The following is a 55,548-nucleotide window of genomic DNA, read 5'->3' as shown; positions in this document are numbered from 1 at the left end:
ACCGGGTTCGGCGGCGCGGTGTTCGCACGGGTGCTCATCGGCATCGGGACCTCCTCGGCGTACCCGGCGGCGCTCACGACCCTCCGGCAGCACTCGCTCCGCATCGGGAAGCCGACGCCGTCGCTCGTGCTCGGGGCCCTGTCCATCACCTCGCTCGTCTCCGCCGCAGCCGGACCGCCCCTCGGCGGCGCGCTCATCGCCGCGTTCGGCTGGCACGCGATCTTCCTGGTCAACGTGCCGCTCGCCGTGTTCGGGATCGTCGTCGCCGCGCTGTGGCTGCCGTCCGACCGGCTGCGCCCACGCCCCGACGAGGGCCTGCCCGTCCTGACCTCCCTCGACCCGCTCGGCCTGCTGCTGATGACCGGCACGGTGTCGGCACTGCTCGTGTTCCTGCTCGACCTGTCGGCGGGCCTCTGGTGGTTGCTCGGCATCGCGGTCGTCCTGCTCGTCGCGCTCGTGCTGTGGGAGCTGCGCGCCGTGAAGCCGTTCATCGACGTGCGGATGCTCGCGCGCAACGGCGCCCTGTCGCGGACGTACGTGCGACTCTTCCTGGCCTACGTGCTGGCGTACACGGTGACCTACGGCTTCTCGCAGTGGGTGCAGGACGTCGCCGGGTACTCGAGCGACGTCGCCGGGTACCTGCAGCTGCCGGCGGCGATCGTCGCCGGCGTCGTGTCGTTCCTCGTCGCGCGGAAGACCGCCGTGCGTGGGCCGCTCATCGTCGCGGCCGTCGTGCCGATCGTCGGCGGGGCGCTCCTGCTGCTGCTCCACGCCGGGTCGCCCGTCTGGCTGTTCCTGCTCGCGCCGGCGCTGTTCGGGGTGCCGCAGGCCCTGGCGTCCGTGTCGAACCAGGCGGCGCTGTACCGGGTGGTGCCCGCGGAGTCCATCGGCACGGCCGCTGGGCTCTCGCGCACGAGCGTCTACATCGGGGCGATCGCGGCGTCGTCGTTGATCGGCGGCGTGTTCGGGCAGGCTCCGACGACGCCGGACCTGCACGTGCTCGCGTGGGTGATCGTGGGGGTCGCGGTGCTGCTGAGCGTGCTGACCATCGGGGACCGGGCGTTGGGGCGGCGCGCGGCGTAGCGCCGCGAGTTGCCCGCCGGCCCGCCCCCGCCGCCCGTCGCCCCGTCGCCCGCCGGCCCGTCGAGGGAGCAGGAATCGTCGGGTCCACACGCCGCACCCGACGTTTCCTGCTCCCTCGACCGCGCGACTCCGCTCCGCGCCCCGCCGCACCGCCCCACCCCGGTACCCTGATCCGGTGACCGACCCGACGCCCGCGACCTCCACGCACTGGACCCTCACGCTGGTCTGCGACGACCAGCCCGGGATCGTGCACGCCGTCTCCGGAGCGGTGGTCTCCGCACAGGGCAACATCACCGAGTCGCAGCAGTTCTCGAGCGTCGACACGAACACGTTCTTCATGCGCCTGCAGGTGATGGCTCCCGTCGACCGCGCCGCCTTCGAAGAGGCCCTCGCGCCCGTCACCGAACGCTACGACGCCCGCGTGCAGCTCGACGTCGTCGGCCGACCGCTGCGCACCCTCGTGCTCGTGTCGAAGGCGGGCCACTGCCTCAACGACCTGCTCTACCGCCAGCGCGGTGGCCAGCTGCCGATCGAGGTGCCCCTCGTCCTGTCGAACCACGCCGACCTCGCCGAGCTCGCGTCGTTCTACTCGGTACCGTTCGAGCACCGTCCGGTCACCGACGCGGAGTCGAAGCGGCAGATGGAACAGCGCATCCTCGACGCCGTCGAGGAGCACGACATCGAACTCGTCGTCCTCGCCCGCTACATGCAGATCCTGTCGCCGGAGCTCTGCGCGGCGCTCGAGGGTCGCGCCGTCAACATCCACCACTCGTTCCTGCCCGGCTTCAAGGGCGCGAACCCGTACCGGCAGGCGCACGCCCGCGGGGTGAAGCTCATCGGTGCGACGGCGCACTACGTCACGAGCGACCTCGACGAGGGGCCGATCATCGAGCAGAACGTGGTGCGGGTCGACCACACGAAGGACCCCGCCGACCTCGTGTCGATCGGGCAGGACGAGGAGTCCCGCACGCTCACCCAGGCGGTGCGCTGGATCGCCGAGGACAGAGTCCTCCTCGACGGCGCCCGCACGATCATCTTCAAGTAGGACCCGCATGTCAGCACCACAGTCCCCCGTCGACTGGGGAGAGACCCCGGACCCGCACGCGATCCGTCCGCGCCGGCTCGACGGCTGGCGCGTGCTCCGCATCCTGGTGTGCACGTTCGGCCTGCTGTCACTGGCGACGTGGGGCTACTTCGCGTGGCCGTTCCCGATGCCGGCGATCCTGTTCATGATCGGTGCGCCGGTGTTCGCGGCGCTGGTCTGGTACTTCTTCCGCTCGCCCGCGTCGCCGATCGAGACCGACGTGGTCGGGAAGACCATCGTCGAGGTCGCCCTGGTGGTCGCCGCCGGTGGCTGCTGGATCTCGATCGGGCACCCCGTCGTGGGGCTCGTCTTCATCGTGGTCGCGGCCCTGTCCGGTGTGGTGCAGTTCCGGAAGGAGACCCGGTGAACGGCCTGGAGGCACGCAGCACCCTGATCCGGTCGGCCCACCTGGTCGACGGGGCCGGGTCCACGGCGGACGGCTGGGTCCTCGTCGCCGGTGACACCATCCGCGCGGTCGGCACCGGCGCCGATGCACCCGCGGCGGACCAGGTCGTCGACCTCGGCGACGCGGTCCTGACGCCCGGGTTCACCGACCTGCACGGGCACGGCGGGGCGACCGAGGCGTACGAGGACGAGTCCTTCGCCGACTCGCTCGCGATGCACCGGTCGCACGGCACGACCCGCTCGGTGCTGTCGCTCGTCGCGAACCCGATCCCCGCACTGACGGCGTCGCTGCGACGGGTCCGTGCCGTGATGGCCACCGACCCGCTCGTGCTCGGCGTACACCTCGAGGGGCCGTTCCTCTCCCCGCACAACAAGGGCGCCCACAACGAGTCGTTCCTCGTGTCGCCGACGCCGGCCGCCGTCGACGCCCTGCTCGAGGCCGGCGAGGGCGTCATCCGCCAGGTCACCATCGCGCCCGAGCTGCCGGGCGCGCTCGACGCCATCCGTCGCTTCGTGTCGGCGGGCGTGGTCGTCGCCGTCGGGCACACCGTCGGCACGTACGACCAGGCCCGCGCCGCGTTCGACGCCGGCGCGACGATGCTGACGCACGCGTTCAACGCCATGCCGGGGCTCCACCACCGGGCGCCCGGGCCGATCGGCGCCGCCGTCGCCGACGACCGCGTCACGCTCGAACTCATCCTCGACGGCGTGCACGTGCACCCCGTCGTCGCCTCGACGCTGATGCGCGCCGCACCGGACCGGGTCGCCCTGATCACCGACGCCATGGGGGCCGCCGGTGCTGCCGACGGCTCCTACCGGCTGGGCTCGCTCGACGTCACGGTGACCGACGGCGTCGCGCACGTCGCCGGGACGGACACCATCGCCGGCTCGACGCTGACGCAGGACGTGGCCCTCCGGAACGCGGTGACGCGTGCGGGGCGGACGCTACCCGAGGCCGTGGCCGCCCTGACGAGCGTGCCGGCCGCTGCGTTGGGGCTCGGCGACCGTCTGGGCCGTCTGGTGCCCGGGTTCGCCGCCGACCTCGTGGCGCTGTCGCCGTCGCTCGAGGTGCAGCGCGTCTGGGGCGCGGGACTCCCGCTCACCTGAGGCCGATCAGAGCGGCCGCGCGAAGCAGATCGAACCGGCCTGCTCGCGGTAGGGGCCGAACGGCCGGATCCGCTGGAACCCGTGCCGCAGGAACAGCTTCACGGCGTGCGGTTGCAGGACCCCCGTCTCGGCCACGACCGCCGGCGCCTGCAGTTCCTCCGCCTGCGCGAGCAGTTCGAGCAGCAGGGCGTCGCCGATGCCCCGGCCCCGCCGGTCCGGCCGGACGAACAGCCGCCGGATCTCGAACACCCCGTCGCCCGCGGCGGTGAGCGACCCGGTGCCGAGCGCCGTCCCCGTCGTGTCCCGCGCGAGCACGTGTGCGGCGGCCGTGGCCTCGGTGAGCGGCCGACCGACGTCGGCCGGACGGCCGTAGATCCGGTCGACCTCGATCCGGGCAGCAGCACGGAGCCGCACGGCGTCGTCGTGGTCGAACCGGTCGGCCGTGACCGAGAACGGCAGGGGCTGCATCGTGGGACGTTCCTCGCTGACGGTGCGTCGTCGCACTGCCGAGTGGGTCGGTGGGTGGTCGTGGTGGAAGCGTGCCGCCGCTCGAACCCGACGAGCGGCGGCACGGGTGCGCGATGTCACTCGAACCCGAATCGAGTGGTGTCGCGCGCAGACGGCGAGCGCCTGCCCTCGGACAGCCCTCCTGTCCGTGGTCTGTGTCGTCGGGCTCAGCCGACGGAGTCGAGGTCCCACACCGGGGCGACGTAGGTCCGCGACCACCCCTCGCGGAGCCGTGTGACCGCACGGTCGAACGCCTCGAGCAGGTCCATGTCCGGACGGACCATGGACTGCAGTTGCAGCCCCTCGTAGGTGGCGAGCAACTGCTCGGACCCGCGCGCCGGCTCCATCGTCCGCGGCTCCCGCCCGAGCAGGACGTCCCGCTCGAGGGAGTGCTGCACGAACGCGTGGAACCGCCGCCACCGAGCGTGCAGCATCGGCGCCAGGGGGTGCTCCGGCGACGCCGCGATGTTCAGCGTCGCGGTCAGGAACCGCATGAGCGAGGGGTCGGCGATGTTCGCGGTGACGATCGCGCGGAGGAAGGGGACGGTGCCGTGCCGCTCGGCGAGGGGCATGAGCGGTGCGGTCCGCCGGTCGTTCCACCGGTCGATGGTCGCGAGCAGCAGGCCGTCCCAGCTCGGGAACGTGCGGTCGACGACCTCCACCGGCTCACCGGCTTCGGCGGCCACGACGGCCGGGGTCACCTCGTGCAGCGGACGGGTCCGGAGCGCGTGGATCATCCCTTCCACGACCGTCGATCGGAGGGAGGCTGCATCCGACGGGTGCGGCGGCGATTCGATGTGCATGCACTCATACGACCAGCGGGTCAGAGCAGAGAGGTACCCCCAGAACGGGAACGATCGTTCTCTGGACAGACACCCCGCACGGCGCACGGCTTCTCGGCGTCGGGCGTCTCGATCAGGGCGTACTGTTCGCAACATCCAGCCCGGACCCCGCTGACGTCGGGACGGGTCGGCACCGCACGGGTTCGTGGCCCGCCTCGAGCTCGCTCACTCGTGGCCGCAGACGCCGATGCCGGCCGCGGTCCTCGCCACCCGACCCGATCACGGCGATCCGGGTCGGCCGCTCGGCTCCACCAAGGACCGGCCATGCACCACACGCTCGTCACATCACACGCGCTCGACACCACCGCGGTGCTCATCATCGTGGCGGCGGCGACCAGCGGCTGCACCATGCCAGCGACCGAGGACACGCTCGCGACGCCGGAGTCCTCCGGCGCCGGACCACCGACGGCCGCGTCGACGGCCCCGTCCGCGTCGTCGGCCCCGTCCGCGTCGACGGCCCCGTCCGCGTCGTCGGACTCGTCCGCCGAGCCGCGCCCCACCCCGGGAGACCCCGCTCGGCCGCGAAGCCCCGGAGCGGCCGTCCTCGAGGGCGCCTGGCGCACGGAGCTCTCCCGCCAGGACCTCGGCTTCGCCCCCCTCCGGCCGTGCCACACCGCCGCGGAACCGGAGCGGCCTCAGCGAGGCGCCCGAGTGGCGCGTGCTCGTCTTCCACGGATCGCGTCTCACCGTGCTCGGCGGCACGGGAGTGGACCCGACCAGCATCGAGGAGATGACGTTCCGCGTGCGCGGTGCGGTCCTCACGATCCAGTCGGAGGGCGCGTCTTCCGCGTCCGCTGGACGGTCTCCCTGGACGGGTTGGTCCTCACGCCGACGGCGGACGGCCCGGTGCCCCCGGCGGTGCTCGTCCTGCACACCTTCGCCCGCGTCCTCGACTGACCGCGGCCGGACGAGGTACGCCGGGTCAGGCTCCGGCGCGCGCCGCGACCTGGTCCACGAAGGCCCGGACGCGAGCGCGGAACGCCGGGTCCGCCGCCGCGCCCCGCACCGGCACGACGTGCAGCCGCCGGTCACCACGACGGAGTGCCGGTCCGACGAACACTCCCTCGGTGACGTCCGGTGCGGTCGCCGACCAGAGCGTCGAACGAGCGCCGTCCGTGGCGGTCCGGGACAGGCTGCGGGCGACCATGCCGCCGAGGCGCTGCGTCAGCGTCTCCGCCTGGCCGTTCATCCCCGTCGCCGCGATGCCGGGGTGCGCGATGACCGACCGGATGTCCGAACCGGCAGCACGGAGTCGTTCCCCGAGGTCGACGCTCAGCGCTGCAGCCGCGGTCTTCGAGTCCGTGTACACACCGAACTGCGAGTAGTCGGCCGGGCTGTCCACCCCTCCGGGGCCGGGCACACGGCGGGTGCGCTGCGACAGGTTCGAGCCGACGAGCACGATGCGCGGGGACGACCCGCCGAGCATCAGGAGCACCGCCTCGGCGAGCACGGCCGGCCCGACGACGTTCGTCGCCCAGGTGCGCTCGATGCCCTCGTCGGTGCGCCCGAACGTGCCGAGGGTCGCGCCGGCGTTGTTGACGAGGGCGTCCACGACGATGCCGTCCTCGGCGAGCTGCCGGGCGAACGCCGTGACGGACGCGACGGACGAGGTGTCGACGAGCCGCGCCTCCAGGTCGAGACCTGCGGGGAGGACGCGAGCCGCCTTGTCGAGGTCGCGCACACCGGCGACGACGCGCGCGCCGGCCGACGCGAGGGTCGTGGCGACGACGAGGCCGAGCCCACCGGTCGCGCCGGTGACCACGACGGTCCGGCCCTGCTGGTCGGGCATCGCTGCCGGTTCCCACTCGAAGCTGTCCATCGTCGCCTCCTGCTCGTTCGCCGTATTCGGATGATTCATCCGGAACGCTAGCACAAGCGGATAGAGTGTCCACATGACGATCGCGATGGCCCGACCCGAGGCGCTGCGCTCCGATGCCCAGCGCAACCGGACGGCGCTGCTCGACGTCGCACGCGCCTTCGTCGATCGGGGCGAACCGGCCCTGCTCAACGCCGTCGCGCACGAGGCCGGCGTGGGGGTCGGGACCGCCTACCGGCACTTCCCGAGCCAGCAGCACCTGCTCGAGGCGCTCGCGATCGACGCGCTCGAGGACATGCTCGACCAGGTCCGCGACGCCGTCGTGCTGCCGGAGGCGGCCGATGCGCTCCGCGGGGTCGTCACGGCCGCGTTCCGGAGCATGGTGGACGACGCAGCGCTCGGCGACCTGCTGACGAACGGCGGGTTCTCCTGCGCCGACACCGCCGCCCTTGCCGGCGACCTGGTCGTGTCCGTCGACGGGCTGCTCGCACGGGGCCGCGCGGAGGGGATCGTCCGGGCCGACGTCGACGCCGACGACCTCCGCCGACTGCTGTGCGGCCTGCGCGAGGCCGCCGTCGCGGGCGGCACCCGGGTCGACGATCCCGAGCGCTACGTCGAGATCCTGCTCGCCGGGCTCCGTCCGGCCTGACGACCGGCACTGCCGCGAACCGGCGACCACTGTCAGGATGGTGCGGTCGAACGTGCGGTCGTCCGGACTCGACCTCAGGGATCAGGGCTCAGGGCTCAGAGCTCAGAGCTCAGAGCTCAGAGCTCAGAGCCAGGCGGCCACGCCTCCGTGCCGTGAGCACGTCCCGCTGCGCGACTGGCTGAAACTGTAGGTACCGTCGCCGCACTTGGCAGTAGCACCGCTCGGAGCACTATCCGACACTTCGGGGCGACAGACCGTGTTGCCCGCGCTGTTGACGTACGTGCCGTTCGTGCAGGTGGACTGCGCAGGAGCGGGCGGGGGGTGCGACGTACGTGCCCACGGAGGTCACCTGGGCGGTCGGCGGCGTCGTGACCGTGTCGCTCACGAGGGTGCGGCCGGTCTCCACACCGTCCGTCGTGGTGATTCGCCAGGTCTTTGTCTGGACGCCCGTGCGGCCCGGAGTCGTCACGACCGACGTCCCCCTGGCACGGGTTGCGTCCTGGACGGTCTGTGATGCAAAGGGCACGGAGACTGTCTCGGTCACCGTCTTCGTCACGACCACCGGGGTGGGCGTCGGCGTTGGCGTCGCTGTCCGGGTCGGGCTCGCGGTCGGCGTGCTCGGCGACGAGGGCGTGCGGCCGGCTCGACGGCGTGCTCGTCGACGCGTGGGTGGCGGCTGCCACGACGGGCTCCGACAGCGTCGGGTGCGTCGCACCGAACGCCGAGCCGGAACCGATCATCACGACGAGCGCGACACCTGCGCCGATCGCTGCCGAGGACCGCTTCCGCGGAAGCCGGAGCCACGTCGTCCGCCGGAAGACAGCACCGTAGACGGCGGTCAGGAGAACGACCAGCGAGACCAGCATCACCGTTCCCCAGAAGCCGTTTGATGCGAGCCCGATGAGCACGAGGAGCGCAGTCGCGATGATGCCGACCCACGTTCCGACCGGGATACGCCGCCGTGGTCGGGTGTCGGACGACTGGGGTGGCTGAACGGACAACGGCGCTCCTTCGGGTCGAGAACTGCGTCAGTCTGCGACGCAGTCCTCTCGGCGCCCAACCCCCTGTTCACGGGGGAGCACCCGATCAAGGCGGTGTCCACGGGCCCAGCGGCGTCAGGAGTCCGAGGAATTCGCGTTCTACGGCTCGTACTTTTCCGCGCGCACCGGACAACGGCTGCGAGGATGGGCGCATGAGCGTCATGGTCTCCCTCTTCGATGCACGCCGCACCCGCACCAGCGAGAAGTACACGGCCTACCCGCCGGACGTGCTGCCGATGTTCGTCGCCGAGATGGACAGCATGCTCGCCGAGCCCGTGCGGGAGGCCCTCGTGGCGGCCGTGACGAACGGGGACACCGGGTACGTCGGCCACGGCCGCGCCCTGCCCGAGGCGTTCGTCGACTTCGCCGAGAGCCGCTGGTCGTGGCGCGTCGACCCCGACCTCGTCCGGACCACCACCGACGTGTCGGTCGCCGCGGTCGAGACGCCCGCCGGGTGATCGAGCCGGGCGACCAGGTCGTCATCATGCCGCCGGTGTACCCGCCGTTCTGGGAGTACGTGACCGAGGCCGGCGGCTCCGTGACCGAGGTGCCGCTGCTGCCGCCGTCCGGGCCGGTCGACCCGTTCGACACGACGGCCGGGTGGCGGATGGACCTCGACGGCCTCCGCCGCGCGTTCGCCGAGGGCGCCCGGACCGTGCTGCTCTGCAACCCGCACAACCCCCTCGGGCTGGTGCACGACCGGCAGTCCCTCGCGGCGCTGGCGACGCTCGCCGCCGAGTGGGACGCCGTGGTCGTCTCGGACGAGATCCACGCGCCGCTCGTGCACGCCGACGCGACCTTCACGCCGTTCCTCGACTCCTGCCCCGAGGCCGCGTCGCTCGGGGTCGCGCCGACGAGTGCGAGCAAGGCGTGGAACCTCGCCGGCACGAAGTGTGCGCTGATGATCGGCGCCTCGGACCGCGCGCGGGCGTGGTTCGACGGGATGCCGACCGAGGTCGTCGAGCGCACCGGGATCCTCGGCTACACCGCGAGCATCGCCGCGTTCAGCGAGGGCGGTCCGTGGTTGGCGTCGCTCCTCACCGAGCTCGCCGCGAACCGGCGCACGCTCGCCGAACGCCTCGGCGACGTCCTGCCCGGCACCGGCTACCGGCAGCCGCAGGCGTCGTACCTGGCGTGGCTCGACCTGCGCGCGCTGCCGTGGGGCGACGACCCCGCGGCACTGCTGGTCGACGAGGCGAAGGTGGCGCTCGGCAGCGGACCGGACTTCGGACGGCAGGGTGCCGGGTTCGCGCGACTGAACTTCGGGTGCTCGGCGGAGACCCTCGAGGAAGGACTCAGCCGCCCGCACGCCGCGTGGTCGCAGCGGGCAGACGGCTGATCGGTCCGGCTGGCGGGACTACTCGAACAGCTGCCAGGCCGGCTTGTTCGCGTACGTGTAGCGGTAGTAGTCGGCGAGCTGCAGGCCGGCGGCGGCTTCCTCGTCGACGACGACGGTCGCGTGCTCGTGCAGGCTGCAGGGCGGACCCGGGGACGAACGAGCTGAGCGGCCCCTCGACCGCGGCGGCCACGGCGGCGGCCTTCGACGGACCCTGCGCCACGAGGACGAGCTCGCGGGCGTCGAGGATCGTGCCGAGGCCCTGCGTCGCGCAGTGCGTCGGCACCTGGTCGAGCGAGTCGAAGAAGCGCGCGTTCGCCTCGCGCGTGGACGGCGCGAGGGTCTTGATGCGCGTGCGGGAGGCGAACGAGGACGTCGGCTCGTTGAACCCGATGTGCCCGTTGGCGCCGATGCCGAGGATCTGCACGTCGACCCCGCCGGCGGCACGGATCGCGGCGTCGTACTCCTTCGCGGCGAACTCGAGGTCGTCGGCACGGCCGTCCGGCACGCGCACACGCGACGGGTCGAACCCGAGCGGTGCGATGACGTCGCGGGCGATGACGCTGGCGTAGGACTCGGGGTGCTCGAGCGGGATGCCGACGTACTCGTCGAGGGCGAACGCGCGGGCCTCGGCGAACGAGATCTCCCCCGCGTCGACACGACGCTGCAGGTCGGCGTAGATGCCCTGCGGGCTGGACCCGGTGGGCGACTCCGATGACGGCGGACGGCTTCTTCGCGACGACGGAGGCGATCTTGGCCGCGGCGACGCGACCGACCTCAGCCGGCGTGGGCAGGATGATGATCTCCACGCCACCACCCTACTGGTCATGACCAGTCCGCGACAGGGCCGGGTGTGGGTAGCGTGGCGGCATGCCCACGCCCGACTTCGTCCTGTCCCTGCGTTCGAAGATCGGGACCGATCCGCTCTGGCTGACGGGGGTCACCGCCGTGGTCACCCGCGGGACCGGGGCCGACCGTGAACTGCTCGTGGTGCGTCGGGCCGACAACGCCGCGTTCACGCCCGTGACCGGGATCGTGGACCCCGGCGAGGAACCCGCGGTCGCCGCCGAACGCGAGGTCCTCGAGGAAGCCGACGTCGTCGCCGTCACCGAGCGCCTGGCGTGGGTGCAGGTGCTGCCGGAGATGACGTACCCGAACGGCGACCGGGCGCAGTACCTCGACCTCGTGTTCGCCTGCCGGTACGTGTCCGGCGATCCGTTCCCGGCCGACGGCGAGAACACCGAGGCGTTCTGGGCGCCCCTCGACGCGCTGCCCGAGATGCCGGCGAACATGCTCGCCCGCGTCGAGGCAGCCCTGTCCGACGAGCCCGCGGCGCGCTTCCAGCGCTGACCCCACCGGTCTGGAGGCGCGGTGCCAGGCCGCCACGGGCCTCCCGTCCGCGTCCCCTGACGTTTCGGGCACAGCGACAGTCCACGCATCTGGTCGCGCGTGAACTGTCGCTCAGCGCGAAACCTCGTCGCGGCTACGTGAGCGGGGCGACCGCGACGGGCGCGCCGAGCAGGCGGACGGCGACGGCGTCGCCGGCCGCGCGGCGGTCGCCGACCTCGTGCTGGACGGTCACGACCGTGTCGTCGTCGAGCCGGACCGTGGTGCGGCGGATCGACCCGAGGAAGCTCGACGAGACGACGGTGCCGGTGACGCCCTCCGCGGCGAAGGCGACGTCCTCCGGGCGGACGTAGGCGAGCACCGGTCCGTCGGGCACGGCGCCGTCGAGGGCGGGCACGCGGAACCCGTACACGAAGACGTCGTCACCGCGCAGGTCTCCGCGCAGCCGGTTCGACTGGCCGACGAAGTCCGCGGTGAACGCCGAGGACGGGGAGCGGTAGAGCTCCTCGGGCGTGCCGATCTGCTCGATGTCGCCCGCGTTCATCACGGCGATGCGGTCCGAGACGGCGAGCGCTTCCTCTTGGTCGTGGGTGACGAACACGGTCGTGATGCCGAGGTCGCTCTGGATGCGCCGGATCTCGTCGCGGAGGGACACCCGCACCTTGGCGTCGAGCGCGGACAGCGGTTCGTCGAGCAGGAGCACCCGGGGGCGGGTGACGAGTGCGCGGGCGAGGGCGACGCGCTGCTGCTGGCCTCCCGAGAGCTGGTGCGGGTAGCGGTCGGCGAAGTCGGCGAGGTGCACCATGTCGAGCGCGTCGATCACGGCGTTCCCGACGCGCGGCCGCCGGGACCTTGCGCATCTCCAGCCCGAACGCGACGTTCTGCCGCACCGTCATGTGCGGGAACAGCGAGTACTGCTGGAACACCATGCCGATGTCGCGCTTGTCCACCGGGGTGGCGGCGACGTCCTGACCGTCGATGCGGATGGCGCCGGCGTCGATCGCCTCGAGGCCGGCGAGCGCCCGGAGCGCCGTGGTCTTCCCACAGCCGGAGGGGCCGAGGAGCGACACGAACTCGCCGGGTTCGATGCGGAGGGACAGGCCGGCGAGGGCACGGTGGGCGCCGTAGTGCTTCTCGACGGCGTCGAGCTCGACGGTCGCGCCGGTGCTGGACAGCGACGACGGGGCGGCGGGGGCGGTGATGGTCATGCGGGGTCCTTCGGGGTGCGCGGGCGGCGGCGTCCGATCCGGCCGATGACGACGAGCAGCACGAAGCCGAACACGAGCGCACCGAGCGAGAAGATCGCGGCGACGTACGGGTCGGTCTGCTGCACGAGCACGAGTGCCGTCTGGAACGTCGTGCGGGAGAGGAACGAGGCGAGGGTGTACTCGCCGAGGACGACCGTGATGGTGAGGAAGCACGCGGCGGTGATCCCCCGGCGGAGGTTCGGCAGCAGCACGCGCCACGTCACCGTCCACCACGAGGCGCCGAGCGAGCGCGCTGCCTCGGTCAGCACGGCCATGTCCATCGCGGTGATGGCGGCAGCGATCGGCCGGAACGCGAACGGCAACGAGATGATGCCGATCGCGAAGGCCAGCGTCCACGCCCCCGAGCCGAAGACCTGCGCGACGACCTGGTACACGGGGATGAACCCCACGACCAGCACGACGACGGGGACGGTGATCGGCACGATGCACACGAACTCGAGGAAGCGGCGGAGGCGCGGGTACCGGAGCGCGGTGATGATCTGCGCGGGCAGGAGGACGAACAGCACGATCGCCACCGTGATGAGCGCGATGAGGAGCGAGGCGCCGAGGCCGTCGAACACCGGCTGGTACGTCGCCGCGTTGACCGGGTCCGCCAGCGCGCTGTAGTGCGCGAGCGTCAGGCCACCGTCGGTTCCCTGACGGAAGGTGAACTGCGCGAGGGCGACGAGGGGGACGGCGAACACGAGACCGATCACGATCAGGACGATCGCGGCGGTGACCCGCGACGGGGCCGCGCCGAAGCGGGGGACGCGAGTCGCGCCTCCAGGCCGTGCCGACGTGGTGCGCACCGGACGCGAGCCGGCGGCCGCGCTCATCGCTGCCACCTGGCGGCCCGGCGCTGCAGCAGCGAGTACCCGGCCATGACGACCGCCATCACGACGACCATGCCGAAGGCGAGCACGCCCGCGACGTTCTGCAGGCCGATGATCGTCTCGCTCGTGAGTTGCGTGCGGATCGTGAGCGGCACGATGCCGCCCTGGGAGATGAGCGCCGCGGCGGTCGCGAACGACGAGAAGCCGTTCGCGAAGAGCAGGAGCAGCGAGCCCCAGAAGGCGGGTGCCAGCACGGGGAGACCGATGCGGCGCCAGTACGTCAGGCGGGACGCACCGAGGGTGGCGGCGGCCTCGCCCCACTGGGTCTTCACGCCCTCGAGGGCGGGCATGAACGTCAGGACCATCAGCGGCACCTGGAAGTAGACGTAGGGGATGACGAGCCCGGGCACCGTGTAGAGGAAGGCACCGTTCGCGTTGAGGTCGACGTGGAAGGCCGAGACGAGCCACGTGGTGACGAGTCCCTGCGCGCCGATCGTCGCGATGAACGCGAACGCGAGCATGACGCCGCCGAACTGGGCGAGGACGCTCGCGGCGGAGTCGATCATCGACCGGACGATGCCGTCGGGGCGCAGGGCGGCGAGCGCCCAGCAGGCGACCGCTCCGATGACGGCACCGATCACGGCGGAGACGGCGGACAGCGCGAAGGAGCCGCCGAACGCGCGGAGGACCGACGGGTCGGCGAACGCCGCGAGGTTCGCGAACGTGAATCGTCCTGATCCGTCGAAGAAGCCGCTGCCGACCGCGATGACCGCGGGGACGGCGAGGAAGAGCAGGACGTACGCGGCGAACGGGGTGAGACCGAGCCACGCGACGCCGCCGCGGCGCCGGACACGGGGTCCGGCGACGCGGCGGGCGGTGGCATCGGCGGCCGCGGCGCTGGTGGCGGCAGGCCCCGCGGTGCGGGGGTCCCGCCGTCGCCGTCGCAGGTGCTGCGCCGGGCGCGGCCGGTGCCGATGCGGTGGTCATGCTGGTCAGGACCCCATCGTGGCGGACCACTTGGCCGACAGCACCTTGGCCGCGGCCGCGACCTGCTCGTCGGTCAGCTCGACGTAGTCCTTCGGCGCGCCACCGGCGGCGTCGAGGGCGTCCTGGTCCACCTTGCCGGACTTCTCCAGCGCCGTGAGGGTCGACGGGAAGGCGCCGGCCTGCAAGTACAGGTTCTGCACCTCGGGGCTGGCGATGTACTCCTGCCAGAGGCGCGCGGCCGCGGGGTGCGGTGCGTCCTTGCTGATCGCCTGCGAGTAGTACGAGCCGAGCGCCTGCCCCTTCGGGACGACGGTCTTCCAGTGCTTGTTGCCGGACGCACCGGCTGCCGGACCCCACGCGAGGTTGTTGTACGACCACTGGACGACGACGGGGGTCTCGCCCGAGGCGACCGTCGCCTGCGTCGGCAGCACGTTCTGGAAGTTGCCGGCCTGCTTCAGCTTGCCGAAGTAGTCGACACCCTTCGTGATGTCGTCGGCCGAGCCGCCGTTCTCGAGCGCGGCGAGGTACACGGCGGACGCGGCCTGGTTCGCCTGCGTCGGGTCGCCGGCGATGGAGACCTTGCCCTTGTACTCGGAGCCGAGCAGGTCCTTCAGGTCCTTCGGCGCGTCCGAGATCTTCGAGGAGTCGTACCCGATCGACATGAGGCCGGTGTAGTCGCGGGTCCACGCGCCTTCTCGTCCTTCAGCGTGTCCGGGATGTCCGACCAGTTCGCGACCTTGTAGTCGGTCAGCAGGTCGAGGTTCTCCTGCAGGACCGCGTTGCCGAGGTCGAGCACGTCCGGAGCCGTCGACTGGCCCTTCTGCGACTTCACCGCGGCGACCTCGTCGGCGCTCGAGCCGTTCGGGTTCGCGGAGTTGACCTTGACGCCGTACTTCTTGGTGAAGCCGTCGATGATCTTGCCGTAGTTCGCCCACGACGGCGGCAGGGCGATGACGTTGAGCTGTCCCTCGGCCTTAGCGGCCTTGACGAGGGCGTCCATGCCACCGGCCGACTCGGCGCTGGTGGCGGTCTTCCAGTCGGTTTCGCCGTCGGAGCCGGCGGTGGCCGAGCTCGTCGCCGAGCATCCGGCGAGGGTGACGATCGCTGCGGCGGCCAGGGCGAGGCCGGCCAGGGTGCGCTTGTGCTGCACGGGGTGTGCCTTTCGGGTGCTTCGGGTGCTGCGGGAATTCGGCCCGGGGTTCGGGTTCTGGATGATCGTGGACGCGCCCGGTTTCCGGCCCGTGCTGCGGTGGTGAACGGTGACGGAACAGCGGGTGCGGCTGTACGGTTTGCTCGGTTCTGGTTTCGCTCGGCTCTGGAGGCGCGGATGCGGTTCACGACGACGGTCCTGCAAGCACGGAAGACGGCTACCGGCCTGCCGGTCCCGCCCGCCGTCATCGAGGCGCTCGGTTCCGGGAAGCGCCCGTCCGTGGTGGTCACGATCAACCGCGGGTACACCTACCGGTCCACCGTCGGCGTGATGAACGAGCAGTTCCTCGTGCCGCTCTCCGCCGAGCACCGTGCCGCCGCCGGGGTGGCCGCCGGGGACTCCGTCGAGGTCACGCTCGAGATCGATGCGCTGCCGCGGGTGGTCGACGTGCCGGACGACCTCGACGCGGCGCTGACCGCGGCGGGCGTGCGGGCGGCGTTCGACACGCTGTCCGGGCTCACGGCAGCGGGCGCTCGTGGACCCCGTGGAGCAGGCGAAGGCGCCGGAGACTCGGGCCCGGCGCATCGAGAAGGCCGTGGAGGCGCTGCGCGGGTAGGTCCGGCGGGGTCTGGCGGGGTGGGTGCGTTGTGGTTTCGGGCGTACTTGGTCGAATCGGGCGTACCCGGTCGGAAGTTCCTGGTGAGTACGCCCGATTCGACCAGGTACTCCGGTCGCTCAGGCCCCGAGTTCGACGAGGACCCTCGGGATCTCGGTCACGAGTTCGCTCGCCAGGTACCCGAGCGGCCCGACCTGCACCGCCAGTCGATCGCCGGCCGCCGCGTGGACGTACGACGCCCAGGCCACGGCTTGCGCCGGCTCGGCACCGCGGGCCAGCAAGCCGGTGACCGCGCCCGAGAGGACATCACCGCTCCCACTGGTCCCGAGGCCCCCGGAACCGGTGCCCTTGAGCCATGCCCGACCCCGTGGCGTCGCGATGGCGTCGCCGAGGGCCACGACCGCACCGAACCGCTGCGCGATCGCCATCGCGTCGGCCAGGGTGTCGTCGCCGCACTCCCGTCCGAGCAGCCGTTCGGCCTCGCCGCTGTTCGGGGTCATCACCAGCCGGTCGCGCAGCGGCTCCAAGCGGTCTCGGACGTCAGCGGCCACGCCGAGCGCGAAGGCGTCGAGCACCACGGTCGTCTGCGGACCGACCACGTCGGCGAGCCCGGCCACGAGGTCGCGCGTGCCGTCCGGCTCGTCCAGCCCGGGCCCGACGAGCACGGCATCGGCACTCGACGCCGAGTCCGCGATCCCCTCGAGCGCGCCGACGGCGACGTGGCCGTCCTGGTCCTCGTCGAGGGGTTCGACGCCGGACTCCGGCAGGGCGACGGCGACCTCCCTGGCCACGCTCCGTCCGACGGCCAGGGTCGGACGGCCAGCTCCGACCCGGAGTGCGGCGGAGGCCGAGAGCATCGCGGCGCCGGGCGTCCGCGCTGCCCCGCCGATGACGAGCACCTGCCCGCGTCCGTACTTGCCGGCGCCGACCTCGGGGAGCGACCAGTCGCGGAGGAAGTTCGGGGTGATGGCGTCAGCGGGCATGTTCGTCGTCCTTCCGGCCGGTGTGTTCGGTGACCTCGTCGTCGTCCAGGTGTCCGACGGCGGAGAACTCCTCGAGCGTCCACGGGGCGCCGACGCCGTCGCGGCGCAGTCGGGTGAGCGACGCGTTCGCCACGAGGTGGGTCCGCGCGAACTCCATCAGCGCCGGTTCGTCGAGGTCCAGGCACACGGCGACCGTCATCGTGACGACGGCGTCGTGCGCCGCGATGACCACGCGCTCCGCACCGTCGAGCCGGTCCACGTCGACGAGCACCGAGCGGAGCCGCAGCATGACGTCCGCCCACGACTCTCCGCCCGCGGGCCGGTGGTAGTACTTGCCGAGCCACTGCCGGCGGCGTTCCTCGTCCGGGTACCGGTTGCGGACGCCCTGCAGCGTGAGGAGGTCGAGGACGCCGAGCTCACGGTCGCGGAGTCGCTCGTCGACCCGCCGCTCCGGTTCGTCGAGGCCACCAGCGTCGAGCGCGATCTCGATCGTCTGCTGCGCCCGGAGGTAGGGCGAGACCCACAGTGCGACGGGCACGTCGTCGACACCGCGGTCGGCGAGCTCCTGACCGAGCGACCGCGACTGTTCAACCCCCAGCGGGCTGAGCGGGACGTCGGCATCTCGGTATTCGACGTCGATGAGGTCTGCACCCGCCGCTTCGGCTCGGGCCGCTGCGACGTTCGCGACCGATTCGCCGTGACGGACGAGCCAGATCTCCTGCACTGCCATGCCGCCACGCTAACCACGCTGGGCTGTACCGGCTCACCGACGTCCTCACGATGCTGCGGGACGGGCGCTCCGCAGTGGCCGGGCAACGCAGGGCAGACCGGCAGCACGGAGCCGGAACGCCAGGGTCTCGAGATCCCACAGGTCGCGCCACTCGAGCCGGACGACCACCCGCACGCCGGGCACCGTCAACAGCCCGGCGTGCCGTCGCTTCTCCTCGAGGAAGACCTCGGTGGGGCTCCGACCCCGCAGGTACCGCTCTTGCGTGTACTTCGCCCGGCCGTCGATCTCGACGACGACCCCCTCGTCCGGGAACCAGAAGTCGACGACGGCACGCCGACCACCGACGACGAACTCCTGCTGCAGGACCGGGACGGGCAGTCCGAGCTCTCGGAACACCACCCGGGCGAGCGACTCCGCCGGCGAGCCCGAGCGCCCGTCCGCCGACTCGAGGACCTGGGCGGCGATCGCACGTCCTCGAGCGCCGGGATGGATCGCCCGCCGGAGGGCGCGGGCGCTGATGCCCTGACGGAGCGCGGCGTCGGCGGCGACCACCCCGGCGCGCAGGTCACCCTGCATCGCGATGTCGACCACGGTCCGGGCGACGGCGGTGACGGTGATGCCGCCGACCTGGACGCGTTCGGCAGCGGACACCGGTCGGGTGTGCAGGACGAGCTCCGCGTTCCCGGCGCGGTACATCGACTGGGGCACCGTCGCGTGCACCGGGACGTCCCAGCCGCCGAGCGCAGGGAGGCCGAGCACTTGCCGCAGCGGACTGGTGCGACGCCGTGGCACGTGTGCCGAGTCGTCCGAGCCGCGCGTACACACGGGTGACGTAACGCTGACGTGGTCCGGCCGCGTCCCACGCCGCGCCCTCGACGAAGGCGTTCGGTCCGGCCCGGACGAGGCGACCGGGGCCGTGGAGTCGGGTGCGGCGGCGCAGGGTGGTGGCATCGAGTCCGGTCTCGCGCATGGCCGATGACCGGAGGATGGGAAGCGGTTCGTTCATGCCCGCGACGATGCCCGCCCGGCCACGCGCGCACGGGCCCGGCGACGGAAACTGTGGACGCGCCTCCAGGCAGTACGCCATGTGGAGGACGGACGTTCCTTCCCATAACGGACGCGATGGAAAGTGGAATCGGGCGTACCCGGTCGGAACTTCCGACCAGGTACGCCCGTTTTCGGTGACTACGCCCGAAACCACCCGCCCAGCCCCGCGCAACACGGCGCCGGACGGAACGCACCCGTGTCCCGTCCGGCGCCGCGGTCTCCCCGGCGGGCCCGCTGCCTCAGGCCCGTCGTACCCGCAGTGTCACGATCTCGAAGGGTCGGAGCGTGAGCACGACCGGCTCCCCGACTCCCACTGATCGCCGAGCGGGCGTTCCAGCAGGTCGACCGCCGCCACCGAGGCGACGTCGAACCCGAAGTCGACCCCGACGTCCGACGCGCGGCCGCCCGAGGGCCTCGTAGAGCCGCACGACGACGTCGCCGGAGCGGTCCTCGGCGAGCTTCACGGCCTCGACGAACACCTGCGGCGACGACACCACGACGAGCGGCTCCACCGTGGTCGCGCCGGCCACCGAGCGCACCGGCAGGTTGAGCCGGTACCGGAGTCGGCAGCGTCCAGCACCGAGGAACCGACGCGCAGCACGGTCTGGAACACGTGGTGTCCCTGGTCCGCCGACGGGTCGGGGAACGTCGGTGCGCGCAGCAGCGACTCACGGACGAGCGTCGTGGTGCCGCCGTCCGGACGGGTCGAACGGGTGATGTCGTGCCCGTACGTCGGAGTCGTTCGCGACGGCGACCCCGAAGCCGGGCTCCGCGACGTGCACCCAGCGGTGAGCCGACGTCTCGAACCGGGCCATGTCCCACGAGGTGTTCTGGTGCGTCGGCCGGTCGATGTGCCCGAACTGGATCTCGCTCGAGGCCGAGGCCGCACGCACGTCGAGCGGGAACGCCAGCTTGAGGAGCTTCTGCTTCTCGTGCCACTCGACCTCGGTCTCGATGGTCAGCTCCGGCTGCCCGGCGACCGCCGAGTACCGCGTGGTGATCGACGACGACCCGAACGGCCGGGTCCGACGAGCTGGTCACCGGACACCTCGACCGACGACGCGTCGAGCACGGTGCCGCTGCGCTGGTACGCGCGGTCGATGTCCCACGCCTCCCACTGGTTGGGGGTGTCGCGGAACACGGTGTACTGCGCGGCGACGGCGCCGGGCGCGACGGCGTCGCGTCCGGTCGCGTGGTCGACGAGGGACACGACGTGCCCACCCGCGTCGATGGTCGCGGTGACGACGCCGGTGTCGAAGACGAAGCGGTCGCCGTTCCGGACGGGAGGCACGGGTCGCGTCGCGTCGACCGGCGCACCACCCAGCCCGGTCACGCCGTTTGCCGAGACCGGGGACGCGTTGAACCGCACGACCGTGCCGACGGTGGCGCTGCCGCCGACGGTGCTGCCGCTGCCGGATGCGTCGGACGGGGCGTCGAGCAGCGCACTCCCACCACCGGCGACGGACGTCGAGGACGCCCCGACCCCGGCGAGCGCCGCGGCCCCGCCGTTCGCGAGCGCGCTGGTGGCGTTGCCGATCAGCCCCTCGAGCACCCCGGCGACGCGGGCGTAGTTCTCCTCGGCGTTCTCGTAGACCCAGGCGATCGAGGAGCCCGGTAGGATGTCGTGGAACTGCTGCAGGAGGACGGTGTGCCAGACCTCCTCGAGTTCCTCGTACGGGTAGTCGAGCCCGAGCCGCACGGCAGCCGTGGCCGCCCACAGTTCGGCCTCGCGCAGCAGGTGCTCGGAGCGCCGGTTGCCCTGCTTCGTGCGGATCTGCGACGTGTAGGTGCCGCGGTGGAACTCGAGGTACATCTCCCCGACCACACGGCGGGTGTCGGGAGCGCTGCCTCGAGCTCCTCGAACACCTCGGCCGGGGTGCCGAGGTCGACCCGCGGCGAGCCGTCGAGGTCGTGCTGGCGTCGGGCCGCGGCGACCATCTCGCGGGTGGGCCCGCCGCCGCCGTCGCCGAAGCCGTACAGGAGCATCGAGGTGTTCGCGACACCGCGCTCCTTGTTGCCCCGTTCGCCGCGGTGCAGGTCGGCGGGTGAGACGTCCGAGTTGTAGGTGTCCGCCGGGGGCAGGTGGGTGAGCACCCGCGAGCCGTCGATGCCCTCCCAGTGGAACGAGGTGTGCGGGATGACGTTCGTCTCGTTCCACGACGGCTTCTGCGTGACGAACCACTTCGAGCCGGCGGCGCGGACGATCTGCGGCAGGGCGCCGGTGTAGCCGAACGAGTCGGGCAGCCAGGCTTCCGGGGCGTCGATGCCGAACTCCTCGAGGAACAGGCGCTTGCCGGCGACGAACTGCCGTGCGAGTGCCTCGCCGCCGGGCAGGTTCGTGTCGGACTCGACCCACATGCCGCCGACCGGGATCCACCGTCCCTCGGCGACGCGCTCCTTGATCCGTGCCCAGATCGACGGGTAGCCGTCACGTATCCAGGCGTACTGCTGCGCGGACGAGCACGCGAACGTGAAGTCGGGGTCGCGGTCCATCAGGTCGAGCACGTTCGAGAACGTGCGGGCGCACTTGCGGATCGTCTCGCGGACCGGCCAGAGCCAGGCGGAGTCGATGTGGGCGTGGCCGACGGCGACGGCGCGGTGGGCGGCGGCGCTGGCGGGGACGGCGAGCACCGGGGCGAGGACCGCGCGGGCGTCGGCAGCGGTGCCGGCGACGTCGTCGGGGTCCACGGCGTCGGCCGCTCGCTCCAGCGCGCGGAGGATGTCCGCGCCCCGGGTGCCGTCGGTGGGCAGTTCGGCCGCTCAGGCCGCGCAGGACCCAGAAGTCCTGCTGGAGCTCCCACACGGTGTCGTCGCGCTCGACGAGCTCGAGCCGGTGCACCTCGTAGATCGGCTTCGAGCCGGCGGTGGAACGCGACCCGAGCGGCGTCGCGCCCTGGAACCCGTCGCCGCCGATGTCCGGGTTGGCCGCGGCCTCGACGTAGAGCTCGAACGACTCACCCGGACCGACCTCGAGCGGCACGGTGTCGTTCTTCGGTTCGATGCCCTTGATGGTCGAGCCGTCCGGACGCCAGGCGAGACCCTCCGCCTGGAACCCGGGTGCCGCTTGGTGAACCCGAGGTCGACCAGGAGCTCGGTGGTGGTGCCGGGAGCGGTCCCGAAGTCCGACGGCACGGTGCCGCGGATCCGGAACCACGTGGTGCCCCACGGCCGGCCACCCCAGGACGACCCGACCTCGAACGGCTCGTACGCGGCGTCCACCGCGACCGCGAACGGGACCGGTTCGTCCGGCACGGTCCAGGCCGCGATCTCGACGGGCGCGGACCTGCGGTGGACCGCGGGGTCGATGCGGTCCCGGACGAGTCGGGCGATCCGGGCTTCGACGAGTGGTTCGTCGTGGTGCATGGAGGTGGTTCCTTTCCAGCGGGACGGTCAGTGAGGACGGTCAGCGGGGACGGTCGGCGGGACGGTCAGCGTGTCCGGGCGTCAACCCTTGATGCCACCGGCGAGGGCGTTGCCGCCGCCGAGGCCCCGGGACACGAGGACGTAGAGGGCGATGACCGGCACGGAGTACACGATCGAGAACGCGGCGAGCTGCCCGTAGGCCACCGCCCCGTTCTGCCCGAAGAAGTTGAAGATGCTCACCGCGGCGGGCACCTTGTCGGGCGAGAGCAGCAGGACGAACGGGACGAAGAAGTTCCCCCACGCCTGGATGAACACGAAGATGAACACGACGGCGATGCCCGGGCGCATGAGCGGGATGACGATCCGCCACAGCGTGGTGAACATCGACGCGCCGTCGGTCCAGGCCGCTTCCTCGAGGGAGATCGGCACCGAGTCCATGAAGTTCTTCGCCATCCAGATCGCCATCGGCAGGCTCGTCGCGGCGAGGAAGAAGATGCAGCCGTAGATGTTGTCGATGAGGTTGAGCGAGACGAACAGCGCGTAGACCGGCACCATCATCGCCGTGATCGGCAGACCGGTGCCGAACAGGATGCTGTAGAGGAACGGCTTGTTGACGCGCATCTTGTAGCGGGACAACGGGTACGCGGCGAGGATCGCGACGACCACCGTCACGATCGCGGTACCACCGGACAGCAGCAGGCTGTTGCCGAGCGGGTATGAACGACAGCTCCGGGGTGAGCACCTTCGCGAAGTTGTCGAGCGTGAACTGCGACGGCAGCTTCACCGACAGCGAGGCCTGGGCGTCGAGCGAGGCGAACACCAGCCAGAGCAGCGGCACCGCGAAGCAGACCGCGATGACGAGCAGCACGACGTTCGCCACCCACCGCATGGTCCGGCCGCGCGGCGAGGTCATGTGGAGCGACCCGGGAGCGGTGACCGAGCGGGTCGTGGTCGGGTCGAGGGACGGGGCTGTGATGGCCATCAGTCCACCTCCGGCTTGAGCGCGCGGATGTAGATGATCGAGAAGACCGCCCCCACCACGAGCAGGATGGTCGCGATCGCCGTCCCGAATCCGAGCTGCGAGAACTTGAACGCCTCCTGGTAGGCCAGGATCGGCAGGGTCGACGAGTTCGTGCCCGGCCCACCCCGGTCATCACGAAGATGAGGGTGAACACCGACAGCGTCTGCAGCGTCGTCAGCATGAGGTTCGTCGAGATGCTCCGGCGGATGACGGGCAGCGTGATGTACACGAGCCGCTGCCAGCCGGTGGCGCCGTCGACCTCGGCGGACTCGGTGATCTCCTCGGGGACCTCCTGCACGGCGGCCGAGTAGACGAGCATCGAGAACGCGGTGCCGCGCCAGATGTTCGCCAGGATGATCGCGAGCATCGGGTACGTGTAGAGCCAGTTCGGCCCGCTGATCCCGATCGACTTGAGGAACTCGTTGAGCGTGCCCTCGTCGTTGAAGAAGGCGTAGGCCGCGAACGAGGCGACGATCTCCGGCAGGACCCACGCGGCGACGACGAAGGTGCCGACGATCGAGCGGACGACCTTGTTCGCGGAGCGCATGAGCAGCGCGAGGCCGAGCCCGAGCACGTTCTGCCCGACCACTGCGGAGGCGAGCAGGAACACGATCGTCAGGATGACCGACTTCGGGAAGTCCGGGTCCTGGACGAGCTCGACGTAGTTCTTCAGGCCGACGAACTGCTGGTCCGCAGCGCCGGCGCCGGTCAGGGCGGAGTTGGTGAACGACCCGTAGAACGACGAGATGACGGGGCCGAGCAGGAAGATGACGAGGAGGACGAGGGCGGGGAGGAGCGGGACCGCTCGACCCACGTTCCGCAGCGGCTTCCGCTTGCGCGGAACCGGCGGGTCGGTGCGCTTCGGCGCACCGGGCGCCGACAGCGTCGGCGCGAGGGGGGTGGTGGACAAGGTGGTTGCCTTCCGGGTGCTCCAGGGGGTTCCGAGGTGGGGTGGACGGACGGGAGGCGCGTGACGGCGCCGCCACGCGCCTCCAGTCCGTCACTGGTTCCGTCAGTTCGCGGAGACCGTGTTCTTCTTGCCGACCGTCTGGACGACGGCGGTGTCGTAGGCCGCAGCTGCCTGCTTCGGTGTCTGCTGCCCGGTCATCACCGCCTCCATCGCGACCTGGATGGCGTTCGAGACCTGCGAGTAGTCACTCGTCGCCGGGCGGAAGTTCGTGTGTTCCACGAGCCCGGAGAAGAACTTGAACGTCGGGTTGGCGTCCGTGTAGGCGGGGTCCTCGGCGACGTCCTTCCGGACGGCGATCTGGCTGTTCTCGGTGTCGTACTTCAGCGAACCGTCCTTGTCGAGGAAGTTCGTGATGAAGTCGAACGCCGCCTGCGGGTTCTTCGAGTTCTTGCCCACCGCGAGGGTCCAGCCACCGGACATCGAGTTGTAGCCCGGGTCCTGACCGTTCTGCGTCGGCATCGGTGCCTGGCCCATCACGTCGTTCCACTCCGGCCACGGAGCGGTGCCGGACTTCAGCCAGGTACCGGACTGCCACGAGCCGTCGAGATCGATCGCGAGCTTGCCCTGCGGCAGCCACGTCTGGGCGATGGTCGTGCCGACGTTCGTGTCGAGCGCCTGCTGCGGTGTCGGGCCGAGGCCGCCCTGGTAGACGTCCTTCACGAACTTGAGCGAGTCCTCGAACTGCTTCGAGCCGGTGACCCACTTCTTGTCCTTGTAGAGCGTGTTGCCGGAGCCGTCCGCGCCGTACAGCAGCATCTCGAAGCCCTGCATGGTCGAGGCCTCACCCTGCGCCTTGCCGGAGTAGATGTTGAACGGGATGACGTCCGGCTGCTTCTCCTTGATGGTCTTCGCCGCCGCGAGCACGTCGTCCCACGTCTTCGGCTGCCACGGGACCGGCAGGCCGGCCTTCTGGAAGATGTCCTTGTTGTACCAGAGCGCACGGGTGTCGGTGCCCATCGGGACGCCGTAGGTCTTGCCGTCGACGCCCTCGCCCGCCTGCTTGGCGTTGTCGTAGAACTGGTCCCAGTCCTTCCACTTCGCCGTGTACTTGTCGAGCGGCAGCAGGTACCCGGCCTGGGCGTCCGCCTTCACGAGGAAGGTGTCCTCGTACATGACGTCCGGCGCGGTGGCGGGCGCCTTGTTCATCAGCGCGAGCTTCGTGTAGTAGTCGTTGCCCTGCGCCTGGATCGGGACGAGGGTGACCTTCTTGCCCGGGTTGTCCTTCTCGTACTCCTTCTTGACGACCTTCATCTGGGCGTCGAGCTGCTGGAAGGCGCCGAACTTCTGGTACGCGATCTTGATGGTGTCACTCGAGGCGGACCCCGAGCTCGAGCAGCCTGCCAGACCGACCGCGGCGACGGCCACGGCTGCGAGTCCGGCGATGATGCGGGTGCGTTTCATCGGTGCTCCTTTGCACGGGTGACGACCGCGGGCTCCATCGCCCGCGCGCACAGTTAGTCCACCGTATTGACTTAATGGTGTCAAGGGTTTTCCGTGTCGGTACGGTCACGGTTCGGGTACCGGTCGTTCCGGGCGTGCCTGGTGTTTCCGGGCGTGCTCGGTGTTTCCGGGCGTGCTCGGTGTTTCCGGGCGTAGCGACACGAATCGGGCGTACTCGGTCAGAAGTTCTGACCAGGTACGCCCGATTCGACCTCCCATCGCAGACGTGATGGGAAGGAACGTCCGTGCGTCAGCGGACCGGGGTCGCACTCCCCGTCACCGTGATGCCTCCCGACGCCGGCACGTCGACCAGCAGGATGCTCGGCCGCCCGACGTGCCGCCCCTGCCGGATCACCACACGATCGCCGGGCTCGACGGCCCCGACCTCGCGCAGGTACGCCCCCGTGGACGCCGCAGCCGAACCGGTCGCCGGGTCCTCGGTGATGCGGCCGGCCGGGAACAGGTTGCGCGCCTCGTACTCGAGCGCCGCCGTCCGGTGCAGCACCGTGACGGTGCCGAACCAGCCGGCCTCGGCCTTGAGCGCGGCGAGGGGCGCCGGTGCGAAGCGGAACTGGTGGAACAGCTCCTCGTCACGGAGCACGATCACCGGGTGCCAGTTCCCCGCGAAGGACTCGAGCACGGGGAACCCCTCGGCGACGTCGTCGAGGGAGAGCCCGAGCAGTGCGAACAGCCGGTCGCGGACCTCCGGGTCGATCGGCCGCGTCGCCGGCTCGACGCTCGTCATCGCGACCTGCACCCCGCCGTCCGGACCGCTCGTGGCGTCGAGGGCCACCTCGCCCGCAGCGGTGGTGAAGACCCGGCGGCCGAGGCCGTCCCGCTCCGCGAGCACCACGGCGGCGGTGGCGATCGTCGCGTGCCCGCAGAACGGCACCTCGGCCGCGGGCGAGAAGTAGCGGACGCGGGGGCCGTGGGCGTCTCCCCGACCACGAACGCGGTCTCGGGGTAGGCCACCTGTCGGGCGATGTCGAGCATCTCGTCGTCGGCGAGCCCCGCGGCGTCGAGCACGATGCCGGCCGGGTTCCCTCCCCCGGGCTCGGAGGCGAACGCGGTGTACCGGAGGATCTCGATGCTCACCCGTCGACGCTACCGCCGCCGCCGGTGGCGCTGTGGTGCTGGTACTCGTCGAGGGAGCAGAAATCGTCGGGTTGCTGAGTCGGCCCGACGATTTCTGCTCCGTCAACGGGATCGACGCCCCGGCTACGCGGTGCGGGCGGTGCGGCGGCGGCGACGCACCACGAGCACCCCGGCGCCGGCGGCGGGAGCAGCAGCGCAGCCGCGATCCCGGCCGACAGGTCAGCGCCCGTGAAGGCGAGTTCCCCGGTGACCGGGTCGATCGCGATCGTCGTCCAGCCCAGCACCGTGCCGTCGGCTGCCGTCACCACGATGCGGTGGAGCCCTGCCGGGGCGTCCTGGGGGACGGTCGCCGAGACCGTGCCGTCCGCGGCGACCGTCACCGTTCCGAGCAGCGTCGGGGTCGAGAACATCCACACGCTGACGCGGTCACCGGCGTACCGGGTGCCGACGCCGATGGTGATCGTCGCTCCCGGGCGGGCCGAGGCCGGCGCGGACACCGAGCCGCGGTTGCCGTCGGTGAGCGACGACTCCGAGGGTGCGACCGGCGCGGACGGGGACGTCGGAACCGGGGTCGTCGGCGAGCCCGACGGCACGGGCGCGGGGGTCGGCACCGGCACCGGCGCGGGGGTCGGCTCGGGCGTCGGGCCCGGCGTCGGGGCAGGCGTCGGCTCCGGCGTCGGGCCGGGCGTCGGGGCAGGCGTCGGGCCGGTGCCCTCGTCCGTGCACGGTACAACCCCGTACGCAGCGAGAAGCCGTCGGTGTCGTTGTCGTCGGCGTAGAACGTGGCGCGGACCCCGTCGGTGCAGACGCCCGAGATCGCGAAGCCCTCGTTGGCCAGGGTGCGGACGGCCGGGGACGGCGCCTCGTGCACCGTCGTCGCCGTGAACGCCCCGTCCGTCACCTCGAACAGCGCCGTGCGGCCGGAGCACGCCTCGTCGCAGACCACCCAGAGCGCGTCCAGCGTCGGATCGAACTGCACGTCGGCCACCAGGTCGAACGGCGTCGCGATGGTGGCGACCCGCTGTGCGGAGCCGTCGTCCATCAGGGCGTAGGCGTACACGCTCGCGGTCCCCCGACCCCGACGAAGAACAGCCCGTCGCCGTGCCCGGCGTAGGTCGAGGGCACGTACGCCGCTCCGGTGTGCTCGTCCGCGAAGCCGTGCGCGGTGAGCCACGAGTCGGGGATCCAGGTGACGCCCTCGAGGCCGGAGTTCGCGCCGAGACCGGGGAAGTCCGCCGCGAGGTTCCACTCGTCCGTGGCGTTCAGCGTCGTCTGGGAGCCATCGGTCGTGGCGAAGCGCAGGACCGATGGGCGGCTCGTCTTCGACACGTCGTTGTCGCGCTCGGTGGAGACGTAGACCTGCACCGGGGTCGTCGGCCGTGACGGTCACGCCCTCGGCGTCGGGCGTGCCCGATCCGTCGGCGTAGTGCAGTTCCGTGCCGGCGGCGTTCGCCGGGCTCCAGCCGCCCTTCCCGTCGGAGGCGATGCGGTAGAGCAGCCCGTCACCGTTCTGCACGGCCCACAGCTGCCCGTCGGCCGAGGTCGGCGAGGTCGTCCAGTCGAGGCCGCTCAGGTCGCCCGTGAAGGTGTCCTCGTCGTCGAGCACGGTCTCGTCCGGGCCACCGGGCCAGGGCTCGGCGGTCACGACACCGGCGAAGCGGTTCGCCGTGCCCTGGTGGGCTCGGCGGTCTCGGCGAAGGCGCCGGTGCCGTCCGGGTTCCGGCCGTACGTCGTGGCGGCGTGGGCGGTCCAGGAGGTCGAGTCGACGAGCTCGCCCGCGCGGGTCGAACAGCCGCGCCGAGTCCGCCTTGCCGAGCCCGAAGCCGAAGTCCGCCTCGTCCAGCACGGTGAACGCACCGGGCGCCACCGTGGTGCCGGTCGGGATCGTGTACGCGTGGTCGGCGGTGTCCTCGCTGTCGCGCAGGACGTACCCGGCTAGTGACACCGCGGTCGTACCGGTGTTCGTCAGCTCGACCCAGTCGCCCGGGGTCCCGTCCTGCGACTCGACCTCGTTGATGCGGACCGGCGAGGAACAGTCGTTCGCCGCGCCCTTGGTCGAGGCGGTAGTGTCGACCAGCACGCCCGACCCGTCCGGGCAGCTGCCGTACGTCAGCGCGGCGTGCGCGGTCCACGAGTACCGCAGCGCCAGGTCGCCGTCGCGGTCGTACACCCGCACGGTGTCCGCGCCGCCGAGCCCGAAGTCGAGCCCGGGGGCGGTCGCCGACACCTGGTCGATCACGAAGTACCCGCCCGCGGCGATGCTCGACCCGGCCGGCAGGACGTACGCGTCGTGCGAGCTGTCGTCGTCGAGGAACGCGTACCCGGACAGGTCGATCGCGACGGCGCTCGTGTTCCGGAGCTCGACCCAGTCGGTGTCGTCGGCGTTCGACTCGACCTCGTTGACGACGAGGCCGTTCGCGTCGGTCGTCCCGACGGTGGGGTCGTCGTCACCGACGGCAGCGGTCGCGGGGGAGGCCGACATCACGCCGGCGGCGACGACGAGGCCGACCGCGACGGAGGCGACGGAGCGCAGGGCAGGGGAACGCATGCAGAGTCCTTCTCGGGCAGTTCGGGGGGGGGACCTGCACGACTGTTCAGCATCCGGGCGTCCGGACGGTGGCGTCGAGGTGAACGACAGGTGCTGCGCACGGCCGCCGGGAGGCGCGGCGCAGCCCCGCCCCGCAGGTCCGGTTCGACGGTGGTCGGGTCCACCGCGCCGCGGCGGCTCCCGGCTTCAGCGCCGGATAGGCAGGGCGCTCGCGCGCGGCGACAGCGCTGCGTCGAGCACGAGGCACGCCGCACCCACCGCGGCGACGTCCGCGCCGCGGTCGCTCTCGTCGACCACCACCGGGTGCTTCGGCACGAGCAACGGCGAGTCGACGATCGCCGCCCGTGCCGCGGGCAGCGCGGCACTCGACACCCGCGACCAGAACGGACCGCCGAACACCACGCGGTCCATGTCGAGCAGGTTCACGATGAGGACGACCGCGTTGCCCATGACCGCCCCGGCGTCCTCGGCGAGCCCGATCGCCGTCGGGTCCCCCGCGTCGATCGCCGCCGCCAGCTCGTCCCACGCGCGGTCGACCTCGGCCACCCCGTCGCCGGTGTCCGCGCCGGACAGGGCCAGTCCACGTGACCGGCCGATCTGCACGAGCCGGTCCGGCGCGACGGCGGCCCCGACCTCGCCGCGGGTCCCGGCGCTGTCCGGGGTCCCCGCGAGGGCGCCCTGGTCGACCATGATGTGCCCGGCGTCGCCCGCGTTCGACCCGACGCCGCGCACGGGCTCGTGGTCGACGACCAGGCCGACGCCGAACCCGGTGCCGAAGTACACGAAGGCGAAGTTCCGCGCCGAGGACTCCCCCGCCAGGAACATCTCGCCGACGACCGCGGCGGTGACGTCCTTCTCGAGCAGCACCGGGTAGCCGGTGGCCTCGGCGAGCGCATCGCGCAGGGACGTCCCGCCACCGCGGCAGGAACGGCGGATCGAGCACCACGCCGGCGTCGACGTCGATCGGGCCGGGGCTCGCGATGCCCACGCCGAGCACCGCGTCGACGTCGATCTCGGCGTCGGTGACGAGCCGGTCGACCGCCGTCGCGATGGTGCGGACGACCTCGGACGGGTCGTCGGCGGTGGGCGTCGAGGTCGTGGTCTCGGCGACGACGGTGCCGGCGAGGTCGAGCAGCACGTAGGTGACGACGGCCGGGTCGACGTGCACCCCGACGGCGTAGCGGCTGCCGGCCTCGAGCCGGAGGATGGTGCGGGGCTTGCCGCGACCGGACACGACCGTGCCCGACTCGGCGATCATCCCCGCCTCGATGAGGAACCGCGTGACGTTCGACACCGTCTGCGCGCTGAGGCCGGTGCGCGACGCGAGCTCCACGCGGCTGAGTCCGTCGGGCGAGCGGCGCACCGCGTCGAGCACGACGGTGCGGTTGAACCCGCTCGATCGACGGGAGGTTCGCCCCACGCCGATGTTCTGCCATGTCGCGACCATACCGCGCCGTCGGTGCAGCAACGGTGCGGTATCGGTCTCCCCGTCGCGCTGGCCCCGGACGGGTCGCACCGTTAGCCTGAGCGGCATGACGGACCTCCGCCTCGAAGAACTCTCCTGCCTCGACCGCTGCCGCGGCCAGCTCCCTCACGCTCAAGCCCGGGCAGGAGCAGTTCGTGCAGCCGACGACCTACGGCGTCGCGGAGTCCGACGTGAAGCCGAGCTCCGCGTGGACCCGTGTCGTGCTCGACGGCGACGACGTCGTCGGCATGATCATCGGCACCTTCGACCAGGACAACTCCGAGGAAGAACTGCGCAGCGCGATCTGGCGCGTGAACGTCTCCGCCACGGCGCAGGGCCGCGGTGTCGGGCGCTTCGCCGTGCACGGGCTGGCGGACGGCGGCGCAGCCGCGGGCTCGAGCGCCTGACCGTCGTGTACGAGCCCGGTGGCGACGACAGCCCCGAGGCGTTCTTCCGTGCCGTCGGGTTCGAGGTCGTCCGCGAGACCCAGTACGGCGACCACTTGCGTGGTCCTGACGCTCTAGCGGTGTCCGAGGACGACCCGGCCGACTTCGGGGCCGCCGTCGCCGAGGTCGTGCGGCTCATCCCGGCCGGACGCGTGATGACCTACGGGGACCGTCGCGGCAGCGCTCGGCTCCCGTGCGTCGCGCGCCGTCGGCAAGGTGATGGCCCACGAGGAGCCGACCTGCCGTGGTGCGCGTGGTCCGGTCCGGCGGACTGCCCCCCGGTCCACCACGAGGGCCGGGCGCACGAGCACTACCGCGCCGAGGGCACGCCGCTCGTGCAGGGGCCGTCGGCCTGGAGGATCGACATGCGTCGCGCGCGCTGGTCGCCCGCCACGATGCGGACGACCGTTCTGACCGCTCACGGATCGACACGGATCGGATCGACCCGGATCGGATCGACGCGGATCAGGCGTCGAACCGGGCGCCCTTCGGGTTCGAGGGCAGCAGGAACATGACGAACAGCACGAGCGATCCGATGCCGACCAGGATGTGCAGGAACTGCCAGAAGCCGGACAGGTTCGCGTCGTGCAGGCGTCGGGCGCCGAGGGCGAGCGAACCGATCAGGGTCACGAGCACCCACAGCATGAACAGGTAGGAGCCGACCGGGTTCTCGAGCACCGGGGTGTTCGGCGTGAACGCCTGCGGCACGAGCTGCAGCACGAGCCCGATGGCGAACGAGGTGATCCACCACCACCAGAACTCGGAGCGGGACGCCCGTCCGGTGAAGACCGTGTACTTCCGCCAGAACCGTCGGACGGCCTCGGCGAAGGGTGCCCCGTAGAAGGGGTCGCGCAGGGCGACGCCGCCGGGCTGCACGCTGTCGTTGCTCATGGGGCAAGCCAACCACGTCGATCGCGTGCATCGCGCCCGGACACGAACATCGCGCCCCGTGGTGACGGGGCGCGATGTTCGTCGCGGGTGCGGCAGGGCGGTCGTCCGAGGCGTTACACGAGCGAGTCGCGCCAGGCCGCGTGCAGCTGGGCGAACCGACCGGTGCCGGAGATGAGGTCCTCCGGTGTGCCGTCCTCGACGATCCGGCCGTACTCCATCACGAGCACCCGGTGGGCGATCGCGACGGTGGAGAGGCGGTGCGCGATGATCACGGCCGTCCGGTCCGCGAGCAGGGTCTCCAGGCCCTCTTGCACGAGCCGCTCGGACGGGATGTCGAGCGACGCCGTCGCCTCGTCGAGGATGAGCACCTTCGGGTCGGCGATGAACGCCCGCGCGAACGAGAGCAGCTGCCGCTGACCCGCCGAGACCCGACCACCGCGCTTGTTCACGTCGGTGTCGTACCCGTCGGGCAGCGCCATGATGAACTCGTGCGCGCCGACCGCCTTCGCCGACGCCTCGATCTCGGCGCGGGAGGCCCCCGGCTTGCCGAGCGCGATGTTGTCGGCGACGGTGCCGGAGAACAGGTACGCCTCCTGCGTGACCATGACGATCGCGCGGCGCATGTCCTTCGGGTCGATCTCGCGCAGGTCCACCCCGTCGAGCTGCACGGACCCTGCGAGGGGTCGTAGAAGCGCGCCATGAGCTTCGCGAGCGTCGACTTGCCGGCACCGGTGGACCCGACGAGCGCGATGGTCTGCCCCGCCGGGATGTGCAGGTCGAACTCGGGAGCACGACCTTGCCCTTGTTGTAGGCGAACACGACGTCGTCGAAGTCCATCTTGCCGGAGGCGTCGGTGACCTTCACCGGCTTCGCGGGGTCCGGCACGCTCGGCCGTTCCTCGAGCACGCCGGAGATCTTCTCCATCGCCGCGGACGCCGACTGGTACCCGTTGTAGAACATCGCGAGTTCCTGCGCGGGGTCGAAGAAGCGCTTGGCGTACAGCGCGACCGCGAGCAGCGCGCCGACCTCGAGCGTCCCGCCGACGATGCGGAAGCCGCCGACGATGACGACCGCCGCGAGCGTGGCGTTGCCGATCAGGACGAGGACCGGGTCGAACGTGCCGAACAGGTTGAACACCTTGGTGTTCGCGACCCGGTAGTCCTCGACGAAGCCGCCGTACTCGTCGCGGTTGCGGGACTCCTTGCGGAACGCCTGCACCGCCCGGATGCCGGTCTGTCTCGACGAAGTGCACGATCACGCGCGCCGAGGTGACCCGGGTGGCCCGGAACAGCGTCTGCGAGTTCTTCTGGAACCAGCGGATCAGGAACCAGGCGGCACGAGCGACACCGCGAGCACGAGGCCGGACGTCGGGTCGAGCAGCACCAGGGCCACGGCGGTGAACACCATGTAGAGCACGCCCTGGATGAGCTGGTTCAAGCCGGAGTCGAGGAGCTCCCGGATGGAGTCGAGGTCACTCGTCTGGCGGGAGATGATCCGACCGGACGTGTAGGTCTCGTGGAACTCGAGCGACAGCCGCTGCGTGTGCAGGGACACCCGCTTGCGCAGGTCGAACAGGATCGCCTGGCTGATCCGCGCCGCGAGCCACGTGTACCAGGGCGGTCGAGCACCGCACCGAGGACGGCGACGACGATGTGACGTCGCGACGACCGCGAACGCCGGCACCCATCGTTCCGGTCGAGCACCGCCGGCAGGGCGTTGTCGATCCCCACGCGATGAGCGCCGGCCCTCGCGACGGTACCCGCCGTGGAGACGACCACGACGATGCCGAGCAGCACCAGGCGCAGCTTGAGCGGGGCCGCGAGGGAACCGAGCAGGGCGAGGGAGCCGAGCGCCGCAGGCGCTTTTGCTGCCTCCGCCTTGGTGAAGTCCTCACGCTCCTCGCCGCGCACGCCCAGGGTGGTGATCGATGCAGTGACGGGCGCGGCAGAGGCGTGTCGGCGATGTCGTCGACGACGGGATCCGCGCCTCCAGGCCCGGCCGACGTGTCGACCGGCAGGTTCTTCTCCTGCTGGCTCATGCCATCGCCTCCTCTCGTGCGGTGGCGTCGTCCTCGTCGAGCGACGAGATGACGTAGCGGTAGTGGTCGTTGGTGGCCATCAGCTCCCAGTGTGGTGCCGACGCAGACGGTGACGACGCCGTTCTCCACGAGTGCGACGCGGTCCGCGGGCGATCACCGTCGACGGACGGTAGCGCCACGATGAGCGACGTGGTCTCGCGAGGACGCGGCGGAGACCCGCCTCGACCCGCGCCTCGGTGTCGACGTCGAGCGCGGACAGCGGGTCGTCGAGGACGAGCACCGACGGCCGGGCCGCGATCGCACGGGCGAGGGTGCGAGTCGCTGCCGCTGCCCACCGACAGGGACAGTCCACTCTTCCCCGACCCGGGTGTCGACGCCGTCGGGCAGGTCGTCCACGAACGAGGCCTGCGCGATGTCGAGCACCTCGCGCATCAGGGCGTCCGCCTCGGCACCGGTACGTCCGGGCGACCGAGCAGCACGTTCTCACGCACCATCGTCGAGGAACAGGGTGGCGTCCTCGAAGGCGACGCCGACGTGGCGGCGCAGCTCCTCGCGGGTGAGGTCACGGATGTCGACCCCGTCGATCGTCACCGAGCCCACCGGTCACGTCGTGCTGCCGCGGCAACAGCGACAGCAGCGTGGTCTTGCCGCAGCCGGTGAGTCCGATAGGCGCCATCGTCTCGCCCGGCTCGACTGCCAGGCTCGACCCCGTTGATCAGGTCGGGGTACCTGCGGCGCGGAGTCCTGGTACCGGAAGTGCACCGCGTTGAACGACAGCGCACCGTGCGGCTCGGCGATCGTCTTCGGGTGCTCGGGGTCCGTGATCGTCGTTCTCGGAGTCCATCACCTCGAAGAAGCGGTCGACCGCCGTGCGGGTGTCGAACGTCATCGAGAGCAGGAAGCCGATCGACTCGATCGGGAACCGCGGCACCGTCGCGGTCGCGAAGAACGCGAACAGCTTGCCCACCACGGACAGCTAGCCCTGCGACGCGAGGTAGATGCCCGCGAGGAGACACAGCGCGAACGCGACGTCCGGCACGAGCAGCAGCCACAGCCAGATGCTCGCGATGGCCTTCGCCTTCTTGATCTCGGTGCCGCGGAGCGCCTCGGCCTGCTCGCTGAACTCCTCGAGCTTGTGGCCGCCGCGACCGAACGCCTTGAGCACGCGGATGCCGTGCACCAGCTGATCGACGGACGCTCGTCGAGGTCTCCACCTGGTCCTGGCTGGGGCGGCGCGCGACGACGGAGTACCGGCGTTCGAACAGCAGTCCCGTTGATCCAGAGCGGGATCTGGGCCGCGATGAGGAAGATCAGGCCGAGCAGCCACCCGAGGTGAACAGCACGACGAAGCCGACGACGATCGTGACGATGTTGACGACGAGCAGGACGACGCCGAACGCCAGCCAGCGGCGGATGAGCGACAGGTCGGAGACCGACCGGGACAGCAGGCACAGTTCCGACTCCCAGCGGTCGTGGAACGCCACCGGCAGGTCCTGGCAGCTTCGCGTAGAACGCGTTCCCGCATGCTCGTCTCGATGCGGCTCGACGGGCGCATCACCGTGCGGCGGCGCGAGGCGATGAAGAACGCCTCGAGGATGCCGAGGGCGAGCACGCCGAGGCCGGCCGGCCAGATCTGCGCGGAGTCGCTTCGAGGACAGCGGGCCGTCGACGAGCCACTGCAGGACGTGGCAGGGGATCGCGAGCGCGACGAAGAGGGAGGCTCCCATCGCCGCGGCCATGCCGGCGATGAGGCGGCCCTTGTAGGGCTTCACGTAGGTAGGAATCTGCGCGATCGCGCGGAAGGTCGATGGGCGGTCGGTGGACGGGCGCGCCTGGTCTGGCGTCTTGGACATGCGGTTGCGTCCTCGTGCGTCGTGCCGGGAGCCTGCGGCCGGGAGCCGCTGTCGCGGCAGGTCCGGTCTGGAGGCCGGTGTCCGTGCGTGGTGGTCGTCGGCCGAGAGGTCAGGTCGGGCGCGACCCGGGCCGGGGCCCACCCTGGTCGGAAAAGCGCTGCGGTCGCGTCGCGGTCGCCCGCCGCCGCTGGTCGAGCGGCGTCGGTTCGGTCGGAGTGTACCGGGAGACAGTCGTCCCCCGGTTCAGGCGTGGGCTCGCGCGGGCCCGTGGCTTCCAGTGTCGTCGGCCGAGCCGGCGATCGGCCGTCCGGTGGCTGTGAGACAGCCTACGCGGACAGCGGTGCCGTGACGGCGGGCGCACCCCGGTACGGGTGCGGCGGACGGCCGGCTCGGCCGGGGCGGGTCTCGTGTGACGAGCGCACCCCCGAACGGTCGTGCATCAGGAGCGGTCCCCACGAGGGACACGACATCCGCACGGGCATCCGTCGCCACGATTCCGGTCGTCGTGTTCATCGTCACTCCAGTCGTCGTCTTCGTCACCGTTGTGTCCGCGGTGCCGCCGACCCGTGGTGTTCCTGTGGTGCGGGGCCGTCGGCGTGCCTGTCGCGGAGCCTTACAGACTATTCACAGTGACTCTCAACGCGCAATAGGGTGCCGGACATTCCCACAACGGATGGACGAAATCCGGAGCGCCCGACCAGACGGCCGGGTCGCCGGAGCCACCGCCCACCGGCCACCGGCCACCGGCCACCGCGTCCAGTGGAAAAGTGCCACTCGCCCGTGAAGTACATCGTCACGCCCGCTGCCGTCGCGGCGGCGATGACCTCGTCGTCGCGGACGCTGCCACCCGGCTGCGCCACCGCGCGGACCCCAGCGTCGAGGAGCACCTGTAGCCCGTCGGCGAACGGGAAGAACGCGTCCGAGGCGGCGACGCTCCCGCGGCACGCTCGCCCGCACGGGTCACCGCGAGGTGGCACGCGTCGACCCGGTTGACCTGCCCCATGCCGACCCCGACGCTCGCGCCCTGGTTCGCGAGCAGGATCGCGTTCGACTTCACCGCACGGCTCGCCTTCCACGCGAACGCCAGGTCGGCGAGGGTCTGGTCGATCCGCCGGCTCGCCAGCGACGAGGTTCCACGATCGACTGGTCGAAGCCGGTGAAGCGGTCGGCACGTCCTGCACGAGGCGGAAGCCACCGGAGATCTGCTTGACCTCGCGCGGGGCGAGGGCGAAGTCGGCGGGCAGCGTGAGCAGGCGGATGTTCTTCTTGCGGGACAGGATCTCGACGGCCTCGGGGTCGAACGCCGGCGCGACGACGACCTCGGTGAAGATGTCCTTCACCATCTCGGCCATGCCGACCGTCACCGGCGGCTCGGCCGCGATCACGCCACCGAAGGCGGACAGCGGGTCGCAGGCGTGGGCCGAGGCGTGCGCCGAGGCCGATCGGGTCGACGGCGTCCGGCGGACGCGATCGCGATGCCGGCACGGGTTGGCGTGCTTGATGATCGCGACGGCGAGGCCGTCGAAGTCGTACGCGGCACGGACGGCGGCGTCGGCGTCGACGTAGTTGTTGTACGACATCTCCTTGCCGTGCAGCTGCGTCGCCTGGGCGATCCCGGTGCCACCCTCGCTCGTGTAGAAGGCGCAGCCGCCTGGTGCGCGTTCTCGCCGTAGCGGAGCGTGCTGGACAGGTCGGCGGTGACGGCAAGGTGCTCGTCGAAGGCCCCGGGCGTCTCGATGTCACGCACCTTGGTCGTCGGCTCGGCGGCGGCAGCGGCGACCACGTCGCTCGCGAAGTACGACGCGACCGCGTTGTGGTACGCGGCGGTGTGCGCGAAGGCCTGCGCGGCGAGGCGCTTCCCGGAGCTCGAGCGTGGTACCACCGGCCGGACGGCCTCGACGACCTCGGCGTAGGACCCGGGCGACACGACGATCGCCACGTTCGGGTGGTTCTTCGCCGACGCGCGGACCATCGCCGGGGCCGCCGATGCCGACGTTCTCGACCACGGTCGCGGTGTCGGCGCCGGCGGCCACCGTCTCGACGAACGGGTAGAGGTTGACGACCACCGAGCTGGAACGGCTCGATGCCGAGCTCGCCGAGCTGCTGCTCGTGCGACTCGAGACGGAGGTCGGCCAGCAGCCCGGCGTGCACCGACGGGTGCAGCGTCTTCACACGGCCGTCGAGGGACTCCGGGAAGCCCGTCACGGAAGCGACGTCGGTCACCGCGAACCCGGCGTCACGGATGGTCTGCGCCGTGGAACCGGTCGACACGATCTCGACACCGGACTCGGCGAGTGCCAGGCAGCTCGAGCAGCCCGGACTTGTCGCTCACCGAGATGAGCGCCTGCCGCACGGGGACGGTGTCCCGGTCGCGGTACAGGCTGGGGTCGGCTGCGTGCACGCTCATGCGCTCGGGGGTGCCCTTCAGGTCGGTGGTGCCGTTGGCGATGTCGAGGATGGTCTGGATGAGCAGGGCGTCGCTCGACGGGCTTGATGCGGTCGTGCAGCGTCGACTCCGGAGTCGCCCGGCAGCACCGGGACGCGTTCCTGCGCCAGGATCGGGCCGCTGTCGACGCCGTCGTCGACCTTGATCACGCTGGCGCCGGTCTCGTTCACCCCGGCCGCGAGGGCGTCCCGCACGCCGTGGGCGCCGGGGAACTCGGGCAGGTACGCGGGTGCGGGTAGTTGATGATCGCGGGGCCGAACTCGGACCCACCACCGCGGGCGGCAGCAGGCGCATGAGGCCGGACAGCACCAGGAGGTCCGGCGTCCACGGTCGGATCTGCGCGGCCAGCTCGCGGCCCCACTCCTCGCGCGAGTCGAACCGCGAGAACGGCACCGTGAAGGTCGGGATCGAGTACTCCTCGCCCAGCTGGAGCCCCTCGGCGTCGCGGTCGGCACCGATGGCGACGACCCGGGCGGGGTACTCCGCGTCGAGGGTCGCGTCGAGCAGGGCCCGGAGGTTCGAGCCGGCACCGGAGATCAGGACGACCAGTTCGAGCACGGGACCAACCTCTACCGGGCCGGTCGTCGTGCGACGGCGGTTCTGCCGATCGGCGCTACCGGTCGCCCTTCCGGACGCCGCCACCACGGCAGTTCTTCGTCAGGGATCTGGTCGGTCGCGTCCCACTTCGGAGTCCCGACGGCGCGGCCTGGGGGCGCACGCGTCCGGCTCGGGAGCGTCCTCGTCCACGTCGTCGCGTCCCGCCACGAACTCCTCGGTGCTCCACGGGAACGCCGGCTGCGCCTCGGTGCCGGGAGCGGTCGGCAGGAGGTTCCGCGTCAGCGGGGCGGTGGTCGTCGCGTTCGGCGTCGGCACCGGTCACGCGGTCGCGGAGCTTCACCGAAGCCCGCTCGCGCACCCCGTCCGCCGCGCCGCGCAGCCGGTCGCGGATCGCGCCGGCCGGTTCCGCCACGTGCGGGTCGCGGGGCATCGGCGACGCGGTCCGCCGCCACGACGTCGGTGCGCGCCCAGTCCGGCAGGGCGACGTCGGCATCGGGATCGGCATCAGCACCAGCGCCCGCACCGGCACCGGCACCGGCGTCCGTGTCGGCGGTCGGCCTGGAGGCACGGCTCGCCTCCCGACCGCTCGGCGGGCTCCGCCACGCGGCCGGTCCCGGCGGCGATCGGGACCGCCCGGCAGGTCGCGCCCCGCCCTTCGGCACCTCGGGATCGTCGTCATCGCCGATCGGCTCGGTGGGCTGGTCGACGGTCGTCGGCGACCCTCGTCGCGCGGCCGGCTCGGTCGCGCCGTGGGTCTCCTCGACCACGAACCGGTGCACGTTCGTCGTCCGACCGGCCCCGGCCTGGTCGAGCGCGGCGAGCAGCGATCCTCGTGCTCGGCGACCGCGTCGTCGGTCTCGTCCTCGGACTCGTGCCAGCGCTCGCGGCCCCAGCCGCGTTCGGGCATCCGGACCAGGTCGCTCCCGGCAGCGAGCGCCACGACCGCCGGCAGCCCGACCTCGAGGGCGGCGAAGGCCCCCACCACGAGCGCGTACGGGCCGACGTCGGCGAGCCGACCGGGGCCGAACGAGCCGGAGGTGAGCCAGGCGACGAGGCCCGCGAGCACGCCGGCGACCAGACCGGCGGCGACGCCACCGAGCGCCCGGTGCAGGGCCGAGTTCGCCCTGCCGAGGGCCGCCACGAGCAGCGGGCGCAGGAGACCACCGGCGGCGAACCCGGCGACGACGGGCACGAGCACCCAGACCAGCCCGAACGTGTGGCCGGACGCCGGCAGTGCGCCGAACACCGGCAGGCCCGGGATCGGCCCGAGGATGGTGCCGATCGGGGACACGCTCGACCCGGTGCCGATCGTGAAGCCGGGGCCGACCAGCCACGAGGTCGCCCAGCCGACGAAGTCCGGCAGGAACGCGAGCTGCCCGACCGTGAGCGCGATGCCGCCGACGATGCCGGCGTGCGACCGCTCGTAGAGCGAGATGACCTCGGCGAACGAGGTGAAGAGCAGGAGCGCGACGACGACCCCGGCAACGGCGACGACCGCCGCGGTGGCCACGGTCCTCGCGCGGAGTCCGAACGCCGCCACCGCGCGCCACGTCGCCGGGACCCGGTCGAGCAGGTCCAGCACGCGCTGCGTGAGCACGTCGGCGGGCAGGCCGCGCCGACGACGGCAGGAACCTCGGAGGTCGCGAGCGCCGGGATCCCGAACCAGAGCGCCGGCAGGACGACGGCCAGCCAGGATCGTCGGCTGCGTGGCCGCGGACCGGGTCGACAGCGCGACCAGGAGCCCGAGGGCCGCGACGACCACCGTGCCGACCAGGAGGCCCGTCGTCCGGTGCTCGGTCTCTGGCGAACCGCTCGGCCGGCACGTGGCGGCGAGCCAGGCCGTCACGATCGCGAAGCCCAGCGCCGCGAGCGTGACGTGGATCGGGTCGGCGGCAACCGCTCACCCCGGAGGACTTCGCCAGCGCGGCCCCGAGCAGGAACGACACGTCGACGCCGTGCCCGACGAGCCAGACGCTGCCCGTGGCCTTCCAGAAGACGTCCCAGTCGATCTGCAGGCCGTACTCGAAGCCCCAGAGCAGGGTCAGCGGGACCAGGGCGATCCAGAGGCCGACGCCGACCGTCACGACCGCCTCGATCGCGGCGAGCAGTGCGGTTCCCAGGCGGTTCATCGCAGCGAGGATTACGTGGCGGATGCGCAGCGCCGGGGTGAGCCGCGCGGTGTCACCGCAGGACGGTCGTGTCCTGCACCTCGATCTCGTCGCGCATCCCCCAGCCCGTCCGGACAAAGGTGGCGATGGCGTACCAGCGGAGCACGCGGAGCACCGTCGAAGCCCCCAGACGGCCGCGAACGGCGCGGTGGCGAGGGTCAGCACCCGCTGCGCTTTGCGCTCTGGTCCGGGAGCGCACGACCAGGGCGTACCGCAGCACGGCGGAGACGTACAGCGCGACCGCCGCGGCGAGTCCGCTGCGATCATCCTCCAGTCGAACAGCGTGCCGTCGACGACGAGGGCCACGAGTGTCGCGGTGACCAGGGCGTAGAGCACCCACTCGACGAGTTGCAACCAGTACGCGGCCCGGTCGAGCGGCAGGTAGCGCATCCGCCAGATCGACCGGATGATCGAACCGCGCATCCACCGGAGCTGCTGCCGGACGTGGTAGTCGAAGCCGGTCGGCATCAGCGTGAAGGCGAAGCAGTCCTCCCGTTGGACCCACGTCCCGGCGGAGCGCGAAGAGGGTGAGCATGCTGTCGTCCGAGAACTGGACGGGACGACCGAGGATCGTCTCGCCGAGGTACGCGTCGACGTTGTCCCGGACCACGGCCGCCCGGTACAGCGCGCACCCGCCCGAGTTCACCATGACCGCACGGAAGCGCGAGGAAGGCCGATCGGCTCGAACAGCTGGAGACCGAGACACGAGACGTCCATCCACCGGGCGAGCAGGCTGCCGCGGTAGTTCGTGGTGAGGATGAGCGCTGCGACGGACTGCACCTTCGGGTCCGCGCGAACGGCACGGGCCCGTTCCGGACGGCTCGGCGGTCGAGGATGCTGTCGCTGTCCACCGTGATGACGATGTCCGCCTCGCCGGCCATCTCGAGCCCGCGGACCTGCGCGTGACGCTAGCCGCGGTTCTCGGTCCGGGTCCACAGTCAAACCGACATAGGCCGCTGCAGCCGTGGCGCTTGAACCAGTCCCGGACGTCCGCGTAGTCCGCCGCCGTGGAGCCGTCGTCGACCACCGCGACGACGTCCGGCCGACGGGTCTGCTCGAAGAAGGAGCGGAGGCATCGCCGGAGGGCGGCGGGGTCCTCGTTGTAGACGGGCACCAGCGCCACGACGACTTGGTGTTCGGTGGCACCCCCCGCCCGACGTTGCAGACGCCGGTCGGGGATCATCCCGCCACACCAGTTGCGCGAGAGCGTGGCGATCGCGATGGCGGCGAACACCGCGCGCGGGAGTCCAGGCCACGCCCGAGCACCCACGTCCCGGTACGGCGAACGCAGACGGCCAGGACGAGGACGTTGCCGACGACGCGGGCCAGTTGCGCCCGCGCGTCGCGCCGTCGGGAGCGACTCGTCGGTCGTGGCGGTCACGAGCCGGACCGGGGGCCGGCGACGCCGTCGTCGCCCGGCCAGCGACGCGCGATGCAGCGGATGAGGACGGCGGCGACGCCGAGGGCGGCCGGGGCAGCGATGATGATCGCGGAGATGTACTGGGAGCACGCGGCAACGTTAGCCGATTCGATATGTTGCATATCGCTTCCAGTTGCGAGGGCAAGCACCCCATGGCCCGCCGCTGGGACGCTCTGCAGGACCCTCAGGAGAGCGAGTCGACGTACCCGCGCTGAAGCGCCTGCCAGCGCGGCAGCCACCGTTTCGGGAACCCGCCCGCGAGCACGGTGCCGAGGTCCTCCACGTGCACCTGCCACCCGGCGCCGTGGTCCGCCACCTCGTCGGCGCGGAACCCGCGTTCCTCGAGCACGAGCCGGGTGTGCCCGTCGTCCACGGCGGTGAGCCAGGCCTCGGTCACGGTCGTCGCGCCGCCGGAGGTCATCGTGACGCTGACGTGCTCGGGGCGGTCGCACGTGTCGATGCGGACGGTGCCGTCCCAGTGGCTGGTGAACTGCGCGTGCACGGTGGCGCCGAGCGCCGGGGTGCCCTCGAGCGACACCACGAGCCACCGCGCCAGTCGATCCGGGACGGTCATCGCGTCCCAGAGGTCGTGGATCCCGGTCGGGTAGACCCGGTCCATCTGCACCGTCCCGGTGCCGTCCTGCTCGATCCGGACCGTGCCGGACGTCGTCGTCGTCATCCTCGTGCCTTCCGTTCGTGTCGGCCACGGGCCACCTCGGTGTCCAGCGCGTCGAGGCGCTGGTCCCACCGATCGCGGTAGGGCCGCAGCCACTCGTCGATCTCGGTCAGGGGCTCGGTCCGGGCCGGTACACCCGTCGCTGCGCGTCCGGTTCGGCCTCGGCGAGGCCGGACTCGCGCAGCACGCGGAGGTGCCGGGAGACGCCGGGCCGCGCGATCGGCACGAGGTCGGCGAGTTCGTTCACCGTCATCGGCCGGTCGCGCAGCGCCGCCGAGCATGGTCCGCCGGTGTCCGTCGGCCAGTGCTCCCCAGATCGCGTCCATGCACCATGTGTACCACTCGGTTACGTAACCGCAAGGGTACGGACAGGTGGCGCAATCGACGGGAGGCACGGTGCCAGCTGGCACCGTGCCTCCCGTCCGACTGCTCCCGGGTCGTGAGCGCTACTTGCTCGCGACCACCTCGCGCAGCAGCGCGGCCGTCTCGGACGGCGTCTTGCCGACCTTCACGCCGGCCGCCTCGAGCGCCTGCTTCTTCGCCTCGGCCGTGCCGGCGGAACCGGACACGATCGCGCCGGCGTGGCCCATCGTCTTGCCCTCCGGCGCGGTGAAGCCCGCGACGTAGCCGACGACCGGCTTCGTGACGTGTGCCTTGATGTACTCGGCCGCGCGCTCTTCCGCGTCGCCACCGATCTCACCGATCATCACGATCGCCTCGGTCTCGGGGTCGGCCTCGAACGCGGCGAGCGCGTCGATGTGGGTCGTCCCGATGACGGGGTCGCCACCGATGCCGATGGCCGTCGAGAAGCCCAGGTCACGCAGCTCGTACATCATCTGGTAGGTCAGCGTGCCCGACTTCGAGACGAGACCGATCGGCCCCTTGCCGGTGATCGACGCCGGCGTGATGCCCACGAGGGACTCACCGGGCGTGATGATGCCGGGGCAGTTCGGGCCGATGATGCGGGTCTTGCCGCCGAGGGCCTTCGCGTGCGCCCAGAACACCGCGGCGTCCTGCACCGGGATGCCCTCGGTGATGACGACGACGCGGGGGATCTCGGCGTCGATGGCCTCCATCACGGCGTCCTTCGCGAACGCCGGCGGGACGAAGACGATCGAGACGTCGGCACCGGTGGTGTCGATGGCTTCGCGCACCGAGCCGAACACCGGCAGGGTGACGTCGTCGTGGGTGACGGTCGTGCTGGCCTTGCGCGCGTTCACGCCGCCGACGACCTGGGTGCCGGCCTTGAGCATGAGCGCGGTGTGCTTGGTGCCCTCGCCGCCGGTGATGCCCTGGACGATGACCTTGGAGTCCTTGTTGAGGAAGATCGACATGTTGCTTCCGCTCCTTACGCCGCTGCGGCGAGCTCGGCGGCCTTCTCGGCCGCATCGTCCATGGTCGCGACGACGGTGACGAGCGGGTGTGCCGCCTCCGCCAGGATCGCGCGACCCTCTTCCACCTTGTTGCCGTCGAGGCGCACGACGAGCGGCTTGGTGGCCGCGTCGCCGAGGATGCCGAGCGCGGCGACGATGCCGTTCGCGACGGCGTCGCGGGCGGTGATGCCGCCGAAGACGTTGACGAAGACGCTCTTCACCTGCGGGTCCCCGAGGATGACGTCGAGGCCGTTGGCCATGACCTCGGCCGAGGCGCCGCCGCCGATGTCGAGGAAGTTCGCGGGCTTCACGCCGCCGTGGCGCTCTCCGGCGTAGGCGACGACGTCGAGCGTCGACATCACGAGACCGGCACCGTTGCCGATGACCCCGATCTCGCCATCGAGCTTCACGTAGTTCAGGCCGTGGGCCTTCGCCTTGGCCTCGAGCGGGTCCTCGCTCGCGGTGTCCTCGAGTTGCTTGTGTCCCTCGTGGCGGAAGTCGGCGTTCTCGTCGAGCGAGACCTTGCCGTCGAGCGCGAGGATCCGGCCGTCGCCCGTGCGGACGAGCGGGTTGACCTCGACGAGGGTGGCGTCCTCGCCGGCGTAGACGTCGTAGAGCTTCACGAAGACGTCGGCGACGGCGTCCTGCAACTCGGACGGGAAGTTCGCCTGGGCCGCGATGTCGAGCGCGGCCTCCTTGTTGATGCCGGTGAGGGGGTTCACCTCGACACGGGCGAGCGCCTCGGGCTTCTCGACCGCGAGCTGCTCGATCTCCATGCCGCCCTCGACGCTGGTGAGCGAGAGGTACGAGCGGTTCGCCCGGTCGAGCAGCACCGAGAAGTAGAACTCCTCGGCGATGTCGGCACCCTGGGCGACCATGACGCGCTTGACCGTGTGGCCCTTGATGTCGAGGCCGAGGATCGCCTGCGCGTGCTCGAACGCCTCGTCGGGGGTCTTCGCGACCTTGACGCCGCCGGCCTTGCCGCGACCGCCGACCTTCACCTGCGCCTTGACGACGACGACGCCACCGATCTTCTCGGCGGCTGCCCGTGCTTCTTCCGGGGTGTCGGCGATGATGCCCTGGAGGACGGGGACGCCGTAGGACTCGAAGAGGTCCCTGGCCTGGTACTCGAAAAGATCCACGCTGTTCTTCTTCCCGCACGGTTCGTGCGATCAGCATCGGTTTCCCGGTCGCGCACTCACCATCGAGGGTCGCTCGATGTCGAGACAACACGGCCGGACCCGGGCCTGGCGCTAGTCGGTGGACGTCCGGTGCGCGGACGCCCCGGTCCGGTGCGGACGGGGAGGGAAGCGCGGGTCGGCTCCGGTGGGCGCATCGGCCGCTGCGCGCGGCGCCGGTGTCCCGCCCCAGCGTCCGATTCGACGCTGAGTGGATCGGTGATTGACGCTCTCCATACCCACACCGCCGACGTGTTCCGCGACTGGCACCTCCGCGCCGACCAGGAGTCGGTGATCGACGCCGTGCTCGGCGGACGTGACGCCCTCGCCGTGATGCCGACCGGTTCGGGGAAGTCCGCGATCTGCAGGTCGCCGGCCTCGACTCGAGGGCGTCGTCGTGGTCGTCTCCCCGCTCGTGGCGCTGCAGGAGGACCAGGTCGTCGGACTCGAACACCACGAGCACGCTCCCCGCGCCGTCGCGATGAACGCCACGCGGAAGGCACGGGACGTCGCCGAGGCCTGGGACGCGGTCGCGGCGGGCGAGGTCGGCTACGTGTTCCTGGCGCCCGAACAGCTCGTGAAGGACGACGTGATCGAACGACTCCGCGACGCCGGCGTCGCCCTGGTCGCCGTCGACGAGGCGCACTGCATCTCGTCCTGGGGGCACGACTTCCGCCCCGACTACCTCGCGCTCGGCGAGGTCGCGGAGCGTCTCGGCCGCCCGCCGGTGCTCGCGCTGACCGCGACCGGCTCCGCCCCGGTGCGCGACGACATCGTCGAACGGCTCGGCATGCGCGACCCGTTCGTGCTCGCCTCGGGCTTCGACCGCCCCGGCATCCGGCTCGAGGTGGTCCGGCACAGCGAGGACGCCGAGAAGCGAGCGGCCGTGGTCGACCAGGTCGCCGGACTCGACGAGGCCACCGTCGTCTACGTCGCCACCCGCGCCGCGACGACGGAGTACGCCGATGCACTGGTCGCCCGCGGTCGTCGGGCGCGGCCGTACCACGCCGGCATGCGGGTGCCGGAGCGCGAGGGCGTCCACACCGGCTTCCTCGACGGCGACGTCGACGTGGTGGTCGCCACGAGCGCGTTCGGGATGGGCATCGACAAGCCCGACGTCCGGTTCGTCGTGCACGCCGACGTGCCCGAGTCGGTCGACGCCTACTACCAGGAGATCGGACGCGCCGGGCGGGACGCCGAGCCCGCCGGCGCGACCCTGCACTACCGCGCCGAGGACTTCGGCCTGCGCACGTTCTTCGCGTCCGGTGCGCCCCGACCCGCATCGGTGCGGGCCGTGTTCGACGCCGTCCCGGCCGCCGGCACGATCTCGCGGTCGGCGCTCGCCGAGGCCTCCGGCCTGTCCTCCCGCACCGCCGGCCGCGCGCTGAGCGCCCTGCTCGACGCCGGTGTCCTGCACGACGACGTCGACGGTGTCGCCCGGGTACCGGACGGTCCGGACACCGCGGCGGACGCGGCGCGTGCCGCGGCGAGACCGTGCGGCAGAACGCGAGACGGGTCGAGAAGTCGCGGATCGCGATGATGCGCGGAGCTCGCCGAGACAGACCGCGTGCCGCCGGCAGTTCCTGCTCGGCTACTTCGGCGACGAGCTGCCGGAGCCGTGCGGCAACTGCGACACCTGCTCGTCGGGGACGGCGATGGACCGGGCAGCCCACGTGGCCGACGGTGCGAACGACGACGTCTGGCCGCCGGACGCCCACGTCGAGCACGCCGAGTGGGGCACCGGCGTCGTGATGAGCACGGAGGAGGACCGCATCACCGTCTTCTTCGAGTCCGCCGGGTACCGCACGCTCGGCCTCGCCGACGTCGCGAAGCGGAAGCTGCTCACGCGGGTCTGAGCCGGGCGGGGGTCTGAGACCCGGGCGGGCCTCAGGCCGGGCGGAAGGCGCGGTCGCTCGACCGCCGTCTGGCGACCCGCTCCACCCCGAGCACGGCGAGTGTGCCTCGTCGGTGTGACCCGGAGGTGACCGCCAGGTGAACGGTGTCCGCCGCACGACCCGAACGTCCCAGCAGCCCAGCAGGGCGGACGGGACTCCCCGAACGACAGGAGCGCGCGGTGAGCGACCCCGGCATCACTGAACGACGGAGACCGACGAGTTCCACGGCGACGACGTGGACACCGAGCACACCGGCCCGTACAGGAGGACGACCGCGAGGAAGCCTCGAGACCGTCACCAACGACGCGGTCGCCGGCGAGACCGTCGAACCGCAGCCGGGCGACGGCACCGACGACGGCCCGACGGGTGGGGCCACCCGCGAGGGCTCCCCCGACGCGTTCGAGCACGACAGCGACGAGGACGGCCGCAACCTCGCGACCGAGGACGGCTCCGGCCCCTCCTGACGCGGGGAGGGGCTGACCACGGCCTCTGCGGAGCACGGCTCGATATCCATCGGGCCGTGCTCCGCCGTGTCCACGCCAGTGTCCGCCGCATGCCCGCGGCGGCTCGGCTCATCGCGATCGCGGCGCTCCTGCTCGTCGCCGCCGCCGCCAGCCTGGCGGCACGGTCCGAACCGGTCGGCCGCTGGCTCCCACTGCTCGTGGTCGCGGTCGCGGGAGCGGTGGTCGCGGGCGCACCCCACCAGACTGTGGCCGCTCCCGGCGATCTGGCTCGTCGCCACACTCCTGGTCACCACCACGGGCGTCCCCGTCGACGCCGCCGCCCTGGTGCCGTCCCTGGTCGCCGGTGGGGTCGCGCTCGTCGCAGCCGTCGCCGTCGACGTGTTCCCGTCCTGCGCGACCGTCACCGACGGGCGCGGACGTGACCCGTCCACAGCCTGGAGGCACCGCGCACCACCGCCACCGCGCCTCCAGTCCGGCCACCGGTCGACGTCGCAGACCGCGGCCTGCGTCGGTTCCTGGCCGACAGCGCGCCCGTGGCCGCGGGCGGCCGTGCCATCCTGCTGCAGATCGCCGACCCGGTCGTCGCGGCGGGGTCCGGCGGCACTCCCGACTTCGCGCGGCGGCCGCAGCAGCGGCTCGCCCACACCCTGATGTTCGTCTACGCCGTCGTGGTCGGCACCGACTCGGACGCTGCCGTCGCGGCGTCGTTCGTGGAGCGTGCGCACCGACCGGTCTCCGGAGCCGACGACGTGGACCGGCAGCTCTGGGTGGCGGCGACCCTGTTCGACTCGGCACGACGCGCGCACGACCTGTTCGGCGATCCGGTCGACGCGGTCCGGGCCGAAGCCGTGCTCGCCGCGTACGCGCCGATCGGCACCGCCCTGCGGGTCCCCGCAGACCGCTGGCCGACCTCGGTCACCGAGTTCGACGCGTACTGGGCGACGACGCTCGAGACGCTCGTGGTCACCGGCGACGCACGCGGTGTCGTCCGCGACCTGCTGCACCCGCAGTTCGCGCCGCTGTGGGTGCGCGCGGCGATGCCGCTCGTCCGCATCGTGACCGTCGGCATGCTGCCGGCGGATCTGCGCACGCAGTACCGGTTCCCGTGGGGGCCGCGCGAAGAGCGGCGCTTCCGCCGAGCCGTGCGGCTCGTCCGCGCCGTCCGAGCGGTCGTGCCGGGGTGGGCGCTCCGACTGCCCGGGCCGCTGCTGCTCCGCGCGATGCGCCGGTACGCGCACCGCTGAGCCCGCATCCTGAGCGTCGCGGTCGGACGCGCGGTTGGCTGGGCGCATGCCCTCCGCCCCGCTGTCCGGCGACACGTCCTTCTCGTTCCCCGAGTTCACCGACCCGCCCGCGTCCCCGTTCGCCGTCGCCCGGTCGTGGATCGACGCCGCGCAGGACCGCGACGTCGCCGAACCGCTCTCGATGACCCTCGCGACCGCCGGCGCCGACGGCCGGGTGAGCGCCCGAACCGTCGACGTGAAGCGGCTCGACGACGCCGGCCTCGTGTTCGGCACCTCGACCGGGAGCCCCACCGGACGCCCAGCTCGAGGGGAACCCGCACGCAGCGCTCCAGGTCTACTGGCGGGAGACGATGCAGCAGCTCCGCTTCGAGGGCCGCACGGTCCAGCTCTCCGACGACGAGTCGGACGCGCTGTTCGCCGACCGATCGCCGAAGTCGCGGGCCGCCACGGCCGTCGCCGACCAGTCCGCCGTGCTCGAGCCGCGCACGCCGCAGGACCTCATCGACGACGCGAACGCCCTGCTCGACGAGTCGGGCGACGACGTGCCGCGGCCGACGGGGTGGGTCGCGTGGCGGCTCGAGCCGGACGTCGTCGAGTTCTGGCCGGCAGCCGCGACCGCATGCACCGCCGGCTGCAGTACCGGCTCGGCGACGAGGGGTGGACCGCCGACCACCTGCAACCGTAGCGCCGCGCGCTGCCGCGGGCGTCGGCGCGGGCACGGGCGTCGGCACGGGCGTCGGCGCGGGTGCGTCGAACCACGGAACCGACGTCGAACCGAGCCGCCCCACCGGTTCGATGTCGGTTCCGTGGTTCGTCACGTCACATCACCGTCCGAGCGCCCCGATCGTTGGCGCGGCCCGGCCCGGTCTGAGAGCTTCTCGATCGGCGCGATCTTGATGAGGAGCTTCTTGCGGCCCGCCGAGTCGAACGCGATCTCGGCGATGCGCTTGGCGCCCTGGCCGGTGACCGCGGAGACCGTGCCCTCGCCGAAGTCGACGTGCTTGATGCGGTCGCCCGCCACCAGCTCCATGTCGCCGTTGTCGCGGACCTGCCCGGACACCCGGTTCGCCCACTCGGTCTTCGGGCGGGTCTTCGCCGCCGCCGTCGCGCGGTCGTACGAGCCGCCGCCCCAGCCGCCACCGCCGCGGTAGCCACCGCCACCGCCGGAGCCGCCCGCACCCGAACCACCGGGGCCGCCCGTGCCACGACGCGCGTTGATCGCCCGCGGTTCGGTCCCGCCGCGACTGTTCGCCATGCCCGGGGACTGCTTCCACTCGATGAGCCCCTCGGGGATCTCCTGCAGGAAGCGCGACGGCATCGCCACGTTGACGTCACCGAACTGCGCGCGGGTCATCGCCAGCGACAGGAACAGCGACTTCTTGGCGCGGGTGATGCCGACGTAGAACAGCCGGCGTTCCTCGGACAGGCCACCGGGCTCGTTCGCCGACATCCGGTGCGGCAGCAGGTCCTCTTCCACGCCGGTGAGGAACACCGCGTCGTACTCGAGGCCCTTCGCCGTGTGCAGCGTCATGAGCGACACCGTGCCGGACGAGTCGTCGAGCTCGTCCGCCGCGGCGACGAGGGACACCTCGGTCAGGAAGTCGGAGAGCGTGCCCTCGGGGTTGTTCTTCTGGAACTCCCGCGTCACCGCGACGAGCTCGTCGATGTTGTCGGCACGGGCGGCGTCCTGCGCGTCCGGCGACTTCCGCAGGTTGTCGAGCAGGCCGGAACCGTCGAGCAGCTGGGTGAGCGTGTCGACCACGGGCTGCGTCGTCGCCTTCTCGGACACGGAGTCGAGCAGTTCGGCGAAGGCGGTGATCGCGTTCCGCACCTTGCAGGGCCGAACCCGAGCTCGCCGGCGTGCCGGAGGGCGTCGCGCATGGTCGTCTCGTGCTCGTCCGCGTAGCGCTGCAGCGTGGTCTCGGTGACCGAGCCGATGCCGCGCTTCGGCACGTTGAGGATGCGGCGCAGGGCCATCAGGTCGGCCGGGTTCGCGACCGTGATGAGGTACGCCATGGCGTCCTTGATCTCGGCGCGCTCGTAGAACTTCGTGCCGCCGAGCACCCGGTACGGGATCGCGGCGCGGATGAAGATCTCCTCCAGCGCGCGGGTCTGCGAGTTCGTCCGGTAGAAGACGGCCATGTCGCGGTAGGACATGCCGTCCTCGTGCAGGCGCTGGATCTCGTCGGCGACGAACTGCGCCTCGTCGTGGCCGGTGTACCCGGTGAAGCCGACGATCTTGTCGCCGGCGCCGACATCCGTGAACAGGTTCTTCGCCTGCCGGTCGAAGTTGTTCGCGATGACGGCGTTCGCGGCGTCGAGGATGTTCTGCGTCGACCGGTAGTTCTGCTCGAGCAGGATCACCTTCGAGTTCGGGAAGTCCCGCTCGAACTCGACGATGTTCCGGATGTCCGCGCCGCGGAAGGCGTAGATCGACTGGTCCGAGTCACCCACGACGGTCAGCGACGCCGGCGCGATCGAGCCGTCCGTCTCGCGCATCCGGGCGACGTGCTGGCCGGAGTCCTCGAGCTTGTCGACCTGCTCGACGGGGACCGGCCGGGTGAGCTCGCGGATGAGGGCGTACTGGGCGTGGTTGGTGTCCTGGTACTCGTCGACCAGCAGGAACCGGAAGCGGCGCTGGTAGAGCGCGGCGACGTCCGGGAAGGCACGGAACAGGAACACCGTCTGCCCGATGAGGTCGTCGAAGTCGAACGCGTTCGCCCGGCGCAACTCGTTCGTGTACCGGCGGAAGACCTCGGTGAACATGACTTCTTGCGGGTCGTTCACGTTGATGTTGCGCGCGTAGGTGTCGATGTCCTGCAACTCGTTCTTGAGCTTCGAGATCTTCGACGCCGCGGCGCCGACGGTGAGCCCGAGCGTGTCCGCCTCGAGCTCCTTGATGATCCGCTTGAGTAGCGCCCGCGAGTCGGCGGAGTCGTAGATGGTGAACGACTGCGGGAAACCGAAGCGCTCGGCTTCGCGGCGGAGGATCCGCACGCACGCCGAGTGGAACGTGGAGATCCACATGCCGTCGGACTCCTGCCCGACGAGGGCACGGACGCGCTCGCGCATCTCGGCGGCGGCCTTGTTCGTGAACGTGATCGCGAGGATCTGCGACGGCCAGGCTTCGCGGTTGGCCAGCAGCAGCGCGATTCGACGGGTGAGCACGCTCGTCTTGCCGGAACCGGCACCGGCCACGATGAGCAGGGACTCGCCGCGGTACTCGACGGCTTCCTTCTGCTGGGGGTTCAGACCCGCGGTGAAGGGGTCTTCGTAGGCACGGGAACCCGCACCCTGGTCGGGCGCGGAGTCGAAGGGGTCCAGCACGATCGTCATGTCCGCGACGGTCTAGGCCGGGCCCCCGACAGCCGAGCGGGCGAGGACAGCCAGGTCGGTGTGGTCCGCGAACACGCCGTCGAGACCGGTCCGGATCACCGACGTGAACCAGCGCTCCCAGTCGCCGAACGCCGCGACCTCGCCGCCGCGACGGAGCGGTGCCGGCAGGAACCGGTTCTCCGGTCGGAGCGTCCACGTGTACACGGCCAGCCCGACTCCGTGCGCCCGGTCGACGATCGCGCTCCGCACCGGGGTCGGGTCCTCGAGCGCGACGCTGTCCACCCCGGCCATCAGCGTGCCGAGGTCGACGCTGATCCCGTGGAACTCCGTGGCGAGGGACGCGAGCGCGTCGTCGGAGCGTTCGGCGGCGTACGTGGGAGCCAGCGACCCGTGGGAGGCGACCTCGTCCGCGGCGCTGCCCCGCGCCTCCTGGAGGTACACGAAGGCGACCGCCCACCCGACGCTCGCGCAGGTCGCGGAGCACGCCCTTCTCGAAGCACTCGATCGTGAGCCGCTCGTCCCCGCGCCACCCGGCGGCACCGAGCGCGCCGTCGACGAGCTGCCCCATCGGGAACCCGGCGCGGTCGAAGAAGTCGGCGTGCTTGACCTCGGCCACGAGCCCGACGGGGCGCGGCGCGGCGTCGAGGATCGCGAGCAGGTCCTCCAGTCGCAGGATCGGCTCCTCGCCGTCGTGCTCGGCCGACGACGGGCGGAGGGCCGGCAGCCGTTCCCGCGTCCGGAGCGTCACGCTAGTTCGGCCCACGTGAAGTCCTCGGTGAACCAGCCCGTCAGCGTCTGCCCGTCGATGGTCTTCGTCGTCCGCAGGTGCCGGAACTCCGGGTGGTCCGCGACGTCCGTCGTGCCCGACACCTCGTTCTCGTGCCGGAGGACCAGCACACCGTCCTTCGTCGGCACCAGGTCCGGTTCGATGGCGTCGGCGCCGAGTTCGACGGCGAGCTCGTACGCGCTCCGCGAGTGCTCGGGGCGGTAGCCGGACGCGCCACGGTGGGCGATCACCAGGGTCATGGGGCCGACCCTACTGTCCGCGCATGACGACCCGGAGTGGTGTGTGTCCCGAGTCACATGCGGGTGTTCGCGGGCCCCGGTTCCCGGCCGCCGCGGCGACGATCACCCCATGACCGCCCGTTCCCTCTCCACCGCCGTCGAGCACCGCATCGACCGAGCCGCGCGACGGCTGCTCGACGCCGGCCACCAACCGCACCGGCCCGTCCGGCTGTTCGTCACCGAGTTCCTGGTGTTCGGCGCGAAGCAGGCATGGGCGTGCACGTTCGGCGCGCTCCTGCTCGCCACGATGGCGGTCGTCCACCTGACCGTGCCCGTCGACGCCCGGAACGACGTGCTCACGATCGCGGCCGTCGTGCTGCAGGTCGGCATGCTCGTGTTCGGCCTCGAGACCGTCCGGGAGCTCCGCGTCGTGCTGCTCTTCCACGTCGTCGGCACCGTCATGGAGGTCTTCAAGACCCACGCGGGCTCGTGGACCTACGAGCCGTCTGGTGTCCTCGTCGTGCTCGGCGTCCCGCTCTTCTCCGGGTTCATGTACGGCGCCGTCGGGTCGTACCTGGTGCGGGTGTACCGGCTCTTCGACCTGGGGTTCGACCGGTACCCGCGGCAGTGGCTGCTCGCCGTGGTCGCGGGTGCCGTCTACCTGAACTTCTTCGGGCACCACTTCGTGTGGGACGCCCGGTACGTGCTGCTCGCCGCGGTGGTGGCGCTCTTCGCTCGGACGACCATGCACGTGCGGCTGCACCGTGCGACGCTCCGGATGCCCGTGCTGCTCGCGATGGGGCTCGTCGCAGTCTTCATCTGGTTCGCCGAGAACGTCGCCACCTGGGCCGGAGCGTGGTCCTACCCCGCACAGGCGGCGGCGTGGCAGCCGGTCGCCCCCACGAAGATCGTCGCCTGGCTGCTGCTCATGGTCATCTCGGTCGCGCTGGTCACGTGGCTGTACCCGCCGGTCGGCCCGGCAGGTCGGGTCGCAGCCGACGGGCCTGGAGGCGCGCATCGCCCCCGTCCGGCCCGCACCGTCCGACGGTCGGCTGGTTCTCGACGACTTCGCGGCGTGCGCGCAGCGGATCCCCATAGGCTCGCGGAGTCGAGGTCCTCCGGGGCCGCTTCCGCTCGCCGCGAATCCTCAGCCTTCCGCGACCGGGCGCCCCTAGGCTGAGAGGACTCGAATCTCCAAGGAAGAGGACACCATGGCCTTCAAGCCCGGTTTCGACCAGTCCCCCGCCTTCAACAACCAGGGGCCCAACACCTGGGGGTGGGCGCGGCGCTGGTCAGCAGCGAAACCGGCTGGGGACAGACCCCGCAGCAGGCGCAGGGCGGCATGACCCCCGACCAGCTGCAGTACACTGTACGACCGTCCGGCAGCCAGCACGGTCGACACCGACCGCATGTCGTACGAAGACACCATCGTCAAGACGCTGCTCGCGTTCGGCGTGCTCGTGATCGGTGCGGTCGCCGGCTGGAACGCCCCGATGATCGTCTGGATCATCGGCGCCGTCGCCGGGTTCGTGCTGGCGCTCGTCAACACCTTCGAAGAAGCCGTCGCCGGGCCTGGTCCTGGCGTACTCCTTCGCACAGGGGCTGTTCGTCGGCGGTATCTCGCACTACTACCAGGACGCCTTCGGTGGCATCGTCGTGCAGGCGGTGTTCGGCACCCTCGGCGTCTTCGCCATCACGCTGGCGCTCTTCAGCTCCGGCAAGGTCCGCGCGACGCCGAAGGCCACCCGGTTCTTCCTCGTCGCGATGGTCGGGTACCTGGTGTTCTCGCTCATCAACCTGGTCCTCATGTGGACCGGCGTGACGAGCACGGCGTTCGGCGCCCTCG

50 protein-coding genes and 17 pseudogenes (2 of these 67 running past the window's edge) are annotated in these 55,548 nt (G+C 71.6%); 22 read left to right on the top strand and 45 right to left on the bottom strand.

From position 1 onward, the window contains the following. From ACZ8AI_RS22400 to nagA, 4 genes are all read left to right on the top strand, one after another. A protein-coding gene (locus tag ACZ8AI_RS22400; RefSeq protein WP_464859926.1) for an MFS transporter crosses the window boundary here: on the top strand, positions 1-1,083 show its 3' portion. 384 nt of this gene lie to the left of the window's left edge; the window shows 1,083 of its 1,467 coding nt (coding positions 385-1,467); the start codon falls outside the window, past its left edge; it ends in the stop codon at positions 1,081-1,083. 175 nt (positions 1,084-1,258) lie between these two features. After that, entirely contained in the window at positions 1,259-2,128 is an 870-nt protein-coding gene (gene purU, locus ACZ8AI_RS22395) for a formyltetrahydrofolate deformylase (protein ID WP_464859884.1), read from the top strand. Positions 2,129-2,135: 7 nt separating this feature from the next. Then, positions 2,136-2,534 carry a YrdB family protein gene (locus tag ACZ8AI_RS22390; protein WP_083402760.1) on the top strand — a complete coding sequence of 133 codons (399 nt, stop codon included), beginning with the start codon at positions 2,136-2,138 and terminating at the stop codon, positions 2,532-2,534. A 5-nt stretch (positions 2,535-2,539) separates the two neighbouring features. Further along, positions 2,540-3,679 (top strand): N-acetylglucosamine-6-phosphate deacetylase, encoded by a 1,140-nt coding sequence (gene nagA / locus ACZ8AI_RS22385; protein WP_464859925.1) that lies wholly within the window; start codon positions 2,540-2,542, stop codon positions 3,677-3,679. Between the two features lie 6 nt (positions 3,680-3,685). Here the strand turns inward: nagA and ACZ8AI_RS22380 are convergent, their stop codons facing one another. Both ACZ8AI_RS22380 and ACZ8AI_RS22375 read right to left on the bottom strand, forming a co-directional pair. Further along, positions 3,686-4,147: a GNAT family N-acetyltransferase gene (locus ACZ8AI_RS22380; protein ID WP_464859883.1), complete on the bottom strand. Its 462-nt coding sequence runs from the start codon at positions 4,145-4,147 to the stop codon at positions 3,686-3,688. Positions 4,148-4,353: 206 nt separating this feature from the next. Next, the gene (locus ACZ8AI_RS22375; RefSeq protein WP_464859882.1) at positions 4,354-4,923 is read right to left on the bottom strand and encodes a TetR/AcrR family transcriptional regulator; all 570 of its coding nucleotides are present in this window, start codon (positions 4,921-4,923) and stop codon (positions 4,354-4,356) included. 369 nt (positions 4,924-5,292) lie between these two features. Here ACZ8AI_RS22375 and ACZ8AI_RS22370 point away from each other — a divergent pair, with 369 nt between their 5' ends. Then, the gene (locus tag ACZ8AI_RS22370) at positions 5,293-5,925 is read left to right on the top strand and encodes a hypothetical protein (RefSeq protein ID WP_464859881.1); all 633 of its coding nucleotides are present in this window, start codon (positions 5,293-5,295) and stop codon (positions 5,923-5,925) included. 25 nt (positions 5,926-5,950) lie between these two features. On the opposite strand, the gene ACZ8AI_RS22365 is transcribed toward ACZ8AI_RS22370, so the two are convergent. Then, positions 5,951-6,847, bottom strand: a complete 897-nt coding sequence (locus ACZ8AI_RS22365; protein WP_464859880.1) for an SDR family NAD(P)-dependent oxidoreductase — start codon at positions 6,845-6,847, stop codon at positions 5,951-5,953. 73 nt (positions 6,848-6,920) lie between these two features. On the opposite strand from ACZ8AI_RS22365, the gene ACZ8AI_RS22360 reads away from it, so the two are divergent. Further along, positions 6,921-7,493, top strand: coding sequence for a TetR/AcrR family transcriptional regulator (locus ACZ8AI_RS22360; RefSeq protein ID WP_464859879.1), 573 nt, complete (start codon positions 6,921-6,923; stop codon positions 7,491-7,493). Between the two features lie 123 nt (positions 7,494-7,616). Here the strand turns inward: ACZ8AI_RS22360 and ACZ8AI_RS22355 are convergent. After that, positions 7,617-7,784 (bottom strand): annotated as a pseudogene (locus tag ACZ8AI_RS22355) (DUF3761 domain-containing protein); the annotation flags it as partial. Continuing rightward, a complete protein-coding gene (locus tag ACZ8AI_RS22350) occupies positions 7,723-8,037 on the bottom strand; it encodes a G5 domain-containing protein (RefSeq protein ID WP_464859924.1) in 315 nt (104 codons plus the stop codon). The pseudogene ACZ8AI_RS22355 and the gene ACZ8AI_RS22350, both read right to left, overlap by 62 nt. A gap of 648 nt (positions 8,038-8,685) precedes the next feature. On the opposite strand from ACZ8AI_RS22350, the gene ACZ8AI_RS22345 reads away from it, so the two are divergent. Then, entirely contained in the window at positions 8,686-8,991 is a 306-nt protein-coding gene (locus ACZ8AI_RS22345; protein ID WP_464859878.1) for a hypothetical protein, read from the top strand. Then, positions 8,988-9,872 carry an aminotransferase class I/II-fold pyridoxal phosphate-dependent enzyme gene (locus ACZ8AI_RS22340; protein WP_464859877.1) on the top strand — a complete coding sequence of 295 codons (885 nt, stop codon included), beginning with the start codon at positions 8,988-8,990 and terminating at the stop codon, positions 9,870-9,872. Before ACZ8AI_RS22345 ends, ACZ8AI_RS22340 begins: the two co-directional genes overlap by 4 nt. Positions 9,873-9,890: 18 nt before the next feature. Here ACZ8AI_RS22340 and nagB read toward each other — a convergent pair. Continuing rightward, positions 9,891-10,678 (bottom strand): annotated as a pseudogene (nagB, locus tag ACZ8AI_RS22335) (glucosamine-6-phosphate deaminase). Positions 10,679-10,739: 61 nt separating this feature from the next. On the opposite strand from nagB, the gene ACZ8AI_RS22330 reads away from it, so the two are divergent. After that, a complete protein-coding gene (locus ACZ8AI_RS22330; protein WP_464859876.1) occupies positions 10,740-11,219 on the top strand; it encodes an NUDIX hydrolase in 480 nt (159 codons plus the stop codon). 133 nt (positions 11,220-11,352) lie between these two features. On the opposite strand, the pseudogene ACZ8AI_RS22325 reads toward ACZ8AI_RS22330, so the two are convergent. The 5 genes and pseudogenes from ACZ8AI_RS22325 to ACZ8AI_RS22305 form a co-directional block, all read right to left on the bottom strand. Continuing rightward, positions 11,353-12,424, bottom strand: a pseudogene (locus tag ACZ8AI_RS22325) (ABC transporter ATP-binding protein). Next, positions 12,421-13,299 (bottom strand): ABC transporter permease, encoded by an 879-nt coding sequence (locus ACZ8AI_RS22320; protein ID WP_464859875.1) that lies wholly within the window; start codon positions 13,297-13,299, stop codon positions 12,421-12,423. The pseudogene ACZ8AI_RS22325 and the gene ACZ8AI_RS22320 overlap by 4 nt, the downstream one beginning before the upstream one ends. Next, a complete protein-coding gene (locus ACZ8AI_RS22315) occupies positions 13,296-13,937 on the bottom strand; it encodes an ABC transporter permease (protein WP_464859874.1) in 642 nt (213 codons plus the stop codon). The genes ACZ8AI_RS22320 and ACZ8AI_RS22315 overlap by 4 nt, the downstream gene beginning before the upstream one ends. A gap of 351 nt (positions 13,938-14,288) precedes the next feature. After that, positions 14,289-14,945, bottom strand: coding sequence for an ABC transporter substrate-binding protein (locus tag ACZ8AI_RS22310; protein ID WP_464859873.1), 657 nt, complete (start codon positions 14,943-14,945; stop codon positions 14,289-14,291). Continuing rightward, positions 14,894-15,433 carry a hypothetical protein gene (locus ACZ8AI_RS22305; RefSeq protein ID WP_464859872.1) on the bottom strand — a complete coding sequence of 180 codons (540 nt, stop codon included), beginning with the start codon at positions 15,431-15,433 and terminating at the stop codon, positions 14,894-14,896. Before ACZ8AI_RS22305 ends, ACZ8AI_RS22310 begins: the two co-directional genes overlap by 52 nt. A gap of 177 nt (positions 15,434-15,610) precedes the next feature. On the opposite strand from ACZ8AI_RS22305, the pseudogene ACZ8AI_RS22300 reads away from it, so the two are divergent. After that, positions 15,611-15,790, top strand: a pseudogene (locus ACZ8AI_RS22300) (DUF1905 domain-containing protein); the annotation flags it as partial. On the opposite strand, the gene ACZ8AI_RS22295 reads toward ACZ8AI_RS22300, so the two are convergent. After that, positions 15,742-15,939 carry a hypothetical protein gene (locus tag ACZ8AI_RS22295; RefSeq protein ID WP_464859871.1) on the bottom strand — a complete coding sequence of 66 codons (198 nt, stop codon included), beginning with the start codon at positions 15,937-15,939 and terminating at the stop codon, positions 15,742-15,744. The pseudogene ACZ8AI_RS22300 and the gene ACZ8AI_RS22295 sit on opposite strands and share 49 nt — an antisense overlap. 29 nt (positions 15,940-15,968) lie before the next feature. On the opposite strand from ACZ8AI_RS22295, the gene ACZ8AI_RS22290 reads away from it, so the two are divergent. Next, positions 15,969-16,049 carry a YdeI/OmpD-associated family protein gene (locus tag ACZ8AI_RS22290; protein ID WP_464859923.1) on the top strand — a complete coding sequence of 27 codons (81 nt, stop codon included), beginning with the start codon at positions 15,969-15,971 and terminating at the stop codon, positions 16,047-16,049. A 119-nt stretch (positions 16,050-16,168) separates the two neighbouring features. Here ACZ8AI_RS22290 and ACZ8AI_RS22285 read toward each other — a convergent pair whose 3' ends face one another. From ACZ8AI_RS22285 to ACZ8AI_RS22235, 11 genes and pseudogenes are all read right to left on the bottom strand, one after another. Next, positions 16,169-17,032, bottom strand: a complete 864-nt coding sequence (locus ACZ8AI_RS22285) for an NAD(P)H-hydrate dehydratase (protein WP_464859870.1) — start codon at positions 17,030-17,032, stop codon at positions 16,169-16,171. Then, positions 17,022-17,762 carry a histidine phosphatase family protein gene (locus tag ACZ8AI_RS22280; protein ID WP_464859869.1) on the bottom strand — a complete coding sequence of 247 codons (741 nt, stop codon included), beginning with the start codon at positions 17,760-17,762 and terminating at the stop codon, positions 17,022-17,024. Before ACZ8AI_RS22280 ends, ACZ8AI_RS22285 begins: the two co-directional genes overlap by 11 nt. Positions 17,763-17,807: 45 nt before the next feature. Further along, complete coding sequence (locus ACZ8AI_RS22275) at positions 17,808-18,458, bottom strand: hypothetical protein (RefSeq protein WP_464859868.1); 651 nt, start codon at positions 18,456-18,458, stop codon at positions 17,808-17,810. Between the two features lie 590 nt (positions 18,459-19,048). Then, a pseudogene (locus tag ACZ8AI_RS22270) lies at positions 19,049-22,172 on the bottom strand (alpha-mannosidase). Positions 22,173-22,253: 81 nt separating this feature from the next. Next, positions 22,254-23,154, bottom strand: a pseudogene (locus ACZ8AI_RS22265) (carbohydrate ABC transporter permease). Next, positions 23,154-24,103 (bottom strand): annotated as a pseudogene (locus tag ACZ8AI_RS22260) (carbohydrate ABC transporter permease). Before ACZ8AI_RS22260 ends, ACZ8AI_RS22265 begins: the two co-directional pseudogenes overlap by 1 nt. Before the next feature lie 102 nt (positions 24,104-24,205). Then, the gene (locus tag ACZ8AI_RS22255; RefSeq protein ID WP_071292146.1) at positions 24,206-25,564 is read right to left on the bottom strand and encodes an extracellular solute-binding protein; all 1,359 of its coding nucleotides are present in this window, start codon (positions 25,562-25,564) and stop codon (positions 24,206-24,208) included. A gap of 289 nt (positions 25,565-25,853) precedes the next feature. Then, positions 25,854-26,495, bottom strand: coding sequence for a PhzF family phenazine biosynthesis protein (locus ACZ8AI_RS22250; RefSeq protein WP_464859867.1), 642 nt, complete (start codon positions 26,493-26,495; stop codon positions 25,854-25,856). Between the two features lie 199 nt (positions 26,496-26,694). Further along, entirely contained in the window at positions 26,695-27,108 is a 414-nt protein-coding gene (locus ACZ8AI_RS22245) for a hypothetical protein (RefSeq protein WP_464859866.1), read from the bottom strand. Further along, the gene (locus ACZ8AI_RS22240; RefSeq protein ID WP_464859865.1) at positions 27,075-29,246 is read right to left on the bottom strand and encodes a lamin tail domain-containing protein; all 2,172 of its coding nucleotides are present in this window, start codon (positions 29,244-29,246) and stop codon (positions 27,075-27,077) included. The genes ACZ8AI_RS22245 and ACZ8AI_RS22240 overlap by 34 nt, the downstream gene beginning before the upstream one ends. Before the next feature lie 186 nt (positions 29,247-29,432). Next, complete coding sequence (locus ACZ8AI_RS22235) at positions 29,433-30,113, bottom strand: ROK family protein (RefSeq protein ID WP_464859864.1); 681 nt, start codon at positions 30,111-30,113, stop codon at positions 29,433-29,435. Between the two features lie 113 nt (positions 30,114-30,226). Here ACZ8AI_RS22235 and ACZ8AI_RS22230 point away from each other — a divergent pair, with 113 nt between their 5' ends. Beyond that, positions 30,227-30,388, top strand: a complete 162-nt coding sequence (locus ACZ8AI_RS22230; protein ID WP_464859863.1) for a hypothetical protein — start codon at positions 30,227-30,229, stop codon at positions 30,386-30,388. A 390-nt stretch (positions 30,389-30,778) separates the two neighbouring features. Continuing rightward, positions 30,779-31,210 (top strand): annotated as a pseudogene (locus tag ACZ8AI_RS22225) (GNAT family N-acetyltransferase); the annotation flags it as partial. A gap of 412 nt (positions 31,211-31,622) precedes the next feature. On the opposite strand, the gene ACZ8AI_RS22220 reads toward ACZ8AI_RS22225, so the two are convergent. The 19 genes and pseudogenes from ACZ8AI_RS22220 to sucC form a co-directional block, all read right to left on the bottom strand. Continuing rightward, the gene (locus ACZ8AI_RS22220) at positions 31,623-32,048 is read right to left on the bottom strand and encodes a DUF805 domain-containing protein (RefSeq protein ID WP_071292141.1); all 426 of its coding nucleotides are present in this window, start codon (positions 32,046-32,048) and stop codon (positions 31,623-31,625) included. Positions 32,049-32,161: 113 nt separating this feature from the next. Further along, positions 32,162-32,799: pseudogene (locus ACZ8AI_RS22215) on the bottom strand (ABC transporter ATP-binding protein). 290 nt (positions 32,800-33,089) lie between these two features. Continuing rightward, a pseudogene (locus ACZ8AI_RS22210) lies at positions 33,090-33,602 on the bottom strand (ABC transporter transmembrane domain-containing protein); the annotation flags it as partial. 480 nt (positions 33,603-34,082) lie between these two features. Then, positions 34,083-34,421, bottom strand: a complete 339-nt coding sequence (locus tag ACZ8AI_RS22205) for a hypothetical protein (RefSeq protein WP_464859862.1) — start codon at positions 34,419-34,421, stop codon at positions 34,083-34,085. A gap of 227 nt (positions 34,422-34,648) precedes the next feature. Next, positions 34,649-34,762, bottom strand: a complete 114-nt coding sequence (locus tag ACZ8AI_RS22200) for a hypothetical protein (RefSeq protein WP_464859861.1) — start codon at positions 34,760-34,762, stop codon at positions 34,649-34,651. A gap of 39 nt (positions 34,763-34,801) precedes the next feature. Continuing rightward, positions 34,802-35,053, bottom strand: a complete 252-nt coding sequence (locus ACZ8AI_RS22195) for a hypothetical protein (protein WP_464859860.1) — start codon at positions 35,051-35,053, stop codon at positions 34,802-34,804. Between the two features lie 9 nt (positions 35,054-35,062). Next, the gene (locus ACZ8AI_RS22190; RefSeq protein WP_464859859.1) at positions 35,063-35,266 is read right to left on the bottom strand and encodes a hypothetical protein; all 204 of its coding nucleotides are present in this window, start codon (positions 35,264-35,266) and stop codon (positions 35,063-35,065) included. Positions 35,267-35,396: 130 nt separating this feature from the next. After that, on the bottom strand, positions 35,397-35,939 hold the full coding sequence (locus ACZ8AI_RS22185; protein WP_464859858.1) for a hypothetical protein: 543 nt from the start codon (positions 35,937-35,939) through the stop codon (positions 35,397-35,399). A gap of 764 nt (positions 35,940-36,703) precedes the next feature. Then, positions 36,704-38,346 (bottom strand): annotated as a pseudogene (purH, locus tag ACZ8AI_RS22180) (bifunctional phosphoribosylaminoimidazolecarboxamide formyltransferase/IMP cyclohydrolase); the annotation flags it as partial. Between the two features lie 15 nt (positions 38,347-38,361). Continuing rightward, positions 38,362-38,943: pseudogene (gene purN, locus ACZ8AI_RS22175) on the bottom strand (phosphoribosylglycinamide formyltransferase); the annotation flags it as partial. A gap of 55 nt (positions 38,944-38,998) precedes the next feature. Next, positions 38,999-40,828 (bottom strand): annotated as a pseudogene (locus ACZ8AI_RS22170) (cell division protein PerM); the annotation flags it as partial. 296 nt (positions 40,829-41,124) lie between these two features. Next, positions 41,125-41,760, bottom strand: a complete 636-nt coding sequence (locus tag ACZ8AI_RS22165) for a hypothetical protein (RefSeq protein ID WP_464859938.1) — start codon at positions 41,758-41,760, stop codon at positions 41,125-41,127. Next, positions 41,754-41,891, bottom strand: coding sequence for a hypothetical protein (locus tag ACZ8AI_RS22160; RefSeq protein ID WP_464859937.1), 138 nt, complete (start codon positions 41,889-41,891; stop codon positions 41,754-41,756). The genes ACZ8AI_RS22165 and ACZ8AI_RS22160 overlap by 7 nt, the downstream gene beginning before the upstream one ends. Positions 41,892-42,090: 199 nt before the next feature. Further along, a pseudogene (locus tag ACZ8AI_RS22155) lies at positions 42,091-42,294 on the bottom strand (glycosyltransferase family A protein); the annotation flags it as partial. A 194-nt stretch (positions 42,295-42,488) separates the two neighbouring features. Further along, positions 42,489-42,653: a hypothetical protein gene (locus ACZ8AI_RS22150; protein WP_464859857.1), complete on the bottom strand. Its 165-nt coding sequence runs from the start codon at positions 42,651-42,653 to the stop codon at positions 42,489-42,491. Between the two features lie 62 nt (positions 42,654-42,715). Further along, complete coding sequence (locus ACZ8AI_RS22145; protein WP_464859856.1) at positions 42,716-43,210, bottom strand: SRPBCC domain-containing protein; 495 nt, start codon at positions 43,208-43,210, stop codon at positions 42,716-42,718. A gap of 106 nt (positions 43,211-43,316) precedes the next feature. Beyond that, complete coding sequence (locus ACZ8AI_RS22140; RefSeq protein ID WP_464859855.1) at positions 43,317-43,460, bottom strand: ArsR family transcriptional regulator; 144 nt, start codon at positions 43,458-43,460, stop codon at positions 43,317-43,319. Between the two features lie 193 nt (positions 43,461-43,653). Beyond that, the gene (gene sucD / locus ACZ8AI_RS22135) at positions 43,654-44,541 is read right to left on the bottom strand and encodes a succinate--CoA ligase subunit alpha (protein WP_464859854.1); all 888 of its coding nucleotides are present in this window, start codon (positions 44,539-44,541) and stop codon (positions 43,654-43,656) included. 14 nt (positions 44,542-44,555) lie between these two features. Continuing rightward, positions 44,556-45,722, bottom strand: coding sequence for an ADP-forming succinate--CoA ligase subunit beta (sucC, locus tag ACZ8AI_RS22130; protein ID WP_464859853.1), 1,167 nt, complete (start codon positions 45,720-45,722; stop codon positions 44,556-44,558). Between the two features lie 433 nt (positions 45,723-46,155). On the opposite strand from sucC, the gene ACZ8AI_RS22125 reads away from it, so the two are divergent. The 7 genes and pseudogenes from ACZ8AI_RS22125 to ACZ8AI_RS22095 all read left to right on the top strand — a co-directional run bounded on the left by ACZ8AI_RS22125 (position 46,156) and on the right by ACZ8AI_RS22095 (position 50,046). After that, positions 46,156-47,298 (top strand): RecQ family ATP-dependent DNA helicase, encoded by a 1,143-nt coding sequence (locus ACZ8AI_RS22125; protein WP_464859852.1) that lies wholly within the window; start codon positions 46,156-46,158, stop codon positions 47,296-47,298. Then, positions 47,237-47,362, top strand: a pseudogene (locus ACZ8AI_RS22120) (hypothetical protein); the annotation flags it as partial. The gene ACZ8AI_RS22125 and the pseudogene ACZ8AI_RS22120, both read left to right, overlap by 62 nt. A gap of 69 nt (positions 47,363-47,431) precedes the next feature. Then, positions 47,432-47,614 (top strand): DUF3553 domain-containing protein, encoded by a 183-nt coding sequence (locus ACZ8AI_RS22115; RefSeq protein ID WP_464859922.1) that lies wholly within the window; start codon positions 47,432-47,434, stop codon positions 47,612-47,614. A 218-nt stretch (positions 47,615-47,832) separates the two neighbouring features. Then, positions 47,833-48,117 carry a hypothetical protein gene (locus tag ACZ8AI_RS22110; RefSeq protein WP_464859851.1) on the top strand — a complete coding sequence of 95 codons (285 nt, stop codon included), beginning with the start codon at positions 47,833-47,835 and terminating at the stop codon, positions 48,115-48,117. A gap of 56 nt (positions 48,118-48,173) precedes the next feature. Then, positions 48,174-48,539, top strand: a complete 366-nt coding sequence (locus tag ACZ8AI_RS22105; RefSeq protein WP_464859850.1) for a hypothetical protein — start codon at positions 48,174-48,176, stop codon at positions 48,537-48,539. 12 nt (positions 48,540-48,551) lie between these two features. Beyond that, positions 48,552-49,361 (top strand): oxygenase MpaB family protein, encoded by an 810-nt coding sequence (locus ACZ8AI_RS22100; protein WP_464859921.1) that lies wholly within the window; start codon positions 48,552-48,554, stop codon positions 49,359-49,361. A 46-nt stretch (positions 49,362-49,407) separates the two neighbouring features. Next, on the top strand, positions 49,408-50,046 hold the full coding sequence (locus ACZ8AI_RS22095; protein ID WP_464859849.1) for a hypothetical protein: 639 nt from the start codon (positions 49,408-49,410) through the stop codon (positions 50,044-50,046). A gap of 129 nt (positions 50,047-50,175) precedes the next feature. Here ACZ8AI_RS22095 and ACZ8AI_RS22090 read toward each other — a convergent pair. The 3 genes and pseudogenes from ACZ8AI_RS22090 to ACZ8AI_RS22080 all read right to left on the bottom strand — a co-directional run bounded on the left by ACZ8AI_RS22090 (position 50,176) and on the right by ACZ8AI_RS22080 (position 53,723). Next, a pseudogene (locus ACZ8AI_RS22090) lies at positions 50,176-52,697 on the bottom strand (ATP-dependent helicase). Between the two features lie 12 nt (positions 52,698-52,709). Continuing rightward, positions 52,710-53,138: a hypothetical protein gene (locus tag ACZ8AI_RS22085; protein ID WP_464859848.1), complete on the bottom strand. Its 429-nt coding sequence runs from the start codon at positions 53,136-53,138 to the stop codon at positions 52,710-52,712. Positions 53,139-53,441: 303 nt separating this feature from the next. Then, positions 53,442-53,723, bottom strand: coding sequence for a glycerophosphodiester phosphodiesterase family protein (locus ACZ8AI_RS22080; RefSeq protein WP_464859847.1), 282 nt, complete (start codon positions 53,721-53,723; stop codon positions 53,442-53,444). 109 nt (positions 53,724-53,832) lie between these two features. Here ACZ8AI_RS22080 and ACZ8AI_RS22075 point away from each other — a divergent pair, with 109 nt between their 5' ends. Beyond that, positions 53,833-54,882: a DUF817 domain-containing protein gene (locus ACZ8AI_RS22075; protein WP_464859846.1), complete on the top strand. Its 1,050-nt coding sequence runs from the start codon at positions 53,833-53,835 to the stop codon at positions 54,880-54,882. Between the two features lie 229 nt (positions 54,883-55,111). Then, positions 55,112-55,548: pseudogene (locus ACZ8AI_RS22070) on the top strand (Bax inhibitor-1/YccA family protein); it runs 229 nt beyond the window's last position.

It is taken from the genome of Curtobacterium sp. AC273 (assembly GCF_979253735.1).
Note: the sequence above shows the minus strand (reverse complement) of the source record. Positions and strands in the feature narration are given on the sequence as shown.

Excerpts from the sequence above, each read along its gene's own strand:
- ACZ8AI_RS22390 (WP_083402760.1), top strand. The coding sequence starts at position 2,136 with ATGTCAGCACCACAGTCCCCCGTCGACTGGGGAGAGACCCCGGACCCG.
- ACZ8AI_RS22380 (WP_464859883.1), bottom strand. The coding sequence starts at position 4,147 with ATGCAGCCCCTGCCGTTCTCGGTCACGGCCGACCGGTTCGACCACGAC.
- ACZ8AI_RS22375 (WP_464859882.1), bottom strand. The coding sequence starts at position 4,923 with ATGATCCACGCGCTCCGGACCCGTCCGCTGCACGAGGTGACCCCGGCC.
- ACZ8AI_RS22370 (WP_464859881.1), top strand. The coding sequence starts at position 5,293 with ATGCACCACACGCTCGTCACATCACACGCGCTCGACACCACCGCGGTG.
- ACZ8AI_RS22365 (WP_464859880.1), bottom strand. The coding sequence starts at position 6,847 with ATGGACAGCTTCGAGTGGGAACCGGCAGCGATGCCCGACCAGCAGGGC.
- ACZ8AI_RS22360 (WP_464859879.1), top strand. The coding sequence starts at position 6,921 with ATGACGATCGCGATGGCCCGACCCGAGGCGCTGCGCTCCGATGCCCAG.
- ACZ8AI_RS22345 (WP_464859878.1), top strand. The coding sequence starts at position 8,686 with ATGAGCGTCATGGTCTCCCTCTTCGATGCACGCCGCACCCGCACCAGC.
- ACZ8AI_RS22330 (WP_464859876.1), top strand. The coding sequence starts at position 10,740 with ATGCCCACGCCCGACTTCGTCCTGTCCCTGCGTTCGAAGATCGGGACC.
- ACZ8AI_RS22320 (WP_464859875.1), bottom strand. The coding sequence starts at position 13,299 with ATGAGCGCGGCCGCCGGCTCGCGTCCGGTGCGCACCACGTCGGCACGG.
- ACZ8AI_RS22310 (WP_464859873.1), bottom strand. The coding sequence starts at position 14,945 with ATGTCGATCGGGTACGACTCCTCGAAGATCTCGGACGCGCCGAAGGAC.
- ACZ8AI_RS22285 (WP_464859870.1), bottom strand. The coding sequence starts at position 17,032 with ATGCCCGCTGACGCCATCACCCCGAACTTCCTCCGCGACTGGTCGCTC.
- ACZ8AI_RS22280 (WP_464859869.1), bottom strand. The coding sequence starts at position 17,762 with ATGGCAGTGCAGGAGATCTGGCTCGTCCGTCACGGCGAATCGGTCGCG.
- ACZ8AI_RS22275 (WP_464859868.1), bottom strand. The coding sequence starts at position 18,458 with ATGTACCGCGCCGGGAACGCGGAGCTCGTCCTGCACACCCGACCGGTG.
- ACZ8AI_RS22255 (WP_071292146.1), bottom strand. The coding sequence starts at position 25,564 with ATGAAACGCACCCGCATCATCGCCGGACTCGCAGCCGTGGCCGTCGCC.
- ACZ8AI_RS22245 (WP_464859866.1), bottom strand. The coding sequence starts at position 27,108 with ATGTTCTCGACCCCGACGCTGCTCGGAACGGTGACGGTCGCCGCGGAC.
- ACZ8AI_RS22240 (WP_464859865.1), bottom strand. The coding sequence starts at position 29,246 with ATGCGTTCCCCTGCCCTGCGCTCCGTCGCCTCCGTCGCGGTCGGCCTC.
- ACZ8AI_RS22230 (WP_464859863.1), top strand. The coding sequence starts at position 30,227 with ATGCCCACGCCGAGCACCGCGTCGACGTCGATCTCGGCGTCGGTGACG.
- ACZ8AI_RS22220 (WP_071292141.1), bottom strand. The coding sequence starts at position 32,048 with ATGAGCAACGACAGCGTGCAGCCCGGCGGCGTCGCCCTGCGCGACCCC.
- ACZ8AI_RS22200 (WP_464859861.1), bottom strand. The coding sequence starts at position 34,762 with ATGGCGCCTATCGGACTCACCGGCTGCGGCAAGACCACGCTGCTGTCG.
- ACZ8AI_RS22185 (WP_464859858.1), bottom strand. The coding sequence starts at position 35,939 with ATGTCCAAGACGCCAGACCAGGCGCGCCCGTCCACCGACCGCCCATCG.
- ACZ8AI_RS22165 (WP_464859938.1), bottom strand. The coding sequence starts at position 41,760 with ATGGTGAACTCGGGCGGGTGCGCGCTGTACCGGGCGGCCGTGGTCCGG.
- ACZ8AI_RS22150 (WP_464859857.1), bottom strand. The coding sequence starts at position 42,653 with ATGCAACATATCGAATCGGCTAACGTTGCCGCGTGCTCCCAGTACATC.
- ACZ8AI_RS22145 (WP_464859856.1), bottom strand. The coding sequence starts at position 43,210 with ATGACGACGACGACGTCCGGCACGGTCCGGATCGAGCAGGACGGCACC.
- ACZ8AI_RS22140 (WP_464859855.1), bottom strand. The coding sequence starts at position 43,460 with ATGACGGTGAACGAACTCGCCGACCTCGTGCCGATCGCGCGGCCCGGC.
- sucD (WP_464859854.1), bottom strand. The coding sequence starts at position 44,541 with ATGTCGATCTTCCTCAACAAGGACTCCAAGGTCATCGTCCAGGGCATC.
- ACZ8AI_RS22095 (WP_464859849.1), top strand. The coding sequence starts at position 49,408 with ATGCCCTCCGCCCCGCTGTCCGGCGACACGTCCTTCTCGTTCCCCGAG.
- ACZ8AI_RS22080 (WP_464859847.1), bottom strand. The coding sequence starts at position 53,723 with ATGACCCTGGTGATCGCCCACCGTGGCGCGTCCGGCTACCGCCCCGAG.
- ACZ8AI_RS22075 (WP_464859846.1), top strand. The coding sequence starts at position 53,833 with ATGACCGCCCGTTCCCTCTCCACCGCCGTCGAGCACCGCATCGACCGA.